The organism is Microbacterium sp. CH12i (assembly GCF_000685355.1).
In the GTDB taxonomy this organism is placed as follows: Bacteria; Actinomycetota; Actinomycetes; order Actinomycetales; family Microbacteriaceae; genus Microbacterium.
The window spans coordinates 221,288-278,958 of the sequence record NZ_JHET01000001.1 but is presented as its reverse complement, the minus strand read 5'-3'; the positions used below and the strand labels follow the sequence as shown (position 1 = coordinate 278,958).

Annotated in this window: 44 protein-coding genes, 2 tRNA genes, 3 rRNA genes and 8 pseudogenes (2 of these 57 running past the window's edge); 21 read left to right on the top strand and 36 right to left on the bottom strand. The window is 62.8% G+C overall.

Annotated elements, in window-relative coordinates; all coding sequences use genetic code 11:
• The 6 genes and pseudogenes from DC31_RS01535 to DC31_RS01510 form a co-directional block, all read left to right on the top strand.
• Positions 1-219, top strand: partial view of a hypothetical protein gene (locus DC31_RS01535; protein ID WP_036276101.1) — the 3' portion only. The gene continues 465 nt to the left of window position 1, outside the view; the window shows 219 of its 684 coding nt (coding positions 466-684); its start codon lies off the left edge, out of view; the stop codon is at positions 217-219.
• Positions 220-231: 12 nt separating this feature from the next.
• Positions 232-1,386 (top strand): annotated as a pseudogene (locus DC31_RS01530) (M23 family metallopeptidase); the annotation flags it as partial.
• 23 nt (positions 1,387-1,409) lie between these two features.
• Complete coding sequence (locus DC31_RS01525; protein WP_036276274.1) at positions 1,410-1,676, top strand: DUF6112 family protein; 267 nt, start codon at positions 1,410-1,412, stop codon at positions 1,674-1,676.
• A 139-nt stretch (positions 1,677-1,815) separates the two neighbouring features.
• Positions 1,816-2,088: a DUF6112 family protein gene (locus tag DC31_RS01520; protein WP_240545761.1), complete on the top strand. Its 273-nt coding sequence runs from the start codon at positions 1,816-1,818 to the stop codon at positions 2,086-2,088.
• Between the two features lie 34 nt (positions 2,089-2,122).
• Positions 2,123-3,459, top strand: a pseudogene (locus tag DC31_RS01515) (conjugal transfer protein TrbL).
• A gap of 6 nt (positions 3,460-3,465) precedes the next feature.
• Complete coding sequence (locus DC31_RS01510) at positions 3,466-4,932, top strand: SCO6880 family protein (protein ID WP_036276094.1); 1,467 nt, start codon at positions 3,466-3,468, stop codon at positions 4,930-4,932.
• A 48-nt stretch (positions 4,933-4,980) separates the two neighbouring features.
• On the opposite strand, the gene DC31_RS01505 is transcribed toward DC31_RS01510, so the two are convergent.
• The gene (locus tag DC31_RS01505) at positions 4,981-6,198 is read right to left on the bottom strand and encodes a hypothetical protein (protein WP_051606293.1); all 1,218 of its coding nucleotides are present in this window, start codon (positions 6,196-6,198) and stop codon (positions 4,981-4,983) included.
• 121 nt (positions 6,199-6,319) lie between these two features.
• On the opposite strand from DC31_RS01505, the gene DC31_RS01500 reads away from it, so the two are divergent.
• The 8 genes and pseudogenes from DC31_RS01500 to DC31_RS01465 all read left to right on the top strand — a co-directional run bounded on the left by DC31_RS01500 (position 6,320) and on the right by DC31_RS01465 (position 13,123).
• Positions 6,320-7,117 (top strand): hypothetical protein, encoded by a 798-nt coding sequence (locus tag DC31_RS01500; protein WP_235201257.1) that lies wholly within the window; start codon positions 6,320-6,322, stop codon positions 7,115-7,117.
• Positions 7,104-8,588, top strand: a complete 1,485-nt coding sequence (locus DC31_RS01495) for an ATP-binding protein (protein WP_036276092.1) — start codon at positions 7,104-7,106, stop codon at positions 8,586-8,588. Before DC31_RS01500 ends, DC31_RS01495 begins: the two co-directional genes overlap by 14 nt.
• A gap of 34 nt (positions 8,589-8,622) precedes the next feature.
• Positions 8,623-9,195, top strand: coding sequence for a hypothetical protein (locus DC31_RS01490; protein ID WP_152545305.1), 573 nt, complete (start codon positions 8,623-8,625; stop codon positions 9,193-9,195).
• 16 nt (positions 9,196-9,211) lie between these two features.
• Positions 9,212-10,936 carry a type IV secretory system conjugative DNA transfer family protein gene (locus tag DC31_RS01485; RefSeq protein WP_200872851.1) on the top strand — a complete coding sequence of 575 codons (1,725 nt, stop codon included), beginning with the start codon at positions 9,212-9,214 and terminating at the stop codon, positions 10,934-10,936.
• A gap of 82 nt (positions 10,937-11,018) precedes the next feature.
• The gene (locus tag DC31_RS01480) at positions 11,019-11,483 is read left to right on the top strand and encodes a single-stranded DNA-binding protein (protein ID WP_036276088.1); all 465 of its coding nucleotides are present in this window, start codon (positions 11,019-11,021) and stop codon (positions 11,481-11,483) included.
• Between the two features lie 80 nt (positions 11,484-11,563).
• A pseudogene (locus DC31_RS01475) lies at positions 11,564-12,061 on the top strand (hypothetical protein); the annotation flags it as partial.
• On the top strand, positions 12,058-12,276 hold the full coding sequence (locus DC31_RS01470; RefSeq protein WP_036276086.1) for a helix-turn-helix transcriptional regulator: 219 nt from the start codon (positions 12,058-12,060) through the stop codon (positions 12,274-12,276). The pseudogene DC31_RS01475 and the gene DC31_RS01470, both read left to right, overlap by 4 nt.
• Before the next feature lie 61 nt (positions 12,277-12,337).
• Positions 12,338-13,123: a site-specific integrase gene (locus tag DC31_RS01465; RefSeq protein ID WP_235201256.1), complete on the top strand. Its 786-nt coding sequence runs from the start codon at positions 12,338-12,340 to the stop codon at positions 13,121-13,123.
• 558 nt (positions 13,124-13,681) lie between these two features.
• On the opposite strand, the gene DC31_RS01460 is transcribed toward DC31_RS01465, so the two are convergent.
• Positions 13,682-13,755: transfer RNA gene (locus DC31_RS01460), tRNA-Pro, on the bottom strand.
• Positions 13,756-14,041: 286 nt separating this feature from the next.
• Here DC31_RS01460 and DC31_RS01455 point away from each other — a divergent pair.
• The 4 genes from DC31_RS01455 to DC31_RS01440 all read left to right on the top strand — a co-directional run bounded on the left by DC31_RS01455 (position 14,042) and on the right by DC31_RS01440 (position 16,558).
• On the top strand, positions 14,042-14,626 hold the full coding sequence (locus DC31_RS01455) for a GNAT family N-acetyltransferase (protein WP_036276085.1): 585 nt from the start codon (positions 14,042-14,044) through the stop codon (positions 14,624-14,626).
• Positions 14,627-14,885: 259 nt separating this feature from the next.
• Positions 14,886-15,470, top strand: coding sequence for a CPBP family intramembrane glutamic endopeptidase (locus DC31_RS01450; RefSeq protein WP_036276083.1), 585 nt, complete (start codon positions 14,886-14,888; stop codon positions 15,468-15,470).
• A gap of 30 nt (positions 15,471-15,500) precedes the next feature.
• Positions 15,501-16,187, top strand: a complete 687-nt coding sequence (locus tag DC31_RS01445) for a lysoplasmalogenase (RefSeq protein WP_036276080.1) — start codon at positions 15,501-15,503, stop codon at positions 16,185-16,187.
• Positions 16,187-16,558 (top strand): RNA-binding S4 domain-containing protein, encoded by a 372-nt coding sequence (locus DC31_RS01440; RefSeq protein WP_036276078.1) that lies wholly within the window; start codon positions 16,187-16,189, stop codon positions 16,556-16,558. The genes DC31_RS01445 and DC31_RS01440 overlap by 1 nt, the downstream gene beginning before the upstream one ends.
• On the opposite strand, the pseudogene DC31_RS01435 reads toward DC31_RS01440, so the two are convergent.
• Positions 16,556-17,047 (bottom strand): annotated as a pseudogene (locus tag DC31_RS01435) (NUDIX domain-containing protein); the annotation flags it as partial. The gene DC31_RS01440 and the pseudogene DC31_RS01435 overlap by 3 nt on opposite strands.
• 79 nt (positions 17,048-17,126) lie before the next feature.
• On the opposite strand from DC31_RS01435, the gene DC31_RS01430 reads away from it, so the two are divergent.
• Positions 17,127-17,684, top strand: coding sequence for a phosphorylase family protein (locus DC31_RS01430; protein ID WP_036276072.1), 558 nt, complete (start codon positions 17,127-17,129; stop codon positions 17,682-17,684).
• Between the two features lie 16 nt (positions 17,685-17,700).
• Here the strand turns inward: DC31_RS01430 and DC31_RS01425 are convergent, their stop codons facing one another.
• The 32 genes and pseudogenes from DC31_RS01425 to gabT form a co-directional block, all read right to left on the bottom strand.
• The gene (locus DC31_RS01425; protein ID WP_036276070.1) at positions 17,701-18,774 is read right to left on the bottom strand and encodes a Glu/Leu/Phe/Val dehydrogenase family protein; all 1,074 of its coding nucleotides are present in this window, start codon (positions 18,772-18,774) and stop codon (positions 17,701-17,703) included.
• A gap of 97 nt (positions 18,775-18,871) precedes the next feature.
• Positions 18,872-20,395 carry a ribosome biogenesis GTPase Der gene (der, locus tag DC31_RS01420; protein WP_036276068.1) on the bottom strand — a complete coding sequence of 508 codons (1,524 nt, stop codon included), beginning with the start codon at positions 20,393-20,395 and terminating at the stop codon, positions 18,872-18,874.
• Entirely contained in the window at positions 20,385-21,062 is a 678-nt protein-coding gene (gene cmk / locus DC31_RS01415) for a (d)CMP kinase (RefSeq protein ID WP_036276065.1), read from the bottom strand. The genes der and cmk overlap by 11 nt, the downstream gene beginning before the upstream one ends.
• Positions 21,055-22,179, bottom strand: coding sequence for a prephenate dehydrogenase (locus DC31_RS01410; protein ID WP_036276063.1), 1,125 nt, complete (start codon positions 22,177-22,179; stop codon positions 21,055-21,057). Before DC31_RS01410 ends, cmk begins: the two co-directional genes overlap by 8 nt.
• A complete protein-coding gene (locus tag DC31_RS01405; RefSeq protein WP_036276060.1) occupies positions 22,176-22,982 on the bottom strand; it encodes a pseudouridine synthase in 807 nt (268 codons plus the stop codon). The genes DC31_RS01410 and DC31_RS01405 overlap by 4 nt, the downstream gene beginning before the upstream one ends.
• Positions 22,979-23,562, bottom strand: a pseudogene (scpB, locus tag DC31_RS01400) (SMC-Scp complex subunit ScpB). Before scpB ends, DC31_RS01405 begins: the two are co-directional and overlap by 4 nt.
• Complete coding sequence (locus DC31_RS01395; RefSeq protein ID WP_051606315.1) at positions 23,552-24,430, bottom strand: segregation and condensation protein A; 879 nt, start codon at positions 24,428-24,430, stop codon at positions 23,552-23,554. The pseudogene scpB and the gene DC31_RS01395 overlap by 11 nt, the downstream one beginning before the upstream one ends.
• A 19-nt stretch (positions 24,431-24,449) precedes the next feature.
• The gene (locus tag DC31_RS01390) at positions 24,450-25,283 is read right to left on the bottom strand and encodes a ParA family protein (RefSeq protein WP_152545310.1); all 834 of its coding nucleotides are present in this window, start codon (positions 25,281-25,283) and stop codon (positions 24,450-24,452) included.
• A gap of 156 nt (positions 25,284-25,439) precedes the next feature.
• On the bottom strand, positions 25,440-26,342 hold the full coding sequence (gene xerD / locus DC31_RS01385) for a site-specific tyrosine recombinase XerD (protein ID WP_036276058.1): 903 nt from the start codon (positions 26,340-26,342) through the stop codon (positions 25,440-25,442).
• Positions 26,343-26,344: 2 nt separating this feature from the next.
• The gene (locus DC31_RS01380) at positions 26,345-26,917 is read right to left on the bottom strand and encodes an NUDIX domain-containing protein (protein ID WP_036276056.1); all 573 of its coding nucleotides are present in this window, start codon (positions 26,915-26,917) and stop codon (positions 26,345-26,347) included.
• A complete protein-coding gene (locus DC31_RS01375; protein ID WP_036276054.1) occupies positions 26,907-28,604 on the bottom strand; it encodes a CTP synthase in 1,698 nt (565 codons plus the stop codon). Before DC31_RS01375 ends, DC31_RS01380 begins: the two co-directional genes overlap by 11 nt.
• A 26-nt stretch (positions 28,605-28,630) precedes the next feature.
• Positions 28,631-30,312: pseudogene (gene recN / locus DC31_RS01370) on the bottom strand (DNA repair protein RecN).
• Positions 30,309-31,229: an NAD kinase gene (locus DC31_RS01365; RefSeq protein WP_036276052.1), complete on the bottom strand. Its 921-nt coding sequence runs from the start codon at positions 31,227-31,229 to the stop codon at positions 30,309-30,311. The pseudogene recN and the gene DC31_RS01365 overlap by 4 nt, the downstream one beginning before the upstream one ends.
• Positions 31,226-32,023 (bottom strand): TlyA family RNA methyltransferase, encoded by a 798-nt coding sequence (locus tag DC31_RS01360; protein ID WP_036276049.1) that lies wholly within the window; start codon positions 32,021-32,023, stop codon positions 31,226-31,228. The genes DC31_RS01365 and DC31_RS01360 overlap by 4 nt, the downstream gene beginning before the upstream one ends.
• Positions 32,020-32,202 (bottom strand): hypothetical protein, encoded by a 183-nt coding sequence (locus DC31_RS01355; RefSeq protein ID WP_036276047.1) that lies wholly within the window; start codon positions 32,200-32,202, stop codon positions 32,020-32,022. The genes DC31_RS01360 and DC31_RS01355 overlap by 4 nt, the downstream gene beginning before the upstream one ends.
• A 45-nt stretch (positions 32,203-32,247) precedes the next feature.
• A complete protein-coding gene (locus DC31_RS01350) occupies positions 32,248-33,279 on the bottom strand; it encodes an HAD-IIA family hydrolase (protein WP_036276044.1) in 1,032 nt (343 codons plus the stop codon).
• The gene (locus DC31_RS18915) at positions 33,242-34,264 is read right to left on the bottom strand and encodes a hypothetical protein (protein WP_235201255.1); all 1,023 of its coding nucleotides are present in this window, start codon (positions 34,262-34,264) and stop codon (positions 33,242-33,244) included. Before DC31_RS18915 ends, DC31_RS01350 begins: the two co-directional genes overlap by 38 nt.
• A 73-nt stretch (positions 34,265-34,337) precedes the next feature.
• Positions 34,338-34,454, bottom strand: a 5S ribosomal RNA gene (rrf, locus tag DC31_RS01340).
• 136 nt (positions 34,455-34,590) lie between these two features.
• A 23S ribosomal RNA gene (locus DC31_RS01335) occupies positions 34,591-37,700 on the bottom strand.
• Positions 37,701-38,136: 436 nt separating this feature from the next.
• Positions 38,137-39,660, bottom strand: a 16S ribosomal RNA gene (locus DC31_RS01330).
• Together the 16S, 23S and 5S rRNA genes form the textbook arrangement of a ribosomal RNA operon.
• A gap of 636 nt (positions 39,661-40,296) precedes the next feature.
• Entirely contained in the window at positions 40,297-40,986 is a 690-nt protein-coding gene (rplA, locus tag DC31_RS01325; RefSeq protein WP_152545304.1) for a 50S ribosomal protein L1, read from the bottom strand.
• Positions 40,987-40,994: 8 nt separating this feature from the next.
• Positions 40,995-41,426 carry a 50S ribosomal protein L11 gene (gene rplK, locus DC31_RS01320; RefSeq protein WP_036276040.1) on the bottom strand — a complete coding sequence of 144 codons (432 nt, stop codon included), beginning with the start codon at positions 41,424-41,426 and terminating at the stop codon, positions 40,995-40,997.
• Positions 41,427-41,521: 95 nt separating this feature from the next.
• Positions 41,522-42,562 carry a transcription termination/antitermination protein NusG gene (nusG, locus tag DC31_RS01315; RefSeq protein ID WP_036276037.1) on the bottom strand — a complete coding sequence of 347 codons (1,041 nt, stop codon included), beginning with the start codon at positions 42,560-42,562 and terminating at the stop codon, positions 41,522-41,524.
• Positions 42,563-42,607: 45 nt separating this feature from the next.
• Positions 42,608-42,871, bottom strand: coding sequence for a preprotein translocase subunit SecE (gene secE / locus DC31_RS01310; RefSeq protein ID WP_036276034.1), 264 nt, complete (start codon positions 42,869-42,871; stop codon positions 42,608-42,610).
• A gap of 40 nt (positions 42,872-42,911) precedes the next feature.
• A tRNA-Trp gene (locus DC31_RS01305) sits at positions 42,912-42,984 on the bottom strand.
• Between the two features lie 127 nt (positions 42,985-43,111).
• Positions 43,112-44,836, bottom strand: a complete 1,725-nt coding sequence (gene poxB, locus DC31_RS01300; RefSeq protein ID WP_036276033.1) for a ubiquinone-dependent pyruvate dehydrogenase — start codon at positions 44,834-44,836, stop codon at positions 43,112-43,114.
• A gap of 60 nt (positions 44,837-44,896) precedes the next feature.
• On the bottom strand, positions 44,897-46,261 hold the full coding sequence (locus DC31_RS01295; RefSeq protein WP_036276031.1) for an NAD-dependent succinate-semialdehyde dehydrogenase: 1,365 nt from the start codon (positions 46,259-46,261) through the stop codon (positions 44,897-44,899).
• Between the two features lie 10 nt (positions 46,262-46,271).
• Positions 46,272-47,747: an NAD-dependent succinate-semialdehyde dehydrogenase gene (locus tag DC31_RS01290; RefSeq protein ID WP_036276029.1), complete on the bottom strand. Its 1,476-nt coding sequence runs from the start codon at positions 47,745-47,747 to the stop codon at positions 46,272-46,274.
• Between the two features lie 31 nt (positions 47,748-47,778).
• The gene (locus DC31_RS01285) at positions 47,779-49,329 is read right to left on the bottom strand and encodes an APC family permease (RefSeq protein WP_036276028.1); all 1,551 of its coding nucleotides are present in this window, start codon (positions 49,327-49,329) and stop codon (positions 47,779-47,781) included.
• Positions 49,326-50,222: a universal stress protein gene (locus DC31_RS01280; RefSeq protein WP_036276027.1), complete on the bottom strand. Its 897-nt coding sequence runs from the start codon at positions 50,220-50,222 to the stop codon at positions 49,326-49,328. Before DC31_RS01280 ends, DC31_RS01285 begins: the two co-directional genes overlap by 4 nt.
• Positions 50,219-51,583 carry a flavin monoamine oxidase family protein gene (locus DC31_RS01275; RefSeq protein WP_036276026.1) on the bottom strand — a complete coding sequence of 455 codons (1,365 nt, stop codon included), beginning with the start codon at positions 51,581-51,583 and terminating at the stop codon, positions 50,219-50,221. The genes DC31_RS01280 and DC31_RS01275 overlap by 4 nt, the downstream gene beginning before the upstream one ends.
• Before the next feature lie 90 nt (positions 51,584-51,673).
• Positions 51,674-53,035, bottom strand: coding sequence for a 4-aminobutyrate--2-oxoglutarate transaminase (gene gabT / locus DC31_RS01270; protein ID WP_036276023.1), 1,362 nt, complete (start codon positions 53,033-53,035; stop codon positions 51,674-51,676).
• A 106-nt stretch (positions 53,036-53,141) separates the two neighbouring features.
• On the opposite strand from gabT, the gene DC31_RS01265 reads away from it, so the two are divergent.
• The gene (locus DC31_RS01265) at positions 53,142-54,692 is read left to right on the top strand and encodes a PucR family transcriptional regulator (protein ID WP_152545303.1); all 1,551 of its coding nucleotides are present in this window, start codon (positions 53,142-53,144) and stop codon (positions 54,690-54,692) included.
• Positions 54,693-54,707: 15 nt separating this feature from the next.
• Here DC31_RS01265 and DC31_RS01260 read toward each other — a convergent pair.
• A pseudogene (locus DC31_RS01260) lies at positions 54,708-56,158 on the bottom strand (helix-turn-helix domain-containing protein).
• Between the two features lie 146 nt (positions 56,159-56,304).
• Between DC31_RS01260 and aceB the strand changes: the two are divergent.
• Positions 56,305-57,671: pseudogene (gene aceB, locus DC31_RS01255) on the top strand (malate synthase A) (it continues 288 nt past the right edge of the window).

Here is a 57,671-nt window from a genome sequence, read left to right as displayed (position 1 = left end):
GATACCTGGGCCAACGCGCTCGCTCAGGCTCGCCCTGGCCAGCTCCCCGCAGGCGCCGCCGCATTCACGATCGCGGGAATCCGCCATCGCTCCGGTCTCTGGAACGGTGACCAAGTCAGCGCTAAGCAAGAGTTCGCGTTCACGGTCTTCATCGCGTGCCCGCCCGATGACAGTTGCTACGTCTTGCGGCTCTCACAGCTGAACAATCCGCTGCGTTAGGAAGACCAGCTCATGATGAAGAAGCTCGCGATCGCAGTCGTCGCCCTGATGTTCTTGGCTCCAACGCTAGGGCTCGTCACCGTCGGCCTCGTAATAAATCCCGCGGTTGTTGCGTGTCTTTCCTCGTCAGGACTCACCTTGGGTAACTTGCCGGACTCGCTCGTGGTGACAACAGCGAATGGTGAGACGTTCACGCTCAACAAGCAGCAGCTGACACACGCGGCAACGATCATCACCGTGGGCTCACGAATCGAGGGCGTCACCCGAGATGGCGTCCAGATCGCGATCATGGCTGCGCTCACCGAGTCGACGCTGCGGCAGCTCGCGAACACGGGCACCTACCCGGAATCCGGGGGCTATCCGAACGATGGAGACGGGTCCGACCACGACTCGCTCGGCCTGTTCCAAATGCGCCCACAATCGGGCTGGGGATCCGTAGCTGAGCTGATGGACCCCGAGTATCAAGCTGCTGCGTTCTTTGGCGGACCGTCCGGCCCCAACTATCCCTCGCCCCGCGGCCTCCTCGACATTCCTGGATGGCAGAGCATGGGTAAAGGCGAAGCCGCTCAGGCGGTCGAGGTGTCTGCCTATCCTTACCGGTACACCAACTACGAGCCCGTCGCCGAGGTGATCCTCACGGCCCTCACGAGCGGCACATCGACTTCTTCGACGACTGCCCCTCCGGCTGACGCCGTGACCGGATCCTCGCACGTCGTGTTCCCGGGGCCGGAAGGTACCTGGGTGCTCACTGGTGACTTCGGGCCCCGCTTTGACCCCATCACCGGAGAGAGGGCCTTCCACTCGGGCACCGACCTTGCTGCCGCTGACGGGACACCCATCCTCGCAGCAGCGGATGGTGTCGTGACCGTCGCGGAGTTCTCTGGCGGCTATGGCGGACTCGTCGTGATTGAGCACCGCATCGATGGCCAGACCATCGCGACCGCATACGCGCATATGTGGGAGAACGGCATCGACGCCACCGTCGGAGAACACGTCATCGCTGGTCAACACATCGGTGATGTCGGCTCGTCTGGACACTCCACCGGTCCGCACCTTCATTTCGAAGTCCGGCCGGGTGGCACGAATGCTGAGGCGGTCGATGCGGCGAAGTGGCTCAACGAGCACGATGCCGCTGACCTTCCGGAAGCCACCGCAGGAGCCGGATGCTTGGCAATGACGGGCGGCTTGTCGTGAATGTGTTTCCGGATTTCGGCAGCATGAGCGGTATCGGCGATCTCAAGGTTGTCATCGGGGCGATGCTCACGATCATCCTGATTTTTGCTGTCCTCATGATCATCATCAGCGCAATCATCTGGGCCATCGCCACCTCCACTGGCGACCCTGGTGCCGCCGCGAAGGCACGCGCCGGGGTCTTCGTCGCGCTGGGTGCCGCGGTCCTCGCTGGCGGTGGCGTGGCGTGGATGAACTGGCTCATTCAGTTGGGTGAGCAGCTGTAGCTCGCTTGTTCGTACCTGTCGAAAGGGACGACCGGCGCACCTGGCTCTCGACCATGTTTCAGCTACCGCCGACGGCGGTGTTCATGCCAAAGGAGCCACCGTGTTCGAACTCATCACGACCATCGCCTCAGCCCTGCCGATGGACATCGACATCACCCCGAATGATTCGGGGCTGCCGGGGATTGCGCAGCTGCGCACGATCGTCGGCGCCGTCATGACGATCGGCCTGATTCTCTCCGTGCTCGCGCTCATCATCTCGGCGATCGTCTGGGGATTTGGGTCAAACTCGTCCAACCCGCACCTCGCCTCTCGCGGCAAACTCGGCGTACTCATCTCCTGCGGTGCCGCCATCATCTGCGGCGCATCAGTAACGCTCATCAATTTCTTCTGGAACGTGGGACAGCAGGTCTGAGACTCACCCATCCGATACTTCCGGGAGGCCTGCGATGAGTGTCTGCGATATTCCTGTCATCTCCAACGTGTGTGATGCCGTCGGTGAAGGTGCCGCGACTCTCGTGTCGGCGCCATTCGACTGGCTCGCCTCCACGATGGGGCAAGCTGCCGGATGGCTCATCGAGGCCATGTGGACCGTCTTCGACAGCACAACCCTCGTGGACGTCCAATCCCCGGGCTACCTGAACGTCTACAACCTGCTCTTCGGCATCGGTGTCTTCATCGTTCTCCTGTTCTTCTGCTTCCAGCTGATCCTCGGCCTGATCCGGCGCGAACCCGCGGCTCTTGCCCGCGCGGCCCTCGGCGCAGCAAGGCGGTCTTGGGATCGTTCGTCGTCATCACGTTGACGGCGACGGCCTTGGAGATCGTGGATCAGCTGTGCATCGGGGTTGTTCAGGCCGCGGGAGAAACCACCGCCACCATGGGCGACAAGATCGCGCTCCTGACCGCGGGACTCACGACAATCAATATCGCTGCTCCGGGGGTCGGTGCGATCGTCACGATCTTCCTCGCCGGGCTCATGATCTGTGCTGTCGCTATCGTGTGGTTCTCGCTCCTGATCCGCAAGGCGCTGCTGCTCGTCGCAATAGTGCTCGCGCCGATCGCATTCGCTGGAGCGGCATGGGATGTCACCCGCGGATGGATCGGCAAATGGGCCGCGTTCGTGGTCGCGCTCATCATCTCCAAGCTCGTACTCGTCGTCGTGTTCCTCATTGCGATCACGCAGGTCTCGACCCCGATCGAGGCTGACTTGTCGGCAGTGACTGAACCGATCTCAGGCATCGTGCTGCTGTTCATCGCAGCCTTCGCGCCGTACATGGTCTACCGGTTCATCTCTTTCCTCGGCTTCGATGTTTACCACGCGATGGGAAGCGAGCAGGAAGCGAAGAGCGCCGTGAACCGACCGGTGCCTGTGCCGTCGAAGCCTCAGAGCGACGGAGTGAAGAAAGTTCTCGACGGTGGCTCCGGTGGTGGCGGGACATCCAACGCCGCTCCAGCAGCAACCGCTTCACCCAGCGCGTCTGCTTCGGGTGGGGCGACGTCCGGCGGATCAGCTGCCGGAGCGGGGGCGGGAGCCAGTGCCGGTGGCGCTGCCGCAGCTGCTGGCCCCGCAGCGGCAGCGGTCATTGGCGCGGAGGTCGTCAAAGCTGCCGCTACTGCCGGGCCCCAGCTCGGAGGCGCTGTTGGTAGCACGGCCGAAACTGCGGGTGCCGGTGCGGGTGGTTCGGGTGCGGCTGCACCCGCTCCTCATTCCACGCCTCAGCCTCCCGCACCGCGATCAGATCCAGCACCACCCAGAACCCAGCAGCCACGATCTGGGAAGGAATAGCTGACCATGCCAAAGGACTACGACGATCAACGGGCCGGGGACCTCATTCCGGTGAAATTCTCCCGACTGACACGAAGGGGCATCCTGCTCGGACTATCCCTTTCCCAGCTGGTCGCGCTCGGAATTGGTGTGACCACGCTTGTGTGGGCCTTCTATGCCGGAGGCGGCATGCTCATCGCGTTGTCGGCACCCGTATGGCTCTGTGCCGCGGCCGTGGTGTGGATCCGGATCGTTGAACGTCCGATCGTCGAATGGACTCCCGTTGCCTTCTGGTGGATGTGGAAAACCACCGGTGGACAGTTGCTCTACCGGCGGCGTGTTGTGAAACCGCGACCTGCGGGCTCGCTCGCGCTACCCGGCGACATGGCACGACTGCGCGAGTACGACGACCCGATCACTGGCGCCGGAATGGTTCATGACCCGACCGCCAGTACCCTCACGGCCATCGTTGCGGTCTCGCACCCAGCATTCGCGCTCCTCGATCCCGGTGAGCAGGAGCGGCGTGTCTCTTCTTGGGGACGTGTGCTCGCGACCGTGTGCAGATCCGGGCGCCTCTCAATGCTGCAAGTGCTTGAGCGCACCCTCCCGGACTCCGGGACAGGACTCGCTGAATGGTGGGCATCGCACGGCAACGCAGATGGCTCGTGGGCCTCGACGACGTACGCCGAACTCATCGACCGCGCAGGACCCGCTGGAGAACGCCACGCCACCACGCTCTCCCTCTCGCTCGATATGCAGGTATCGGCACGACAGATCCGCACTGCCGGTGGCGGCATCCGTGGCGCTGCGGCTGTTCTTCGCCAAGAGATGTCTACGTTGGTCGCCGCGCTGCGCTCAGCAGACCTCGCACCCTCATCGTGGTTGACGTGTGGTGAGATCGCCGTCATCCTGCGTTCGGCGTACGACCCGGCAGTCGCCGCGACGCTTGAACGGCGCGGCGAACTCGGCCAGTCGCTCGCCACCGCGGGTCCGGTGGCAGTGAACGAATCCTGGTCTCGGCTGCGCACAGATTCGGCGTTCCACGCGGTGTTGTGGATCTCAGAGTGGCCGCGGTCGATGGTCTACCCGGGCTTCTTGGCACCAGTACTCCTGTCGACCGGGATACAGCGGTCCTTCTCGCTGCTCTGCACACCGATGCGGTCCGACCAGGCAGCACGTGACATCCGGAAAAAGAAGACGGAGTACATCTCAGACGCAGCTCAGCGTCAGCGCATCGGGCAGATAGAGGATGCCTCGCAGACGGCTGAGTTTCAGGACGTTCTCCAGCAGGAAGCTGACCTCACGGCTGGGCACGGCGTCCTGCGCTACACCGGACTCATCTCAGTGTCCGCACGAACCGCTGATGACCTCGACGCTGCCGTCGCCGCGATCGAGCAAGCCGCGATTCAGGCTTCTTGTGAGACGAGGCTCCTCGTTGGACAGCAGGCCCAAGCGTTCACCGCCGCGGCGCTGCCGCTATGTCGGGTTGTGTGACCGTCACGGGAAGCCGATGACCCGATTAGATCACGTGGCATGTGCGCGTCAGTCGCCACCCTTCGCCACATTCTTCGCTGTCACGACGCTCACGACAGTAGCGACTGCAGTGGCACCTATGATTGCCGCTCCGGTGAGGGTCTTACGGCCCGCTTCGAGACCCGCGTTCTTCAGCTGCTGACGGTCACGGAGTGCGGATCTCCAACGGGTTGCTTCCATCGGGTCACGCATAGGATCGATGCCAAGTGGAGCGTGGAACTCATCGATGCTAGAGGCCGTGGCGTTTACAGAGTCAACAACGGAACGAGCACCTCGGACGTGCAGCAGCATGTTTGAGTCTGCGATCGCACCCGCACTGTCCATACGCTCGATCAGCTTTCGTGTCTTCTCAGTGATTAGTGCTCTGCGTTCCTGTTGAGCTGCACCGAGACCAACGCGGTGTCCATCAATGTCAGCGGGTGCCACGTCAAGAACGTGATCTATCTCCAGCACAGCGAATTCGTCTTGCAGCTGAAAGCACCGGGCGAGCACCGCGAGCCACACACTCACTTCGAACTCGATCTCCTCGGTCGCGTTGGCTATCTGACCGACCTTCTTCTTTCCCGCGACCTTATCCGCGAGGGCGTCGAGCGCGCGCAACGCAGATCCTTGCACTTCAGCGATCGTCCCTGACTCGGATTCGACCTTTCCCCAGGCCGTCTCCCTGTTGCCACTGTGCTCATGAATGGTCAACGCTTCTTTGATTGCGAGCGCAGCCCGATCCATCTTCGCGAGCACTGAATCTCGCTGTGTGCGGCGCACGTCATCGAGCTTCTCGTCAATCTTCACCAGCAGAGCCTTAAGTTCATTCGCTTCAGCTTGCTTCGCGAATTGCGTCATCAACCCACCGATGCCAGACAGCAACGCTGGATTAGTCAGAAGCGAACCTGGCCCGCTCTCGACTTGAAGCCACTTATTGATCGCTCCCGGTTCACCCAACATGGCGTGACCGATGCCCTTGGTCTTGGTCGGCATCAGACCGAGCTCTTTCGCCCGAGCGGCTGACTCCTTGGTGAGCTTTAGATACCGCCCTGAGTTCCCTGCAACGTCGGACGCAGTACGAATGACTGCGCCGCCAGCGTCGAGAACGCGTCCTAAGTTGTCTAACCCGAATGGTTTCGACGTCGAAAACAGACCGACCGACTTAAGGAAGCGCTCGACAGCGCGCTGTTCGCCGAAGACTGCGAGGCCGTCTCCATCGCTCACGAGCTCGATCTCGTCCGTCATCTTTCGCTCCTCGCTACTTGGCAGTTCCTAGGCTATTGCCCTCCTCGGACATCGGCGGGAATACCGGCTGCGCACCTAACTGCTATCAAGGCCCGCGCTCGATATCCAAGGAGACACAGCAATGCCCACGTTCTACGATCCCGGCGCGGACGCCGGGGAAGCATCCGAGGCGCTGCGCGGGCTCGCGCACGCAACGCGCACGTTTGAAAGTCCGCAGGAACTGTACGGCGTCCTCGGCGAACTGCTCTCAGGTGTGCGATCGCTTAGGCAGGTTCTCGATCAGATCGCTGCCGCTCACATCAAGAATCGCCCTCGCGCGTTTGACGACCACGGTGACCACTCCATCGGATCCAAGGATGCCCTGGCCGCCGCCGACGAACTTCACCAGGCGGCGACTCTGATCGACCAAGCAGAGGAACGGCTCGACGCCGCAGCGGGTGCGGCGAGTCGCGTTGCTTGGCACGAAGTTCCAGCCACCGAAGCACCAGCTGTCGCTCGCTGGATCAATGTCGTCTACATGCAAGGTCAAGAGGCGGACGAGGTGCTGGACATGATCGACGCCGACGGTGCTCTAGCCGGCCTCAACCATCTGAAGTGCTGGGATTACGGCGACCAGACCACCAGCGCAGCGATGGAAAATGGATACGTCTACGACGCACCTCCGAGTGGCCCGCTTGAGCATGAACTGCACGACGGTGATTATCACCTCGCCTACAGCCACGCCTTCGCGCACGTCGCGCTCTACCGAATCCACGCGGTGGACACGGTAGATCAACTGCCAGATGACGCTCGAAGTCTCGCTGCTCCGTCGCGTCGGCACCGAGCCGGGCTCGCGAGTCACAGCGAACGTCTTGGTTTGAGCCTGCCAGCATTACCGCGCTCAAGCGGCAGCGAGGCCTTGGACTATGAGCCGCGATGATGCCGAGCGTCTGCACACCTCGGTCCTCGTTGCTCCAGCATCCGAGAAGGGGCACATACGCAAGCAGCGCAGGCAGGCTGCCGCGAAGGTGCAAGCGAACCACCAGAGAGCGGAGCAGCAGGCGTCCCGCGCAAAGTACGCCGCCCATCTGGCTGAGCGCCGGGCAAACACATACATTTCTCCAGCTGGCGAACCAGGACCAACTCAGCTGCGTTCTCCGGGACGACTTCGCTTGCCACGGCATCAAGACACGTCGGCAACCCTTGCTGGTGCGTACCCATTCCTGGCTGAAGGCGGACTCGGCTCCGACGGGGTCTTCGTTGGTCAGGATCTGTACTCCGGCGGCTCCTTCGTCTACGACCCATGGGTGCTCTACGCGCGCGGCATCATCACCGCGCCGAACCTTGTGCTCGCGGGCATTGTCGGTTCCGGAAAGTCCAGCTTGGCTAAGAGCCTCTACACACGATCCATACCGTTCGGGCGGCGCGTCTACGTCCCCGGTGATCCGAAGGGCGAGCACACTGCGATCGCTGAAGCTGTAGGCGGTCGGGCCATCGTGCTCGGTCATGGGCTTGCTGCTCGTCTGAATCCGCTCGACGAAGGTTATCGCCCCACCGGAATGAGCGAGGAGAGCTGGGCATCCACGATCGCCGCCCGACGACGCGACCTGATCGGTGCGCTCGCCGAGACGGTCCTCACTCGACCGCTCACGCCTTTGGAACACACGGCGATTGACACCGCCTTGACCGAAGTCGTTCGCAGCAACGACGTGCCGATCCTGCCGATGATTGTCGAACACATACTCTCCCCGACAGCGCAGGCGGATCCGGATGGGCGCCTCGCAGAAGACGGACGGCTCGTTGGGCATGCCCTGCGGCGCCTTGTCGCGGGTGACCTCGCCGGTCTCTTTGATGGCCCGTCAACAGTGCGTTTCGATCCGTCGCTACCGATGATCTCCCTTGACCTATCGAGAGTGACGGAGAACTCGACCCTGACCTCGGTCCTCATGACCTGCTCGTCGGCTTGGATGGAATCCGCCCTACTTGACCCGAACGGCGGGCAGCGCTGGTGCATCTACGACGAAGCATGGCGCCTCATGTCTCATCCGGCGTTGTTGCGCCGAATGGATGCGCACTGGCGGCTCGCTCGCCACTACGGGATCGCGAACATGCTTATCTTCCACAAGCTGACTGACTTGGAAAATGTCGGTGACCAGGGTTCCGCGATGCGAGCGCTGGCAAGCAGCCTTCTCGCCAACGCAGAGACGCGAATCATCTACCGGCAGGAATCCGATCAGCTCGGGGCTACTGCGAGAGCGCTCGGTCTGACGGGGACCGAGCAGAAGCTGCTGCCGGGTCTCGGTGTCGGCCAAGGGCTATGGCGCATCAAGGATCGCTCTTTCGTCTGCCAGCACCAGCTCCACCCCGGAGAGCTGGAACTCTTCGACACGACAAGCCGAATGATCAGCTAAACGATGGGTGGGCGCCGACGCGCACCTCTGTGGCATGAGCAATCGCAATAGCCCTGCGGAAACGCCGCCCGGATGGCCCTCCGCCCTCCCGCTCGCTGTCATCACAGTCAGCGAGCGCGGCACCATGGCCGTCAGCTACGACGGGCACGCCTTCCCACCGCCGACGCCGGATGCCTCTTGGAGCCGGACACGGTTTGGTGATCTTCTTGATGCGATCTCCGACCACCGCAAGCACACCGTCCGAGTCGAAGTGCACGAGTTCGATGGCTCGGTGTTCACCGACATCATCCATGCGGCACGACGAGAACGCGCCATCGCAGAGGATCAGCCACCGAGTGCGACGCGGCGAGCGCGGCACCGCCCGATGCGTCAGCTCATCGAAGTCAACGGAGCCGGATTCATCCCTGGCGAAGACGTCACCGTCGCACTGTCGGTCTCCAGCGCTGAAGGATCCGCTGAGGGGACCGCCCGTGCGGTGATCGATGTGAGCAACTCACGGATCACCGATCGGAGATATTGCTCATCGGACGTGTCTCCGGCGTCATCGTCACCGAACGTTTGCCATCGTGAGCGCCCCAGGCGGTCAGGGCCGGGCTCTCGGCGATGAGTTGACTAACTTCCTGATGATCGCTCTGATCGCAGTCTTCGGGGTCGCCGTCGTCTTGCGAGCTGCGGGTTCCATTGCGGCATTCCTCTCTGGCGCTGCGCAGCCTCAAGCCGGGATTGCAGGCGGAGTCGCCCTGCTCTTCGACCCGACAAACCCGGCCGAGGTGCTGCAGGCACCTGGCCTGAATACAGTCCTCTACTGGACTATTGCAGTACTGCTGCTCCTGATGCTCGGCGGTGCTATCGGGTGGGCTTGGGTCCGTTGGCGTGGGCACTCGCACAACGTCGATGCCGATCCACGGCGCCTCGCGGGAACTGCCAGCAGTCACGAGGTGGTGACCAGTGCATCCACGAAGGCGCTCCTGCGCCGGGCTGCGACGCTTCGGCCTTCGCTGGATCAGCCGAAACCCGAGGAAGTGGGCTACCTGCTCGGGCGCTCACACGGTAAGCAGGTGTGGGCCAGCGTCGAAGACTCGATCCTCCTCATCGGTCCACCACGTTCGGGCAAGGGCCTGCACATTGTGATCCCGGCCATCCTCGATGCGCCAGGTGCAGTCGTGACGACGTCCACTCGGCCCGACAACCTGACGGCAACGATGCGGGCACGCGAGCGGGTCGGTCCGGTCGCTGTCTTTGATCCTCAGCATCTTGCTGAAGGCGTCTCCTCTGGGCTGCGATGGTCGCCCATTCGGGGCTGCGAGGACCCGTTGACCGCGATGATCCGCGCGACCGGCCTTGCCGCGGCTACCGAGCTATCCGCTGGCGGCGTCGAGGGCGGAGGGTTCTGGGAGGGAAAGACACGCATCGCTCTGCAGGCGCTCCTTCACGCGGCCGCGCTTGATCATCGGAGTCCGGCTGAACTGTTCCGGTGGACGCTCGACCCATCGGCGGCAGCAGAGGCTGTCGCCATCCTGACGGGCTCACCGTTCGCTGCCACGGGCTGGGCAGATTCGCTGGACGCAACGCTCGACGCCGACCCGCGCACACGTGACAGCATCTGGCAGGGCGTTTCGCTCGCACTGTCAGCGCTGGCCGACCCCAGAGTGCTCGATGCCGTCAGCCCTGAAGAAGGCGAGCAGTTCGATCCCGAGAGCTTCATCCGCGACCGTGGCACGCTGTATCTTCTGGCGACCGGCGTTGGGGCCGGGAACAGTGCAGCTCTCGTCGCAGCATTCGTCGAAGACCTCGTTGAGACCGCCCGTCGCATGGCTGCTCGATCACCCGGCGCACGGCTCGACCCACCGCTGCTGTTTGCGCTCGACGAAATCGGAAACCTCGCCCCGCTACCTTCGCTGCCCACACTCATGGCGGAAGGTGGCGGCACCGGCATCACAACGATGCCGGTGCTTCAATCCCTTGCCCAGGCGCGGGACAAATGGTCAGAGCACAAATCGGCAGCGATCTGGGACGCCAGTATCGCGAAGATCATCCTTGGCGGCGCCTCGAACTCTCGAGACCTTCAAGACCTCTCCACGCTGATCGGCGAACGAGACGAGTTCACCGACTCCGTCACTCTCGGCGACCATGGCTCGCGGTCCAACCAGCGTTCCATCCGTCGCGTACCGATCTTGCCGCCCGACCGCATTCGCACATTGCCGTTTGGAACAGGGGTCATTTTGCTCCGATCCGCTCCACCGATCATCACGGACCTCCACCCCTGGCCGAAGCGCTCCGATGGTGAACAGCTCAAAGCAGATCGTGCGGCGGTTGAGTCGCTGTTGGGACGCCCTGCAGCGCAATGATCCGCACTGGGGCGCGGCGCGCACCTGTCTGTTGCAGTGGCCACCACATCGGATGGCCGCCCCAACAGATCAAGGAGTCGTCATGTCCATCGACACCCAACAAGGCATCACAGGATTCATCGCGACCGAGCCGCGTCTGACCTACACCGACGACGGTACCGCGCGGTTCTACGCGCGGATCGGCATCGAGCATTCGCGGCAGGACCCAGACGGAAGCTTCACGCAGCTCGACCCGTCCTTCCACGACATGAGCGCCTTCCGGCGCGCAGCCGAAGAAGGAGTCGCGCGATTCCACAAAGGAGACAAGTTCATCGCCACCGGGCGCGTGCGCGAGTACAGCTATGAGAAGGACGGCCAGACAGTCGCAGCCGAGGAGTTCATCGTCTCCCGCTTCGGTCACGACGTTGCACGCACCCAATACGAGGTCGATCGCGGACCCCATCGCGACAGCAACATGCGCGAGTCGACCGGTCGTGATGCCTCCCCTTTTGAAGCACCTGCCCGAGCGCGAGCGCAGTCAGATGCCGCTCCTGCGGTCAGTATCTGAGTAGGAGAGGTCATCGTGACTGACTTCATCCCCAGCCCCGAAGCACACGAAGGCGCGACGCGGATGACTCCGACGAATCACTCGTCGCTGAACCACCGCATCCGATCAACTGGAATCTCCTCACCGCGAACGACGCGGAGGTCGAGTGGCTGGAACTGAATCGCTGGATCGACTGGCTCCGCCGAACCTACGGACTCCCAGCCGCAGTGATCCCGCCGTACTGGCATCGTCACCCCGAACTCGTCTGGGAGCTGTCAGCACTGCACCTCCACTGGTTGTGCGCCTACGACCCCAACCAAAACGGATCCGCACCGCTGGGCTGGCATCGCGACTTTGCGGATGTTCGCCTCCGCCTCCGAGACTGGGTAGCTACATCCGGGACTCGACTCGATCGTGATCGCCCCACACGGCAAGCCACCTGGCCCGGCGAAGAGGCGCCTACTCCCTCCGAAGAGTCAATGATCACCGACCGGGAAGCCGACTTCGTCGAGTTCGTCGTTGATGACGTTCAGCGACGTCAGGCAGCCGAGGACGAGTTCTACCGCTCACTCGGCAACCCTCCGCTGGAGGAATCATGAGCAACGCGGCCGAAGCGACTGCGCCAGTCTCACCATTGCTGGATAGCCGAGAGGTCGCCTCGTACCTGAAGGTCTCCGAATCGACATTGTCTCGATGGCGCTCCGCAGAGACCGGACCACCATTCATCAAGCTCGGCGGTATCGCCCGATACCGGCTCGAAGCAATCGACGAATGGCTGCAGAACTTGGAGCCACACCATGGCTCGCCCAGTTGAGCCGATGCCTGAGTCCTCACCCCGCCCGGTACCGCCAATCGGGGTGAGGATCTCCACCGACATGGAACGACGCTCCTACGGGATTCGAGCGCGGGCACGCTGGACCGATCCGCTCACCAAGCAGCGCGTGATCCGTACCGAGATCGTGAAGGACGAAGCAACCGCACAGGCATTCTTCGAAACGCTCCGGAACTCTTCAGTCAAGGGAATGGACGTCTCCATGACCCTCCTGGAGTTCTTCACCTCGATCGACGATCGATGGGCACGCGGCCTCGATATGACCTCCACCGGCGACAACTACCGGTACGGTCTTCGGCTACGAGTGCTCCCGGCGCTCGGTCACCTGCCCGTCACGCAGATCACCGCTGGAATGATCGACCGCACAATCGATGAGTGGGAGAAGCAGTACGGCGCATCGACGATCAAGAACACCATCGCACCTCTCGTGCGGGTGCTCGACGAAGCAGTTCGCGATGGTCTGATCACAATCAATCCGGCCAAACACCGTGCGAAGCGGAGCCTCCACCGAAACGCCTTCCGAGTTCAACCGGCCGAAGATGCTGCCCCGCGCGCACACGCGATCCCTGACCTGCAGAAGCTGAACCAGCTCGCCTCCGCCTGCGGCGACGTCCACCAGTCCTATTCAGACTTCGTGATGCTCGCCGCTCTACTGGCAGCACGCTCTTCAGAAGTCTCCGGACTTCAAGTCGGAGACGTGGACTTCACAAAGAACCTCGTCATCATCAGACGACAGGTCTTCCCCGGAAGAGGCGGCCTCATCACCAAGCCAACCAAGAGCCGCAAAGAGCGTCGCGTGCCGATTCTCGACCCACTCCGGCCGTCCTGAAACGACTCTGCGCGTTCAAGCAATCGGACGCACCACTCCTCGTCGGTCCGCGTGGCGGCTTCCTCACGACAGTCACCGTTCGCGACGCCACCAGCTGGGACCAGGTCGTTGCTGACCTCGGCCTGCCCAACCTCACCCGGCACGGCCTCCGACACACCGGTGCCACCTGGCTCGCCGACGCCGGAGTCCCCTCCATGTCCTCCAAGAGATCCTCGGACATGCCTCAATCGAGACAACACGCGGCTACCTCCACCCCGATGACCGCCACCTCGCATCCGCCGCAGAACAAGCCAACGCCTTCCTCAGCAGAGACGCCGCCCGAACACTTCAGGACGGCCACGGCAAGGCACCGGACGTGGACTGTGAGCGGCTCAGTCGTGGGTTTCCACCGTTCTGGTCCCCTTTTGGTCCCCTTATCCACAGACAGGGCATCGCGACGGATTCTGTCATCCACAGGTCGACCACGCATACCTGTCGAGGGGACAGGAGGGGACAGAGAAACGATGTTCAGAAACAACAAATCCCTGATGGAAATTGCTTCTCATCAGGGATTTTCTGTCGGGCTGACAGGATTTGAACCTGCGACCCCTTGACCCCCAGTCAAGTGCGCTACCAAGCTGCGCCACAGCCCGTGGCATTGTTTTTCAGTTGTTCGGGCCGACCGAAGAGTGGTAAACCACTTAACCCCCAGTCAAGTGCGCTACCAAGCTGCGCCACAGCCCGTGGCATAGATATTCAGTTGTTCGGGCCGACCAGAGAGTGGTAAACCACTTAACCCCCAGTCAGGTGCGCTACCAAGCTGCGCCACAGCCCGTTGACCTCCGCTCACGCGCAGGCAACTCCACTATCTTAGCCGCACGGTAACGCCTTCGCGAACCGACCCTTGCTCGTGTCGGAACCCCGGCGTACCGTGCCGATATGTCCACCATAACGACCACACTCGCAAGTCCCGATGTCTGGGAAGACATCCAGCACGCGCTAAGTGGTGGTGGCGACGGCCGAAGTTGCCAGTGTGTCTGGCCTGTGCTGACCAACAAGGAATGGGACTCTACGACGATCGACGATCGCACGACGCTGTTCCAACGGGAGATCGCATCCGGTCCGCCGCCCGGGCTCGTCGCCTATGTCGACGGCGAGGCCGCTGGCTGGATTCGGATCGGGCCACGCCCGGCCCAGCGGCGCCTTTCCCGAACACGCAACATCATCGCCACGACACAGGAATCATACGATGACGACAGCGTATGGGCCGTCACGTGCTTCGTCGTCCGCAAGGAATATCGCAAACGGGGCGTGAATGCGGCCCTCCTCAAGGCAGGCATTGACTTTGCTCGAAGCCTCGACGCCCGCGTCATCGAGGGCTATCCCGTCGACACGACGATTTTGAAGCCCAGCTCCAACAATCTGTTCCATGGCGCCCTGTCAACGTTTCTCGCCGCCGGGTTTACTGCGGGACCGAGCGCGAAGCCAGGACGCCCGTTGGTTAGTCTCGACGTCGCGGCCTGAAGCTACCTCGGGGCAGGTCGACCAGCGCGGCAATCGCCCCTCCCCCCTTGCGCACGGCGGGCTGATCCGGAAATGTTCACCCACCCGACACGGAGCGCGTGTACCTTCGCTGCTCTTGCGCAACACTCAACTCCGCGCCGTCGGGTTCGGACTCTCCGTGCATCTGGCCCGCTTCGCCGTCATCTGGATCACCCTGGCAGTGGCACCATTCTTTGGTATCTCCGGCTGATATCTGGGCCTCGCGGCCAACGTCACCTGTGTGATCTTCGCCGCAACGCTGGTCACCGTGCGCAGACTCTGGAAGACATCCGGAATTCTGGTTGCCTGGCGTGGCCCGATCGCCATCTTTCTGCTGTTGCCGCTCATGATCGAAGCGTTGTCCTGGGCGATTCCGGCAGGCCTGATCGAACAAGCCCCTGGATATGGACTCTGGATCATCACGCTCTTGCTCGCCGCTGCGAATGAAGAGCTGACCAGTCGCGTGGTCGTGCTGGAACGGATGCGCCCAGCGTTCGGTCCCCGTGCCGCAGCGGCGATCACCGGGGCCTTGTTCGGACTTCAGCATCTCTCTGCATTCGCCACAACGAGTCGCGGCGTCGCCGATATCCTCTTGAATGTACTTGTCTCCGCCTGTTACGGATTCGCTCTGGCGTCATTTCAGTTCCGCTTTCACTGGATCTGGCCGCTTATCCTCCTCCATGCTGGCGCGAACTTCATGACGATCTTCTCCGCGCGCCCATTGCCCGATGTCGCGATCGCCATCACCCTTATCGTGTTCATTGCACTCGGGCTGACGATCTTGTATCCGCTTGGCAGACGCCAGCCGCGAGACGCAAGAACCTGATCAGCCGGTACGCCAACCTACGATAGAAGCATGCAGCGCAGCACCCCGCTTCGAACGTTCCTCCCGTGGACGTTTCTCCCCTACATCGCGATGTCGATCGTGCATGTCGCTGCCCTTGCTTTCGAGAGCGAGATCGCCCCACCCACAAAGCTCTGGCTCATGCCACTGCTCGCGCTACCGGTGATCGTCTCGCTCCGCCTGCGCCCACCAAGCGCCATCGCGCTTCTTCTCATCGCCATCGTGCTGTCGTGGTTAGGCGACGGCGCCGGAGTCTTCTTCCCCGGTGGCCCCGAACTGCCGCTCATGCTGATGTTCTTCGGTCTCGCCCACATCGCCTACATCGTGCTTTTCGCTCGTATGCTGAAAGTGCGTCGGATGCCGTGGTGGGCCCTCGTGTACGCGGTGTGGTGGATAGCGATGATCGCTGTACTCGGCCCGCACACCGGCTCGTTGCTGTTTGCCGTCGCCGTCTACGGCCTCGTATTGGGCGGCACTGCGGCGTTCTCGACTCGCTGCCACCCCCTGGTGATCTGCGGCGGCGTCTTTTTCCTCATCAGCGACACGGTGCTGGCGTTCCGACTCTTCGTCCCGGATGCCATGCCACAGTGGACGAGTCCCCTCGTCATGCTCACCTACACACTCGGTCAGGGGCTCATCGTCGCTGGTGCCCTGGTGACACTGCGTACGAGAAGCCCACAAGCGAGGACGACGTCGTGATGGAAACCCCGGTCCGAGTGGACAGCTGGCTATGGGCCGTGCGCGTGTACAAGACCCGATCCGCCGCAACGACTGCATGCCGTGCGGGGCATGTACGCCTCAACGGCGTGAAGATCAAAGCTGCGCAGATGGTGAAACCAGGTGACGAACTGCGCGTGCGCATCAGCGGCTTCGATCGCATCCTCGCCGTGCGTCAGACGCTCACGAAACGCGTGGGCGCTCCGGTTGCTGCCCTCGCATATGACGAGCGCACTCCACCACGCGAACCTCAAGCCGCCCTTGGCCTCCGTGACCGCGGTGCGGGTCGCCCGACCAAGCGCGAACGCCGCGACATCGACAAGCTTCGCGGGCGCGACGGATTAGCTGAGTAGCTGCTCCCGCAGGCTCGGCCACGCTGCAGCAAAACCCGGATGCAACGGGAAATCTGTGACCTCATCGAACGGCACCCACTCCAGCGCGACGCTTTCGGGGTCACTGATCACAGGTTCAAACGGCGTGACGACGTCGGCAACGACCGTCGTATACGACCAGATCTTCAGATCCAGCACGCTCGTGAAGCGTGGCTTCACCGCACCGTCCGGGATGCCTGCTTCTTCAGCCGCTTCACGAAGTGCTCCATCTATCGCTGATTCCCCCTCGTGCAGCGCGCCACCGGGCAGTCCCCAGGTTCCGCCGAAGTGGCTCCAGCTGACCCGGTGCTGCAGCAGGATGCCACGCTCGCCATCAACAGCCAGCAAGCCCGCGGCGCCGAAGCGCCCCCAGTAACGCTCCCCCGTCTCAGCGACGACCCACGCATCACCAGGATCACGCGGCCCATCAGGGCGTCGTGGTTCACCGGGGGCAGGAGGAACAATCGTCACCCCCTCAGTTTTTCACAGCATCCGAAGAACTGGGTCTCAAGCGACGCGATCCGTAACGCAGGTCTGGGACAATAAAACGGTGAAGCTCCTCGTTGCCGCCCTAGATTCCGAACTCATCGCCTTTCCTGAGCAGCTGGAAGGCTTCGATCGGCTCGTGACCGGCCCGGGAAAGGTCAAGGCGGCCTACGCCCTGACCCGCGCGCTTGACGCCGGCGAATACGACGAGATTCTCGTGGTGGGAACTGCTGGCGCACTTGACCCGGCAGTCGAATCTGGCGTGCACGACGTTCACATCGCGTTCCAGCACGACGTCATCAACGAAGAGGGCGTCAAAGGCGAGCATGTCTCGATGCCGCAACGAATGGTGATCGGCGACGGCGACATGGTGATCGCCACCGGAGACAGCTTTATCGACGACGCGGATGCCGTGACCCTGATCCGCTCGCTGGGTGGCCGCCTCGTCGACATGGAGTCATACGTCTACGCCTGGGTCGCTGCGCAGTTCGGTGTGCCGATCCGCATATGGAAGGCCGTCTCTGACCGCGCCCAAGATGACGCGAACACCACCTGGACGGAGGCAGTCACAGCGTGCAGCCATCAGCTGCGTGACCGCCTCCGCGACCAGTACGGTGTGTAAACGAGCACGGGTCTAGCTAGCTCAGCACCGACTCGGAAGTCCCGGCGCGCAAGCGCGCAGCTGCCAACTCTTCGGCGGCGGCAAGCGGCGTGATGCCACGCTCAACGGAATCGGCAAGGATCGTCCGCACCGTGTCACCGATCTGCGTGACGCGCTGCATGATCTCTTCCCTCGTGCCACGCTCTTTCGCCACGTGGTCGAGGTAGATCACGCCGCCGGCGTTCACCACGAAGTCGGGGGCGTACAGGATGCCGCGCGCTGCCAGGCGATCTGCACCGCTGTGTGATGCGAGAGGGTTGTTCGCCGGCCCGCACACCGCTGCGGTCTCGAGCGCATCGATGACGGCATCCGTCAGCAAACCGCCGATGCCGGCCGGGACGAACACATCCGAGGGCACGAGATGCTCAGTGCCCGGTTCGACCCAGGTCGCACCGAGTTCGGTGGCAAGGTGGCGCCGCGCGGAGTTCACGTCCGTGACGGTCAACACAGCCCCCTCAGCAGACAGCCGAACCGCGAGGCGACCGCCCACCTGGCCAAGCCCCGAGATCGTGATCCGACGGCCTGTGACATCCGCGCTTCCGGTCGTGCTCTCGAGCACCGCGCGCAACGACTCATAGACACCGAGGCTGGTGGGTCCGGCCGGCTCGCCAGAGCCACCGGCAGCATCCGGCAGTCCGACGACATGGGCCGTGCGTTCGCCCACGACAGCCATGTCGTCCATGGTCGAGCCGACATCCTCTGCCGTGCGGTACCGGCCGCCGAAAGACTCCACGACATCACCAAGATCAAGGAAAGCATCTCGACGTCGCGCGGCGTCAAGTACTGTTCCCGGCTCCAGGCCGATAACTGCTTTGCCACCGCCAGCGTCGAGTCCGGCCGTTGCGTTCTTCAGTGTCATCGCAGCCGACAGGCGCAGGGCGTCGCCGAGCGCGTCACTCCAGTGCGAATACGTCCACAATCGGGCGCCGCCAAGCGCAGAGCCAAGCACCGAAGAATGCAACGCCACAGCCATGAAGAGGGCACTGCGCCGACCGGTGATCACCTCCACTCGCTCGTGAGTGAAGTCAGGAAGGGGCAGGATATGCGTCATTGCATGCTCTTTCGACAGGCCTTGTGGGCGCGGCTGTGGATACCGCGCTTTTCGCGGCATCCACCTCCATTGCACCACTCCGCCCGCGAATGGGCAACTAGTGCGAGCGCTTCTCCCGCACACGCATGTTGATGACGATGGGCGTGCCGTCGAATTCGTACAACTCGCGCAGGCGACGCTGGATGAACCGGCGATAGCCCGGGTCGAGGAAGCCTGTCGTGAACAGCACGAATGTCGGCGGACGCGTCGACGCCTGGGTACCGAACAGAATGCGCGGCTGCTTGCCACCACGCAGCGGGTGCGGGTGTTCGGCGATCAGTTCGGCAAGGAAAGCATTGAACTTGCCCGTCGGAATGCGACGGTCCCAGTTCTCAAGCGCCGTTTCAAGCGCGGGAACCAGCTTGTCGAAGTGGCGACCGGTCTTCGCCGAGATGTTCACGCGAGGAGCCCACGTGACGTGAGCAAGATCCTGCTCGATCTCACGCTCAAGGTAACGACGGCGGTCTGCGTTTTCCAGATCGATGTCGTTGAGGCGATCCCACTTGTTGAAAGCAAGGACGAGCGAGCGTCCTGATTCCAACACGAGGTCGATGATGCGCACGTCCTGCTCGCTGATCGACTCAGAAACGTCGAGCACGACGACGGCAACTTCTGCCTTCTCGAGCGCGGCAGACGTACGAAGTGAGGCATAGAAGTCGGCGCCCTGCTGCAGGTGCACGCGGCGACGGATACCGGCGGTGTCGACGAGGCGCCAAAGCTTTCCGCCGAGCTCGACGACCGAGTCCACCGGGTCACGGGTGGTGCCCGCGAGCTCGTTGACGACGACGCGCTCTTCGCCCGCAGCCATGTTCAGCAGCGAGGACTTGCCTACGTTCGGGCGGCCGAGGATCGCGACGCGACGCGGGCCACCAATCTCGTACTTAGCGACCGCTGAGATGCTGGGCAGCTTCTCCAACACAGCATCGAGCAGGTCAGCGACGCCACGACCGTGGACGGCAGACGTCGGATACGGCTCACCAAGACCGAGGCTCCAGAGCGCCGCGATTTCGGGTTCCTGCCGGAAGTCATCGATCTTGTTCGCGACCAGGAACACCGGCTTGCCGCTCTTACGCAGCAGCTTCACGACGTGCTCGTCTGTGGACGTTGCACCCACGATCGCGTCGACGACGAACAGCACGACGTCGCAGAGGTCGATCGCGATCTCAGCCTGGGCTGCGACCGAGCGATCAATGCCCTTCGCATCTGGCTCCCAGCCACCGGTGTCGACCAGCGAGAAGCGGCGGTCGGCCCACTCTGCCTTGTAGGTCACGCGGTCGCGGGTGACACCGGGGGTGTCTTCCACGACGGCTTCACGTCGACCGAGGATGCGGTTCACGAGCGCGGACTTGCCCACGTTCGGGCGTCCCACGATCGCGACGACAGGAAGAGCGGGCAAGAATTCGATGCCGCCCTCACCCTGTGTGAGGCCCGCGAGCAGCGCCGCGTCATCCTCATCGAGGTCGTAGTCGGCGAGACCGGCGCGCAGTGCTTCCGCGCGCTGTTCGGCGAGCTGCTCGTCGAGCTCGTCCATCTTCTCGGCGAGGCGGTCGGGGCCGCCTTCGTATTCTTCGTCAGCGGGCATTTTCCGCTCCTTGCTTTCGTTCGATCACCGCGAGTACGGCATCGATGGTCTGTGGGAAATCGAGGTCTGTTGAGTCGACGACTTCGACGCCTTCGGCGGCGTTCAGGAAGTCGACCACTGCGCTGTCGGAAGCATCACGCTTGTGTAGCGCTTCAGCGACGACAGCAGCATTCTCACTGGCAAGTTCGCCAGCGCGTCGGGCCGCCCGTACCTCGGGGGCGGCGGTGAGAAGGATGCGTACGGGGGCGTCGGGGGCGACCACCGTCGTGATGTCACGCCCCTCGACAACGACCGCGGGATAGGGCGAGGTCGCCACCAGCGAGCGGAAGAAAATGTTCACCTGTTCGCGCACCGCTGGCACGCGTGCGACGCCACTGACGGCGTCTGAGACCCGAGGTTCGCGGATCGTTTCGGTGATGTCGATATCGCCAATAGCGACGGTGCGGTCATCGGGGTCAAGCCCCAGCCGCAGATCGAAAGCGGATGCCGCGGCGAGAACCGCATCGACATCGCCGGTGTCGGCACCGCTGTTGAGCACATGCCAGGCGAGCGCGCGGTAGGCGGCGCCGGTGTCGAGGTAGCCGTAGCCGAGCGTGCGCGCAACAGCTTTGGAGACACTTGATTTGCCTGAGCCCGCGGGGCCGTCGATGGCGATGAATTCACTCATTAGTCGCTCCCGCAATCCGCCATCCGCGCTCCTGCAGCCCTTCGATCGCTCCGAGCAATGCAGCCGGGGCCACGCTGATCTCGGCGAGGCCGAACTGAGCGCCCGGCGAATGCTCCAGACGCAGGTCTTCTACGTTCACCCCGAGTTCGCCGAGCTCGCCGAACAATCGTCCGAGCTGACCAGCAGTGTCGTCAACCATGACGACGAGCTGTTCAAACTTGCGGTTCTGGCCGTGCTTGCCCGGCAGACGATCGACGCCGTCGTTGCCCTGGCGAATAGCTTCTGCGACGACACGCCGGGCTCCAGGAGCAGCCGGGTCGCGCAGCGCATCCGACACCTCTCGGAGGTCGTCGGCAAGTGCGTCAAGTATCTCTACGACCGGCTGCGCGTTGGCGCCGAGAATCTGCACCCAGAGTTCGGGTGCGGATGCCGCGATGCGCGTGGTGTCACGCACTCCTTGCCCTGCAAGGCGCAGCGCCTCTTCGTCTGCAGTCGCGAGGCGACCGGCTAAGAGGCTCGCCACGACCTGCGGCACATGCGAGGTCAACGCCACCGAGCGGTCGTGCTCTTCTGGCGTCATCTCTAGCGGCATAGCGCCGACGTCGAGCGCGAGAGCCTCAACCAGGGCAAGGTCGGCCGTGCGGGTCTGCTCGTCCCGACAGACAACCCAGGGTCGTCCGATGAACAGATCGGCGCGCGCAGAGATCGCTCCCCCGCGCTCACGACCGGCGAGCGGGTGTGAGCCGATGTAGCGAGTGATGTCGACGCCACGGTCTTTCAGCGCACGGAACGGTTCGAGTTTCACGCTCGCAACATCGGTGACGACAGCATCCGGAAAGCGCCTGAGCTCTGCCTCGATAACGTCGGCAGTGACATCGGGCGGCACGGACACGACAACTAGAACGGGCGCGTCATCGTCACGCGCCGCGCGGCCTGCACCGTAGTCGATGGCGAGCCGCAGCTGCGCAGGCGACGTGTCGGCGAGAACGACGTCTACACCCTTGGCCGTCAGTGCGTGCCCGATACTGGCGCCGAGGAGGCCCGCGCCGACGATGCGCACCGTCCCCGAAAGCCGCGGCGCATTGCCGCTGCCATTGGTTCTGGCCGTGTCGGTCACTCGTTCTCCTGGGCGTCTCCCGGCGTCTTGTCCGCAGGGGAATCTTGGCGCGAGAGAGTCAACAGCGCACCACATTCGATTTTAGTCAGTTCTCGCGTCTTCCCGGCCGGGAGAGTTCCCAGGTGGAGTGGACCGAACTGACGACGAACCAATTCGGTGACCGGGTGCCCGACTGCGGCGAGCATGCGACGAACGATCCGGTTGCGCCCGGAGTGCAGGGTGAGCTCGACCAGGCTGGAACCCCGCGAGACGTCGAGAAGACGCGCCTTGTCTGCCTTGATCGGGCCGTCTTCGAGCTCGATGCCCTTGGTGAGCTGAGCGATGACCTGCGCGGTGACGGTACCTTCGACCTTCGCGATGTATACCTTGGTGACGCCGAACGACGGGTGTGCGAGGACGTGTGCGAGCTCGCCGTCGTTGGTGAGGATGAGCAGTCCACTGGTCTCAGCATCCAAACGGCCCACATTGTAGAGCCGCTCTTCCCAGTCTTTGGTGAACTGGCGAAGATCCGGTCTGCCGTTCTCATCCTTCATCGTGCTGACTACGCCGGTGGGCTTGTTCAGCATGACGTAGCGCTTGGAAACGTCGAGCTGGACTGCCGTGCCATCGACGTCGACAATGTCGTTCTCCGGATCGATCCGGCGACCAAGCTCGGTGACGACCGTTCCATTGACGCGGATGCGGCCTTCGACGATGTAGTCCTCCACCACTCTGCGTGATGCGACGCCCGCCGCGGCGAGCACCTTCTGAAGTCGCACGCCCTCCGGCGCTTCGCCTGCGGTGCCTGTCACAGCGTCACTCATCTGATGTTCCCTTCGTCGAATCCGTCTGCACCGTCATCGAGCAGCGGTGAGATCGGTGGCAGCTCATCGAGCGAGTTGATGCCAAGGTTCTGCAGCAACGCGTCGGTGGTGCCGTAGTTGATAGCGCCGGTTTCGGAGTCGGCGAAAAGTTCGGTGATGAGCCGCGGGCAAGAAGCGTGCGCACGACAGAGTCGACGTTCACCGCGCGGATCGATGCCACCTGGCTGCGGGTAACGGGCTGCTTATAAGCGATCACGGCGAGCGTCTCGAGTGCCGCCTGCGAAAGTCGCGCGGGGGCTTGTCCGCCCACAAACTCAGCGACGAGGTCGTCCAGGTCTTCGCGGACGAACAGCCGCCAGCCGCCGCCAACCTCACGCAGTTCAAACCCACGCCGAGGCCCCCGACCCTTGCCGTCATAGTCCTCAACGAGCGTCTCGATTGCTTGCCGCACGGCCGGTACCGGTGCGCCGACGGCTGCGGCGAGGGCAACGAGACCCAGCGGCTCGTCGATGATGAGCAGGATCGCTTCCAGCTTCTCAGTGAGAGGGATCTCGATCACGGGTGCGTTTTCATCGGTCATAATCAGCCCCCAGGCTCGCAAGTGTTTCGTCCGACCAGGATTCGGCAGACCAGCGCAGCGTCAGCTCGCCGAGCGGTTCTAATTGTTCGAAGGACAGCGCCGACTGCCGGTAAAGCTCGAGCACCGAGATAAAGCGCGCGACGACAATGCCGGGCTCTGTCGTCCCCGCGACCAACTCACGGAAGGTCAGCGAGTCGGTGTTGCGCAGCAGCGTCACGACGATCGCGGCCTGCTCACGGATGCTGACGAGCGGGGCGTGCAGATGGTCGAGCCCCACGGTGGGGATCTCTTTCGGCGCGAAGGCAAGCAGTGCGATGGCGGCGAAATCATCGACGCTGAGCGTCCACACCAACTCGGGCGTCTGTCGGCGGTGCTTCTCATCGAGGCGCGCGGCCCGCACGTGTCGACGATCCTCTCGCTTCAAGCAACGGGAAAACCACGCCGAGACCTCTTTGAATGCGCGGTACTGCAGCAGCCGCGCAAACAGCAGGTCACGTGCCTCGAGCAGTGCCACCGATTCTGCGTCGACCAATTCCCCTTGGGGCAACAAGCCGGCGACTTTCATGTCGAGCAGCGTCGCCGCGATCACGAGAAATTCGGAGGCCTGATCCAGCTCTTCGTCGGACTCCATCTGACCCAGATACGCGATGAACTCGTTGGTGACAGCGCTCAGCGACACCTCGGTGATGTCCATCTCATGCTTCGAGATGAGATTCAGCAGCAGGTCAAATGGTCCGTCAAAGTTGGTCAGCGAGACGCGGAACCCCTCGGGTTCGCTTCCGGACCCTTCAACAGGCTCAGGGACCGGAAGCTCGACAGGGTCAGTTCTACGCGACGATCGGACGCCTCCGGCGTCCTCAAACGGCACAGTGCCTTCTGCGCCGTCGCTACGCGACGGCGCCACGGGCGACCAGCTCCCGCGCCAGTCGCAGATACGCCTGGGCGGCGGCATGCTCGGGTGCGAACTCTGTGATGGGTACGCCAGACACCGACGCGTCGGGGAACTTCACTGTGCGCCCAATCACCGTCTCGAGTACATCGTCGCCAAACGTCTCGACGACGCGTTCCAGCACTTCACGAGAGTGCAGCGTGCGCGAGTCGTACATCGTGGCGAGAAGTCCGTCGAGGGTGATCCCAGGGTTGAGGCGGTCGCGCACCTTCTCGATCGTCTCGATGAGAAGTGCCACTCCGCGCAGGGCGAAGAACTCGCACTCCAGCGGGATCAGCACACCGTGGCTCGCGGTGAGCGCGTTCACCGTCAGCAAACCCAGCGAGGGCTGGCAGTCGATGAGGATGACGTCGTATTCGCCGGCGACCTGACGCAGCACCCGCGCGAGGATAGTCTCGCGCGCGACTTCGTTGACGAGGTGCACTTCCGCCGCAGACAGGTCGATGTTCGCGGGGAGGACGTCGAGCCCTTCCACCGAAGACTTGACGATCACTTCGTGCGCGTCGCGCTTCGTGTCCAGCAGCAGATCGTAGATCGTGGGCACATCGTGGGTCTGGATGCCGAGGCCAGCGGAGAGCGCACCCTGCGGGTCGAAGTCAACCGCGAGCACCTTGCGTCCGTACTCGGCGAGTGCGGCAGCGAGGTTGATCGTGGTGGTCGTCTTGCCGACGCCGCCCTTCTGGTTGCAGAGCGCAATGATGCGCGCGGGTCCGTGCGACTTGAGTGGTGCGGGGGTGGGGAAGCCGTGATAGGGACGCCCTGTGGGTCCCATCGGGGTTTCGCCGTCCTTAGACGTCTTTCCCTTGGATTTCACCACGTTCTGAGCCACCGAATCTCCTGCTTCCCTCATGCTTGGTCGATTCTATCGATTCGCCCGCGGATCCGCGGGTTCCCCACCCGGCGATCCCGCGGAATCCTCCACCGGAGCTCACCGTGCGCGCGGATGCGATGTTGCGTAGATGTCCCGAAGCGTGTCGACGGACACGTGCGTGTAGATCTGGGTGGTGGCGACCGAGGCATGCCCCAGCAGTTCTTGAACGACACGCACATCAGCCCCGCCCTGGAGCAGATGCGTAGCGAACGAGTGGCGGAGTGTATGGGGCGACACTTCAGATGTGATGTGCGCGGCCTCAGCGGCCGCTCGGATGACCAACCAGGCGCTCTGACGCGAGAGCGGCGCGCCACGTGCCCCAAGGAACAGTCGCGCCGAGGCCCTCCCCTTGGCTGCGAGTCCCGGTCTGACCCGCGTGAGGTAGGCGTCGACGGCATCCCTTGCGAACGATCCAATCGGAACGATTCGTTCTTTCGATCCCTTGCCGCGAAGTCGCAGCACATCGCCGTGTGCAAGGTCGTCGACGTCGAGTCCGATTGCTTCAGAGACACGAGCCCCGGTCGCGTACAGCAGTTCGAGCAGCGCGCGGTCACGGATCCCGATCGGCTCTTCAGCCGAGGGCGCTGCGAGCAGCCGCTCGACCTGGTCGATCGTGAGCGCCTTCGGGAGACGCTGCGGCGCCTTGGGCGGACGCAACCTCCCACTCGGATCCTCGAGCTCGATGCCTTCACGCACCAGATATCGATGCAACCCGCGCACGGATGATTGCAGCCTCGCGATGCTGGTTGCCGCAGGCACCGGAACCAGCGATGAACGATCGGAAATGAAGCGTCCAATGATTGCACCAGTTACCGCGGCGGTGTCATCGATGCCTGCCTCAGTCAGCCATTCCAGGTAGACACCCAGATCACGGCGATACGCACCGACCGTGTTCTCGGAGAGGCCGCGCTCGATCGTGATGTGCCTGAGGTAGGTATCGATCGCACGATCCAGGCGCATCGTTACCTCTCAGCGCGCCTCAGCGATGCGGCGAGGACACCATTCGCGAGCAGGGCGTTGCGCATCCGTCCGTCGAGGACAGCCGTCACGGCGTCCGCCAGCGGCACCCATTCGACCCGAATGTCAGCCTCTTCTTCGGTGCGGGCATGCGTGTCGGGAGCATCCGACAACCCCGTGGCGAGGAAGAAGTGCACGATCTCGTTGCTGCCGCCGGGTGTCGTGAACGTGGAAAGCAGTGGCTTCCAATCCGCGGCGATGAGATCGGTCTCCTCGGCCAACTCACGCTGGGCGGCGAGCAACGGCTCCTCCCCCTCGATGTCGAGGAGCCCCGCAGGCAGTTCCCAATCGCGGCTTCGAATCGGGTGCCGGTACTGCTGAATCAGCAGAACACGGTCGTTTTCATCAATCGCGACGATCGCCACCGCACCGGTGTGATCGACGTAGTGACGAGTGATCTCAGAGTCGCCGTAGCGGAACCGGTCGGAGCGTACGTCCCAGACCGCCCCGTCAAAGACGACCTCGCTCGAGATGATCTCCGGGTTCAGCTCTTCGTCGCGAAGTGTCTCAGGCATCATCTGACACGTCGAACAGCTCGCTGGAGCGGTGCCGCTCGATCGCTGCGCCGATCAGACCGCGGAACAGCGGGTGCGGGGCGGTTGGGCGCGAGCGCAGCTCGGGGTGCGCCTGGGTGGCGATGTAGTACGGGTGCACGTCACGCGGCAGCTCGACGTATTCGACGAGGTCAAGCTCGGGGTTGAGGCCGGAGAAGACGAGGCCCGCATCCGAAAGTCGTCCACGGTAGGCGTTGTTGACCTCGTAACGGTGACGGTGGCGCTCAGACGCTTCCGCCGAGCCGTACAGCTCACGGGCGAGTGTGCCCTCGCCGAGCGCGGCCTGGTAGAGACCGAGGCGCATGGTGCCACCGAGGTCGCCGCCCTCGAGGATCTCAACCTGCTCAGCCATCGTGGCGATGACGGGCTCGGCCGTCTCCGGGTCGAACTCGGTGGAGGACGCACCCTCGATGCCGGCGACATCGCGCGCGTACTCGATGACCATGCACTGCAGGCCGAGGCAGAGACCGAGGGTCGGGATGCCCTGTTCTCTGGCGAACTTCAGCGCGCCGAGCTTGCCCTCGATGCCGCGGATGCCGAACCCGCCGGGCACGCAGATCCCGTCAACGTCGGACAACGCTTTGGCTGCGCCTTCTGGCGTCTCGCAGGAGTCGGAGGGAACCCAGCGGATGTTGACGTGCGTCTCTTGTGCGAAGCCACCGGCGCGCAGCGCCTCGGTGACCGAGAGGTACGCATCCGGAAGGTCGATGTACTTGCCGACCAGCCCGATGGTGACCTCGTGCTTGGGGTTGTGCACGGCCTCCAGCACCTTCTGCCAACGGGTCCAGTCGACCTCAGGGGCAGCTTTGTCACCGAGACCAAGACGACGCACGATGTACGAGTCGAGTCCCTGCTCGTTGAGCGTGGACGGGATGTCGTAGATGCTCGGCAGGTCGACAGTGTTGATGACCGCTTCGACATCGACGTCGCACATCAGCGCGATCTTGTTGCGGTTGCTCTCGCTGACCGGACGATCGCTGCGCAGCACAAGCGCGTCCGGCTGGATACCGACCTGGCGAAGAGCTGCGACGGAGTGCTGGGTGGGCTTGGTCTTCTGCTCACCGGATGCACCCATGAACGGCACGAGCGAGACATGCACGAAGAACACGCTGTCGCGACCGAGCTCGTGACGAAGCTGGCGGGCAGACTCAAGGAACGGCTGCGACTCGATATCGCCGACCGTGCCACCGACCTCGGTGATGATGACGTCTGGCCGCGGCTCTTCGGTAGCCTGCAGGCGCATGCGGCGCTTGATCTCATCGGTGATGTGCGGGATGACCTGCACGGTGTCGCCGAGGTACTCGCCACGGCGCTCGCGCGCGATGACCTGCGAGTAGATCTGGCCGGTAGTGACATTGGCAGCCTCAGAGAGGTTGATGTCGAGGAAGCGCTCGTAGTGGCCGATGTCGAGATCGGTCTCTGCACCATCGTCGGTGACGAAAACCTCACCGTGCTGGAAGGGGTTCATCGTGCCAGGATCGACGTTCAGGTAGGGGTCGAGCTTCTGCATCACGACGCGCAAACCGCGCGCGGTAAGAAGGTTCCCAAGGCTCGCAGCAGTCAAGCCTTTACCCAAAGACGAAACGACACCACCGGTCACAAAGATGTGCTTGGTCGTGTCGTTTTTGGGCCCCGCATCAGAAGAGTTCATCACGGGCTTAAATCCTAACAGTTCGCTCAGACCGCAAGGCTGAGAAGTTCTCGGGCGTGGGTGAGTGCAGCGTCAGAATCGGTGAGCCCGGACAGCAGCCGCGCCATCTCCGCTTCCCGTTCCGTTCCTTCCAGACGCCGGACACTTGAAGCCGTGACAGCGCCATCATTGGCCTTCACGACAGAAAGATGATTCGAAGCGAAGGCCGCGACCTGCGCGAGATGCGTGACCGCGATGACCTGAGACGTCTCTGCAAGTCGGGCGAGTCGCCGGCCTACCTCGATCGCTGCGGCACCGCCGATTCCGGCATCCACCTCATCGAACACAAAGGTCGGTACCGGGTCGGTGCTGGCAATCACGACCTCGATCGCGAGCATGACGCGCGAGAGCTCTCCGCCCGATGCGCTCTTCGCGACCGAGCGCGGCTCGGCGCCAGGGTGCGGCGCGAGCAAGATCGCCACATCGTCGCGGCCGTGGGTGCTCTCGCCCCCCGCGCGGACCGCTACTTCAAGACGAGCATCGGGCATGGCCAAGGCACGCAGCTCTTCGGTGACCGCGGTTCCGAGCCGGCCAGCGGCCTCTGTGCGAGCGGCTGTCAGCACCGCCGCTCGGTCGTCGACCGATACCCGCGCACTGTCGCGCTCTTCGTGCAGCCGATCGAGCCTGTCGCCGTCGTCATCGAGCTCAGCTAGGCGCGCAGAGCCGGTCTGCCAGAGCTCGAGCGCCTCGTCGAGCGATCCGTGCGCACGGATCAGCGTCGTAAGTGCAGCACGTCGCTCTTCGACGGCGGCGAGTTCGTGCGGCCCGGTCTCATCGAGGTCGGCAAGGTAGGCGGAGAGTTGGACTGCGAGGTCAGTGATGCGGTACCCGACATCAGCCATCCCCTCTGAAATCTCAGCGAGCGCGGGGTCCGCGGCGCGTTCCAGGGCTCGGCGTGCCTCGGCCACGAGCGCGGATGCGTCGGGTTCGCCTTCTTCGCTCGAAAGGGCGCCGCGTGCGAGGGATGCCGCACTCCGCAGCTCCTCGGCGTTCGATAGCCGTTCGGCGCGCTCTGCAAGCGCGGCGTCTTCTCCGGTCTCCGGTGCGGTCGCCTCGATCAGCGCGAGCGCCTCACGGAGGCGGCCTGCTTCTTCGGCTCGACGATCGTGGTTCTGGGTGATCTCGGTGATCTCGGCATCCAGTTCCCGCCAGCGAGCGAAGGCCGCGGAATATGCGGACAGCGCCACGGATATCTGCTCGCCCCCGAAGCGATCGAGCGCGTCCCGCTGCGCAGCCGTGGAGCGAAGCCGCAGCTGCTCGGACTGGCCGTGCACGACGACAAGCTGGTCTGCAAGGGCAGAGAGCACGCCTGCCGGGGCTGCGCGTCCACCGACGCTCGCGCGGCTGCGGCCTTCCGCACTGAGCGTGCGTGAGACGTACAGCTCGCCGTGTTCGTCATCGATCGGCTCGAGGTCTCCCCCAGCATCCGAAACGATGTCTGCCACCGGACCTTTACCCGGCACGATCCAGACGCCTGCGACAGAGGCCTGAGCGACTCCGGCGCGCACGCGCCGGAGTCAGCACGCTGACCGAGCAGCAGACCGAGCCCGGTGACGACCATGGTTTTCCCTGCGCCGGTCTCGCCGGTGATCGCGGTGAACCCTGGGCCGAGCGGCAACACAGCATCCGCGATGACGCCGAGGCCCTGCATCCGCATCTCTTCGATCACGCAGGCAGCCCTTCGACCTGTCCGCGCCAGCCCGCCACCGGCAGCTGGAACTTGCGTACCAGACGGTCGGTGAAGGCGGTGGGGTGCAGTCGTGCGAGCCGCACCGGACGCGAAGAGCGCTGCACGACAACGCGCGCACCGGGCGGGAGATCGTGCGAACGTCGCCCATCACACCAGAGGATGCCGGTGCCCGTCGTGCGCTCGAGCATCTCGATCGCGACGGAGGCATCGGGACTGACAACGAGCGGGCGAGCGAACAGCGCGTGCGCTGATAGCGGGATCACGGCGATCGCTTCGACGCTCGGCCAGATCACCGGTCCCCCGGCAGAGAAGTTGTATGCGGTCGATCCGGTAGGTGTCGAGATGACCATGCCGTCGCAGCCGTAGCTCGATAGCGGACGCCCGTCGATCTCTACGACGACCTCGATCATCCGCTCGCGGCTTGCCTTTTCGACGGTGGCTTCGTTCAGGGCCCAGGTATCAAAGACGACGTCGCCCGCGGAATCTTTCACTCGTACAGAGAGCGCGAGTCGCTCTTCGACGTCGTAGTCGCGCGCGATGACGCGGTGAACGGCATCGTCCATCGCGTCGCGTTCGATTTCGGCGAGGAAGCCGACGTGGCCCATGTTGATTCCGAGAACCGGTGCGCTACCGGCCCGGACGAGTTCGGCCGCGCGCAGGATCGTCCCGTCGCCGCCGAGCACAATGGCAAGCTCTAGTTCATCGACGGGGATGACATCCCCTAGTGTGTCGACGCCGCTGAAATCGCTGTCGACGGCAGAAAGTTCTGCGCGATCTTCGGGCGACAACACTGGCCTCGCGCCAGCATTACGCAGCAGTGTGATGATGTGGCGGGCGGCAGCGACCGTATCGTCCCGGCCCGCGTGGGCGACAACCAGGATGTTGCGCTCGTTCATCGTCCTCCCGCCAGCTCGTTGATCCGTTCCGTCCATTCTGTCGGATTGCTCCCCCGGCCGGGTGCCAGGTGGACGAGGAACTCCGCATTGCCATGGGTGCCGAGAATCGGTGACGCGATGATGCCGAGCATGCCGAATCCAGCGTCCCACCCGCTCCAGACCACTCGCGCCACGGCATCCGCGCGCGTGGCGGGGTCGGTGACAAGACCGCCGCGAACGGCTGTGCGTCCGACCTCGAACTGCGGTTTCACAAGCAGCACGATATCGGCGTCGGATGCCGCGACAGCAGCGACCGCAGGAAGAATCAGCTCAAGCGAGATGAATGACAGGTCGCCGACGATCAGGTCGGGCAGCGACTGCTCGCCGGTAGCTTCTGCCAGGTTCTCGCGCGTCATGTAACGCGCGTTGAAGCCCTCGACGCTGACCACGCCCGGATCCGCGGCGACAGAAGGCGCCAGCTGGTCGTGCCCGACATCAACAGCGAGCACTTTTCGTGCGCCACGCTCACGGAGCACCTGGGTGAATCCGCCAGTAGACGCACCCAGGTCGAGAGCAAGACGCCCTTCGACGACGACGCCGAAGTCATCGAGCGCGGCAACGAGTTTCTGCGCACCGCGGCTGACGTAGTGGTCGCTCTCCGCGAGTGTGATCACGGCGTCGTCGCTGACTGCGGCGGAGGCTTTGATGATCTGGCGTCCGTCGACACTGACAAGTCCGGCTGCGATCAGAGTGGATGCATGGCTACGCGAGCGCGCCAGACCTCGCGCAGCGAGGGTGGCATCGAGGCGGGTCACCGATCTCCTGACAGGTTCTTCTCACGGGAGTCGGCTCTGGTGCCGCTCTCGAGTCGGCGGAAAAGTTCGTCGTGCAGTGTTGAGTAGGCATCGGCTCGTGCGGCCAGGGGTTGCCCCTCGATCAGGCGCAACCGACTCCACAGACCATCGGTCGGCGTCGCCATCGTCTCATCGCTCACATGTTCCACTCTACGACGCAGGGCAGACAGCGCGGCGAGGCACACTCACGGCCGGTGGAACGGATCCTCGTAGAGCTTCTCCGGCACGCGCAATACAAAGACCGGCGTCCCAGAGTCCCAGATCGCCGTCGCACCCGCGCGCACCAGATCGATATGGCGGCTACCTTCGGCGAGGATCTCTACGTCTCCCCCGACAACACGGACGGATGCACCGTTGACCGTGACGACACCATCCTTGCGCTGCGTCTGCGGATAGGGCTCGTGCAGCTCTCGAAGATCGCTGAGAATGAATGTCGGGCGTGACCCCTCGGGAGCAGCAAGCACGTGCTTCGGACGATCAATGCCGGTAAAAACCAGCACGGAATCGATGCCGACGCGCGCAGCGCCCATGATGTCGGTGTCAAGACGGTCCCCGATGAACAGCGTTTTACTCGCACCAAATCGTGCGATCGCCTCTTCAAAGATCGGCGTCTCCGGCTTGCCCGCAACAGTCGCGAGGCGCCCGACCGCGGTATGCACAGCAGACACGAGCGTTCCGTTGCCGGGTGCGACACCGCGCTCGCGCGGAATGGTCCAGTCGCTGTTGGTGGCAATCCAGGGGATGCCACCCTCGTCTTCGGGGAGCTGGAGAGCGAATGCGGCTTCGGCCAGATCGGTCCAGGCGACTTCGGGGGCAAACCCCTGCACAACAGCATCCGGAGCGTCTTCGGCACTGCGAGTGACCGTGTAGCCAGCCTTCTCTGCCTCGACAACGAGCCCCTCACCGCCAACAATGAGCAGCTTCGCAGGCGGCGGCACCATAGAGGTCAGCAGACGCATCGCCGCCTGTGGGCTGGTGACGACCTCGTGGGGAGCAACGGTCAGACCGAGCGAGGTGAGGTGCTCAGCGACTGACACGTCAGTGCGCGACGCATTGTTCGTGATGTATCCGACACGTCGCCTCTCGGCGACGAGGTTGAGGCTATCCACGGCATAGGGCAGCGCTCCGGGGCCAGCGTAGACAACGCCGTCGAGGTCAGCGAGAACGACGTCAACGCCATCAAGGGGCGTCGGGCGTGGCTTCGAAAACAGTCCCACTCAGGCTCCTCACCCTCGATGAGTCCGTCTTCGATGACGATCTCGTCGTCATCGTTGTTAAGACCCAGGGCGTCGGATGCCACTTCTGCACGGGCCGTCCAGAAAGCAGCCTCTTCGTCACGGCCAAGATCTTCGAGCACGGCTGCCCGCGCGAGAAGAGCGCGGGGCTCCATTCGAAGGCGCGATCGGGGTCAAGCTCAGGAATCTCGAGCTCGCCGAGCGCAAGCTCTGTCTCGCCAAGATCAAGGCGAGCCCCAGACATGGCGATCGCCAGGGCAACACGCACGGGAGTGGGCAGTGCTGAGCGGTCTGCAGCCCGTCCTGTCTCGAGCGCGCGGTCAGGGCGGCCGATTCCGCGTTCGCTGTCAACCATCAGTGCGATCTGATCGTCCTTGCCAGAGATGCGGCGGTACGTGCGCATTTCACGCAGAGCGAGAGCGAAGTCTCCGGTCGCATAAGCGGTGATGCCGAGCGTCTCGCGCACAATCGCGATACGGCCGGCCCGGCGCGAGGCGGCAAGTGCGTGCTGATGCGCGAGCGCAGGATCTTCATCGATGAGCTTCGCCGCCATCGCGAGGTGGCGGGCTACTTCATCGGCGTTCTCTTTGCTGAGTGTCTTCAGCTCGTTGCGCGCGGAGGTGTGCAGATCCTGAGGAGTGATCTCCTCAGGAATCTCAGGGTCATTGTGCCGGGGACGGTCGTCCGACATCCGGTCCGGTCGGTCGCGACCGGTGCCGGCGCGCTGCGGGAATCCACGATTCGCGCCGGTGTCGCGGCGCGGGGCCGCACCATCACGGCGCGGAGCGCCTCCATCACGACGAGGAGCGCCACCGTCACGGCGCGGCGCAGCTCCATCACGGCGCGGCGCGCCAGAACGATCAGAGGAAGCGGGGCGATCAGTGCGCGGCGGCCGGCCCTGACGATCGTCACGGCGGGCACTGGAGTTATCTTCGCGTCGCGGGCGACGCTCATCCTCGTTTGGCATGTTCCTGATTCTCTCAACTTCCCGTAAAACGCAAAATGGCCACCCAGCTTTGGGTGGCCATTTCAACGAAGAAGTCCGGCGGTGTCCTACTCTCCCACAGGGTCCCCCCTGCAGTACCATCGGCGCTATGAGGCTTAGCTTCCGGGTTCGGAATGTAACCGGGCGTTTCCCTCACGCTATGGCCGCCGAAACACTATTGATGTTTCAATCAAACCTAAAGGAACACACAAACACGCACAAAACACGTGCAAGTGTGTCGTTTTAGGGTTCTCGACCGTACATCGAGAACCACTCAGTGGACGCGTAGCACCAACAAACATTGGTGTGTTATCAAGTCATCGGCTTATTAGTACCAGTCAGCTACACACGTTACCGTGCTTCCACATCTGGCCTATCAACCCAGTAGTCTGGCTGGGAGCCTCTCACCCACAAGGGGTATGGAAATCTCATCTTGAGGCCGGCTTCCCGCTTAGATGCTTTCAGCGGTTATCCATCCCGAACGTAGCTAATCAGCGGTGCTCCTGGCGGAACAACTGACACACCAGAGGTTCGTCCAACCCGGTCCTCTCGTACTAGGGTCAGATCCTCTCAAATTTCCTGCGCGCGCAGCGGATAGGGACCGAACTGTCTCACGACGTTCTAAACCCAGCTCGCGTACCGCTTTAATGGGCGAACAGCCCAACCCTTGGGACCTACTCCAGCCCCAGGATGCGACGAGCCGACATCGAGGTGCCAAACCATGCCGTCGATATGGACTCTTGGGCAAGATCAGCCTGTTATCCCCGAGGTACCTTTTATCCGTTGAGCGACAGCGCTTCCACAAGCCACTGCCGGATCACTAGTCCCGACTTTCGTCCCTGCTCGACCTGTCAGTCTCACAGTCAAGCTCCCTTGTGCACTTACACTCGACACCTGATTACCAACCAGGTTGAGGGAACCTTTGGGCGCCTCCGTTACTTTTTGGGAGGCAACCGCCCCAGTTAAACTACCCACCATGCACTGTCCCTGAACCGGATTACGGTTCGAAGTTAGATATCCAATATGACCAGAGTGGTATTTCAACAATGACTCCACCATAACTGGCGTCACGGTTTCACAGTCTCCCACCTATCCTACACAAGCCACACCGAACACCAATACAAAGCTATAGTAAAGGTCACGGGGTCTTTCCGTCCTGCTGCGCGTAACGAGCATCTTTACTCGTAATGCAATTTCGCCGAGTTCGCGGTTGAGACAGTTGGGAAGTCGTTACGCCATTCGTGCAGGTCGGAACTTACCCGACAAGGAATTTCGCTACCTTAGGATGGTTATAGTTACCACCGCCGTTTACTGGGGCTTAAATTCTCAGCTTCGCCTTACGGCTAACCGGTCCTCTTAACCTTCCAGCACCGGGCAGGCGTCAGTCCGTATACATCGTCTTGCGACTTGGCACGGACCTGTGTTTTTAGTAAACAGTCGCTACCCACTAGTCTCTGCGGCCTCCAAACGCTTTTGGGAGTAAATCCCTATACGCCGAAGGCCCCCCTTCTCCCGAAGTTACGGGGGCATTTTGCCGAGTTCCTTAACCACGATTCTCTCGATCTCCTTGGTATTCTCTACCTGACCACCTGAGTCGGTTTGGGGTACGGGCGGCTAGAACCTCGCGTCGATGCTTTTCTTGGCAGCATAGGATCATCCACTTTTTATCCGCATCGTGTCTCAGCCTATGTGAACGGCGGATTTGCCTACCGTTCGGCCTACGCACTTGCACCAGGACTACCATCGCCTGGCATGGACTACCTTCCTGCGTCACACCTGTTAATACGCTAACCGCACCAGCATGGGGTCGTACGCTAGGCCTCACCCCATCACCCCGAAGGGATCCGGTCATGAGGATTCAGATACTTAGCACCACTGGATTAGCTTGGGCGGTTCTTCGCCGGTACGGGAATATCAACCCGTTGTCCATCGACTACGCCTGTCGGCCTCGCCTTAGGTCCCGACTTACCCAGGGAAGATTAGCTTGACCCTGGAACCCTTGGTCTTTCGGAGGACGTGTTTCTCACACGTCTTTCGCTACTCATGCCTGCATTCTCACTCGTGTAGCCTCCACGGCTGGTTCACACCGCCGCTTCGCTGGCCACACGACGCTCTCCTACCCATCAATACGGCTGGACCACGAAGGCCTACCAATAATATCAATGCCACAACTTCGGTGGCGTGCTTGAGCCCCGTTACATTGTCGGCGCGGAATCACTTGACCAGTGAGCTATTACGCACTCTTTCAAGGGTGGCTGCTTCTAAGCCAACCTCCTGGTTGTCAAAGCAACTCCACATCCTTCCCACTTAGCACGCGCTTAGGGACCTTAGATGGTGGTCTGGGTTGTTTCCCTCTCGACTATGAAGCTTATCCCCCACAGTCTCACTGCTGCGCTCTCACTTACCGGCATTCGGAGTTTGGCTGACGTCAGTAACCTTGTAGGGCCCATCGGCCATCCAGTAGCTCTACCTCCGGCAAGAAACACGCAACGCTGCACCTAAATGCATTTCGGAGAGAACCAGCTATCACGAAGTTTGATTGGCCTTTCACCCCTATCCACAGCTCATCCCCTCAGTTTTCAACCTAAGTGGGTTCGGTCCTCCACGTGCTCTTACACACGCTTCAACCTGGCCATGGATAGATCACTTCGCTTCGGGTCTAGGACATGCGACTGAATCGCCCTATTCAGACTCGCTTTCGCTACGGCTACCCCACACGGGTTAACCTCGCCACATATCGCTAACTCGCAGGCTCATTCTTCAAAAGGCACGCTGTCACCCCTACTAAGGAGGCTCCAACGGTTTGTAAGCAAACGGTTTCAGGTACTATTTCACTCCCCTCCCGGGGTACTTTTCACCTTTCCCTCACGGTACTTGTCCGCTATCGGTCATCTGGAAGTATTTAGGCTTATCAGGTGGTCCTGACAGATTCACACGGGATTTCTCGGGCCCCGTGCTACTTGGGATACTCTTCGCGCCAGAACACGCATTTCGACTACGGGGTTGGCACCCTCTATGACCGGCCTTTCAAGACCGTTCGTCTATACGCTTCTGTAACACCGCCATCTCGGCAGAGATGACTGAAAAGTCCCACAACCCCGAATATGCAACTCCTGCCGGATATCACACACACTCGGTTTAGCCTGATCCGGTTTCGCTCGCCACTACTAACGGAATCGCGGTTGCTTTCTCTTCCTGTGGGTACTGAGATGTTTCACTTCCCCACGTTCCCTCTACCCGCCCTATATATTCAGGCGGGAGTCACTAGGTCGGCACGCCGCCCAGCGGGGTTTCCCCATTCGGACACCCTCGGATCAAAACTTGCTTATCAGTTCCCCGAGGCTTATCGCAGATTGCTACGTCCTTCTTCGGCTCCAGATGCCAAGGCATTCACCGTTTGCTCTTAAAAGACTTGATACATGAGTTTGAATCAAAACTCGACACACACCCCGAAAGGTGTGTATCTGAAATTGACTAATGATCTTTAAGATCATCTTGTGCAACCGATCCGAAGATCAGCTGCAAGATGCTCGCGTCCACTGTGTAGTTCTCAAAGTACGGGCGGTACCTTAAACCATCCCCAACCAACGGTCAGAAACAGCAAAAGGTCCAGAAAACCAGTCACAACCCCCGCCCCCAAAAGGACAACGATCGGTTCCGGTCCCTCAGGACCCAACAGCGTGCATATGCCGGCACCCAACTCCCACCCCCGTTCCGATCACCCAAAGGCGATGTACTAAGAGAGGAAACCTTCCTCCAGCATCTTGTCTAATGTTCCACCCATGAGCTCCCAGCGAGAAACGTATGTTCTCGATCTGGGGTCTGGACAGCCGAAGCTGCCAGTTGCTCCTTAGAAAGGAGGTGATCCAGCCGCACCTTCCGGTACGGCTACCTTGTTACGACTTAGTCCTAATTACCAATCCCACCTTCGACAGCTCCCTCCCCGAGGGGTTAGGCCACCGGCTTCAGGTGTTACCGACTTTCATGACTTGACGGGCGGTGTGTACAAGACCCGGGAACGTATTCACCGCAGCGTTGCTGATCTGCGATTACTAGCGACTCCGACTTCATGAGGTCGAGTTGCAGACCTCAATCCGAACTGGGACCGGCTTTTTGGGATTCGCTCCACCTCACGGTATTGCAGCCCATTGTACCGGCCATTGTAGCATGCGTGAAGCCCAAGACATAAGGGGCATGATGATTTGACGTCATCCCCACCTTCCTCCGAGTTGACCCCGGCAGTATCCCATGAGTTCCCACCATTACGTGCTGGCAACATAGAACGAGGGTTGCGCTCGTTGCGGGACTTAACCCAACATCTCACGACACGAGCTGACGACAACCATGCACCACCTGTTTACGAGTGTCCAAAGAGTTGACCATTTCTGGCCCGTTCTCGTATATGTCAAGCCTTGGTAAGGTTCTTCGCGTTGCATCGAATTAATCCGCATGCTCCGCCGCTTGTGCGGGTCCCCGTCAATTCCTTTGAGTTTTAGCCTTGCGGCCGTACTCCCCAGGCGGGGAACTTAATGCGTTAGCTGCGTCACGGAATCCGTGGAATGGACCCCACAACTAGTTCCCAACGTTTACGGGGTGGACTACCAGGGTATCTAAGCCTGTTTGCTCCCCACCCTTTCGCTCCTCAGCGTCAGTTACGGCCCAGAGATCTGCCTTCGCCATTGGTGTTCCTCCTGATATCTGCGCATTCCACCGCTACACCAGGAATTCCAATCTCCCCTACCGCACTCTAGTCTGCCCGTACCCACTGCAGGCTGGGGGTTGAGCCCCCAGATTTCACAGCAGACGCGACAAACCGCCTACGAGCTCTTTACGCCCAATAATTCCGGATAACGCTTGCACCCTACGTATTACCGCGGCTGCTGGCACGTAGTTAGCCGGTGCTTTTTCTGCAGGTACCGTCACTTTCGCTTCTTCCCTGCTAAAAGAGGTTTACAACCCGAAGGCCGTCATCCCTCACGCGGCGTTGCTGCATCAGGCTTGCGCCCATTGTGCAATATTCCCCACTGCTGCCTCCCGTAGGAGTCTGGGCCGTGTCTCAGTCCCAGTGTGGCCGGTCACCCTCTCAGGCCGGCTACCCGTCGACGCCTTGGTGAGCCATTACCTCACCAACAAGCTGATAGGCCGCGAGCCATCCCCAACCAATAATCTTTCCAACAACTGACCATGCGGTCGCTGTTCGTATCCAGTATTAGACGCCGTTTCCAGCGCTTATCCCAGAGTCAGGGGCAGGTTGCTCACGTGTTACTCACCCGTTCGCCACTGATCCCCAAGAGCAAGCTCCTAGTTCACCGTTCGACTTGCATGTGTTAAGCACGCCGCCAGCGTTCATCCTGAGCCAGGATCAAACTCTCCGTAAAAGAAAAAAACTGAACACACCGGAAAAAGGTGTGAGCAGCGAGTTTGAACTGACCAAAGAAATGAATCAAACTGACTTCATTTAAAATGCCAACCCCCGGAAGGGCTGGTCTTTGATCCAAAGGAATTCTCAACCACCAACCCAAAAGGTCAATGGACGAGGATAATTTGGCATTTGACAAGTGCACGCTGTTGAGTTCTCAAGGATCGGACGCTCCCACGACCCAACCATCACAGTCAGGCCCGAAGGGCAACTTCTCAATCTTACCTGCCTCATCTGCTTTGTCAAATCGACGCACTGAGCTGATCTAAGATCTGCAGTGCAGCCGTTGAAAGCAGCAGAAGAGGTAGATCTCCCATCTTAGCCGCAAGCGACTAAGTATCTCAAGTGAGATGACTCTCAAGTGGGAAGCAACTCTCAAATGAGAGTTTCGGGAGTGGTTCTCCGCTTGAGGGGGGTGAGGCCTTCCGGCCTTTCCGCTTCCCTGTGGGGCGAACAAGTAATAACTTACGCGGGATTCAGGGGGCGGGCAAATCGGGGCTGAATCCCTGGCGTGTCGCACTCGATCTGACCTCTCGCAGAGACGCCGAAAGGGTCTCTGCCGCAGTGGCAGAGACCCTTTCGGCGTAGGAAAGCGTCAGATTGCGTTGACGTCCAGCGGGATGCCGGGGCCGAACGTGGTCGACACTGCACCCTTCTGGATGTAGCGACCCTTGGCGCTCGACGGCTTGAGGCGAACGATCTCCTCGAGCGCTGTGCCGATGTTCTCGTTGAGCTGCTCAGCGGTGAACGAGGCCTTGCCGACGATGAAGTGCACGTTCGCGTGCTTGTCGACACGGAACTCGATCTTTCCGCCCTTGATCTCCTCAACGGCCTTGGCCGGGTTCGGAGTCACGGTACCGGTCTTCGGGTTCGGCATGAGGCCACGAGGGCCAAGAACCTTACCCAGTCGTCCGACCTGGCCCATGAGCTCAGGTGTGGAGACTGCAGAGTCGAAGTCGGTCCAGCCAGCGGCGACCTTCTCGATGAGCTCGGCGCCGCCGACCTCATCTGCTCCGGCTGCGATCGCTGCTTCGGCCGCGGGGCCGGTTGCGAACACGATGACGCGGGCGGTCTTGCCCGTGCCGTGCGGGAGCATGACGGTGCCGCGCACCATCTGGTCTGCCTTACGCGGATCAACAGCGAGCTTGAGCGCGACCTCAACGGTCGAGTCAAACTTCGCCGAGCCGGTCTCCTTCGCGAGCGCAACAGCCTCGGTCGGAGTGTAGAAACGGTCTGCCTCGATCTTGTCGACAGCAGCCTTGTAAGCCTTGGACTTAGTCATGATTATTCTCCTCAGCCCTCGACCGTGATGCCCATGGAACGGGCAGTGCCGGCGATGATCTTCGACGCGGCGTCGATGTCGTTCGCGTTCAAGTCAGCCTGCTTGGTCTCGGCGATCTGACGGACCTGGTCCTTCGTGATCTTGCCGACCTTGACAGTGTGCGGCGTGGCCGAAGCCTTCTGCACACCGGCGGCCTTCTTGATGAGCTCTGCAGCCGGTGGCGTCTTGAGGACGAACGTGAAGCTGCGGTCCTCGTAGACGGTGATTTCCACGGGGATGACGTTGCCGCGCTGCGACTCGGTCGCGGCGTTGTAGGCCTTGCAGAACTCCATGATGTTCACGCCGTGCTGACCGAGCGCGGGGCCGATCGGCGGGGCCGGGTTAGCGGCACCAGCGTTGATCTGGAGTTTGATCAGGCCGGTCACCTTCTTCTTGGGTGCCATTTCCTTTTCCTTTCATCGAACGGATGCCGATTGCATCCGCTCTCCCGCGAATCCGGCGATTCCGGACTGCGGTGCTTATGAGACGCCGTAGGGCGTCAATTCATCTTGGTGACCTGGTCGAACGAGAGCTCGACAGGAGTCTCACGCTCGAACAGTGAGACGAGCACAGTGAGCTTTCCGCTCTCCGGCTTGATCTCGCTGATTGATCCGGGCAGACCCGCGAACGAGCCTTCCTTGATCGTGATGGTCTCGCCAACCTCGAAGTCGACCTCGGCCGGAATCGAGCGGGCAACGGCCATGCCGCCCTTCGACTGGACGTTCTTCGCGGTCGGGATGTCCTTCACCTCGACGAGCGCCTTCAACATGTTGAAGGCCTCCTCGAAGCGCAACGGGGTCGGGTTGTGGGCGTTGCCCACGAAGCCCGTGACGCCAGGAGTGTGGCGGACAACAGACCAGGTGTCTTCGTTGAGTTCCATGCGCACGAGCACGTAACCGGGGATACGGACGCGCGTGACCATCTTGCGCTGACCGTTCTTGATCTCGACGACGTCCTCCATCGGGACCTCGATCTGGTAGATGTCGTCCTCAACCTCAAGCGTCGACTTGCGCTGCTCGATGTTGGCCTTCACCTTGCGCTCGAAGCCGGCGTAGGAGTGCAGGACGTACCACTTACCGGGAAGCATGCGCAGATCCGCGCGGAAGGCCTCGTACGGGTCTTCTTCGGCATCTTCGTCAACAGCGTCTTCGGCGTCTCCTGCCGGAGCATCCTCATCGCCACCAAGGTCGGGGCCGTCGTACGGCGCCACTTCTTCGGCGGCAGCCGCGTCGCGGTCTGCGGATTCTTCTGCTGCGGAGTCGGTGAGAACCTCAGCGGCAGCTTCGGTCTCTGCCGTTTCGTCAAGGTTGAGAGCGTCGTTCACGATCGCGTCGGCCTCCGGGTCGTCGATTTCGATGTCTTCCGTGCCTTCGTTGTTCTCGTCGTCGGCGTCGCCCTCAATGTGCACGGCGACGTGCTCAGCAGGCGCGACCGACTGCTCTTCGGCGGCAAGCGTGTTGCCCTCTTGAGCTTCGTCGTCCTCGCTGGACTGCTCCGCTGCGGTCGCCCAGTCGGCGTCGTCGGAATATCGTTCAGACACGTTATTTCTTTCCAATCATTGCGGTCGGAACCGCGAGGATGACGCTTACTGCGGCACCCCGAAGACCTGAGCTGTCAGCCACGAGAAGGCGGTATCCAGACCGTAGACCAGCGCCATCACGATCGCCACAAAAACCAACACAACCCCCGTGAACTTGAACAGTTCTTTACGCGTGGGCGTGACAACCTTGCGAAGTTCGCCGATGACCTGACGGAAGAACAGCGCGAGCCGGCCGAAGAAGCCAAGCTTCTTTACACTGGCGGCGCCGCCTGACGCGACGATATCGCCGCGCGGTTCGTCCTGATCCATCCTGAATGTACCTTTCGTGTGTCAGCGTTGCGCTGACGCGCAGGGCGGACAGGAATCGAACCTGCAACCTGCGGTTTTGGAGACCGCTGCTCTGCCAATTGAGCTACCGCCCTAGAGACTCTAGAGCCTCTCGATCTGCACGCTTCCCTACCCGAGGCATGGGAAAAGAATGCAGACAACTGCTCCTCTAGTGTAGGGCATGCTGCGCGGGGCGGCGAACCGAACCCGCCCCTCCCCCACTCAGAACAGCTGACGCCAATTCGCTTTGGCAAGATCAAGCAGCTCATCCCCACGACCAGACATGACCGTGCGCATCGCATAGAGGGCAAAGCCCTTCACCTGCTCTGCGGTGATCGCTGGCGGCATCGAGAGTTCCTGTCGCTCGGTCACCACATCGAGCAACGCTGGCCCATCGTGGGCGAGAACTTCGCGGACAGCATCCGGCAAATCCTCACTGCGCTCCACCCGCCGCGCAAAGATTCCGAGCGCCTCGGCGACGGCCGCGAAGTTCGGGTTCTCGAGGTCTGTGGCATAGGTAACCAAGCCCGCGGCCTTCATCTCCAACTCAACGAAGTTGAGAGAAGAGTTGTTGATCACAAAGGTTTTCACCGGCAGGCGGTTCTGAGTGAGGGTGATGAGCTCACCCAGCATCATCGCCAGTCCCCCATCGCCCGCCAGAGCCACAACCTGACGGTCCGGCTGCGCGGTCTGCGCGCCAATCCCGTGCATGAGCGCGTTCGCCATTGAGCCATGGTTGAACGAGCCGATCAGACGCCGTCGGCCATTCATGGTGAAATAGCGCGCCGCCCACACCGTCGGTGACCCCACATCGGCTGTGAAGATCACGTCATCCGTCGCCGCCTCGTCGATCAGGCGCGCAAGGTACTGCGGGTGAATCGGTTTCTTGCCCTTCGTCGGAACTGCGAGCTCATCAAGCTTGGCTCGAGTCTTGCGGTAGTGCGCGACTGCATCGTCGAGGTGCGAGCGGTCGCTCCTGACGGCGAGGCGCGGCAACAGTGCTTCTGCGGTCGCCTTCACGTCGCCGACGAGGCCGAGATCGAGCGGATGCCGTTTGCCAAGCTGGGATCCGCGGATGTCGACCTGAATGGTGACGGCGCCGTCGGGATAGAACTGCGTGTACGGGAAATCTGTACCCAGCATGAGCACTGCGTCAGCCGAATCCATCGCACGGTAGCCCGACGCGAAGCCGAGCAACCCGGTCATCCCGACGTCGAAGGGATTATCGTGCTCGATGAACTCCTTGCCGCGGAGGGCGTGGACGATGGGGGCTCCGAGGCGATCGGCGAGGGCGACCACCTCATCGTGCGCATCTGCGACCCCCGCGCCAGCGAGGATCGTAACCTTCTTCGCCGCGTTCAGCAGTTGTGCGGCTTTCTCGAGCTCCGCGCCGCTGGGGACGATCACGGGATGGGTGCGCTCGATCACAGTGGCGCGGTCGACCGGCACATCTGCGAGGGCGACGTCGCCGGGGATCACAATGACGGCGACCCCGCGCTCTTCAATCGCCGCACGCATCGCGATCTCAAGGACGCGTGGCATCTGCACCGGATCGGCGACGTACTCGACATAGACACTGCACTCTCGAAACAGCTCCTGCGGATGAGTCTCCTGGAAGTATCCGGAACCGATTTCCTGCGTCGGGATGTGCGCGGCGATCGCGAGCACCGGCACACGTGAGCGGTTCGCGTCGAACAGCCCGTTGATGAGGTGCAGGTTGCCGGGGCCACACGATCCTGCGACGACTGCGAGCTCTCCGGTGATCGCGGCATCCGCCGCCGCTGCAAATGCCGCCGACTCTTCGTGGCGCACGTGCAGCCACCGAATTGTGCCGTCTCGGCGGAGAGCATCGGTGAAGCCGTTGAGCGAATCCCCCGGAAGGCCGTAGACCCGATCAATCTTGTTGGCGCGAAGTGTGCTGACGATGTTCTCGGCGACAGTGACCATGGCTTCAGGCTACTCGGGCGCACCCCGCAGAGCGAGGTGTCAACGGTAGCGACGGGAAGTTCAGCCGATGCGGATGAGCTTCTTGTTCACGAACTCCTCTGCCGCGAGCAGACCCAACTCGCGAGAGGTTCCGCTGCGCTTCACCCCGCCGAACGGCAGCTCTGGGCTGTCTGCCAGCACCAGGTTCACATAGACCATGCCTGCCTCGATCCGGTCGGCGACCCGCTCCGCCTGGTCGGCATCCGTGGTGAACACATAGGAACCCAAACCGTAGGGTGTGTCGTTCGCCAGCGCGATTGCGGCCTCCTCATCGGCGACCCGGTACAGCACCGCCGCAGGGCCGAACAGTTCTTCGCGGTACACGTCCATCTCGGCCGTCACATCCGCAAGCACGGTGGGTGCGAAGAACGCGCCTTCTCGAGTGCCGCCGGTGAGCAGCGTTGCGCCCTGCTTCACAGCGCCGTCGATCTGCTCCTGCAGATGTTCGGCCGCAGCCACGGATGCCACCGGCCCGAGGACCGTGTCCGACAGCGTCGGATCGGTTGCCGTGACCGCCGCCATCGCCGCGGTGAACTTCGCGGCAAACTCGTCGTAGAGCGCATCAACGATGATGAAGCGCTTCGCACCGTTGCAGGCTTGGCCGTTGTTGTCGAGTCGCGCGTCGACGCCCGCTTGCACCGTGGCATCCAGATCATCGCTGGACAGCACGATGAACGGGTCTGACCCGCCGAGCTCGAGGGCGACCTTTTTCAGGTTGCGTCCGGCGATCTCCGCGACGGCAGCACCCGCGCGCTCTGATCCGGTGAGCGAGATCCCCTGCACGCGTCGGTCGGCGATGATGCCGGCGATCTGATCATTCGTCGCGAGGACGCTGACGTACGCACCCTCAGGGAAACCAGCATCCCGATAGATCGCCTCAATCGCGCTCGAAGACTCGGGGCACTGGGGAGCAGGCTTCAGCAGGATGGTATTGCCGACGATAAGGTTCGGGGCAGCAAAACGCACAATCTGGTACGCGGGGAAGTTCCACGGCATGATGCCGAGCAGCGGACCGAGAGAGTCGCGACGGATGACCCCCGAACCCTCACCGAGGATCGCGATCGGCTGGTCAGCCATGATCGTCTCGGCCTGGTCGGCGTAGTATTCGGCGATATCGGCGGCGAAGTCCACTTCGCCGAGCGCCGCCTCCCGAGGCTTGCCCATCTCCCTGACGAAGATGTCGGCGAGCTCTTCGCGACGTTCGCGGTGAAGTTCTGCAGCACGCCGCAGCAGAGCGGATCGCTCGGCCACCGTCGAGGATCGCGACCAATTACGGTGCGCGGTATCGGCCGCGGCAACGGCATCCTCGATCTGTTGGTCGTTGAAGGTGTCGTACGCGGTGAGGGTCTCCCCCGTGGCCGGGTTGACGACGGCGTAGTCAGTCATGATCGTCCTCTCAGGCGTTCGGAATCAGGGTGTACTTCGTGGACAGGTACTCATGGATGCCCTCAAGCCCGCCCTCTCGTCCGACGCCGGACTGCTTGACGCCGCCGAACGGAGCGGCGGCATTGGAGACGACTCCCACGTTGAGCCCCATCATCCCGGTCTCGAGCGCATCGATCATGCGGTGACCGCGCGCGAGGTCTTCCGTGAAGACGTAGGAGACCAGCCCGTACTCGGTGTCATTCGCCAGACGCACGGCCTCCTCCTCGGTGTCGAAAGTCGCGATCGCGAGCACAGGGCCGAAGATCTCCTCGCGGAGGATGTCACTGCCCTTGGCCACATCGGTGATCACGGTCGGCTCGAAGAAGGTGCCGACGCCGTCGATAGCGTTGCCGCCTGCGAGTACAGTCGCGCCCCGCTCGACCGCATCGCCGACGAGCTCACGAGCTTTGGCCACGGCATCCGCATCGATGAGCGGACCGATCGTGACACCGTCTTCTGTGCCGCGACCGACCTTCATGTCCCTGACTCGCGCAGCGACGCGATCAGCGAAGTCCTCAGCCACCGCGGCGTGCACGATGAAGCGGTTCGCGGCTGTGCAGGCCTGGCCGATGTTGCGGAACTTCGCCGCCATCGCACCTTCGACCGCTTTGTCCAGGTCTGCGTCCTCGAACACCACGAACGGTGCATTTCCACCGAGCTCCATCGAGACACGCAACACGCCCTCGGCGGCCTGCGCGATGAGCTTGCGACCGACCTCGGTCGAGCCGGTGAACGAAAGCTTGCGCAGCCGTGGGTCGGCGATGATCGGGGCAGACAGCTTCGATGACGATGAGGTCTGCACCACGTTCACGACGCCCGCCGGGAGCCCCGCTTTCTCGAGCAGCGACACAAAGAACATTGTGGTGAGCGGTGTGAGGGCCGGTGGCTTGATGACAACAGTGCATCCGGCGGCCAGCGCTGGCGCGATCTTGCGCGTCGCCATCGCAAACGGGAAGTTCCACGGCGTGATGAAGAAGGACGGCCCTACCGGACGCTGCGAGACGATCATCTGCCCGGTGCCTTCAGGGTTGCTACCGTAGCGGCCCGAGATCCGCACCGCTTCCTCGCTGAACCACCGCAGAAACTCACCGCCGTAGACGACCTCTCCGCGTGCTTCGGCGAGGGGCTTGCCCATCTCGAGCGTCATCAGAAGCGCGAGATCTTCCTTGTGCTCCTGCACCAGGTCGAACGCACGCCGAAGGATGTCGCTGCGCTCACGTGGAGCGGTCGCCGCCCAGCTCACCTGCGCCTCGACTGCCGCATCGAGCGCCCGGATGCCGTCTTCCGGTGTCGCGTCGGCGATCGAGGCGAGCACAGCATTCGTTGCCGGGTCGTGCACATCGAAAGTGCGTCCCCCGGTGGCGTCCGCCCATTTCCCTCCGATGAAGAGACCGGTGGGGACGTTGCCTAGGAGGGCGGTCTCGTTCGCTGCGAGTGCGGTGGTCATCAATCTCTCTTTCCGTGAAACTGCGGGGGTGTTAATGCTTGCGACGACGCAGGCTAGCCGGCGCATCCATGGAGAGCGTCTCACCACGGAAGAAGGCCGGGCGCTTGATCGCCTGCCAGATCATGATGACGATACCGACGACGATGACGGTCACGCCGAGGATGAACACCAGACCGACGCCGCCGATGTTCGATCCACTGCCGTAGTCGGGGTTCATGCTGTCGACGAGTGTCATCACGAACAGTGCCGCGAGGATGACCCCGCCGACGAGCGGGAACAAGAAGGTGAAGAAGAACGTCCGTGTCGTGTCGAACCACTGCTTGCGGAAGTACCACACGCAGGCGAAGGCCGTGATCCCGTAGTAGAAGCAGATCATCATTCCGAGCGCCGTGATGGTGTCCCAGAGGACGTCCTCGCTGATGAAACGCATCACGGCGTAGAACGCGGATGCCACGATCGCGGCGATGATCGTCGCGTATCCCGGTGTGAAGAATCGCGGGCTCACCTTGGCGAAGCTCGCCGGAAGAGCCCCGTAGTGGCCCATCGCGAGAAGCGTACGTGCGGGTGACACAAACGTCGACTGCAGAGAGGACGCCGAGCTCGTCAGCACCGCCAACGACACCAGGAACGCGAGCGGGCCGAGAATCGGGCCAGACAGGTAGAAGAACACGTTGCTCTGGATGTCTTCGTTGCCGAGTCCTAACTCGCCCGTGCCGATGCCGGCGAAGGACAGCAGCGCGATCGATAGCAGCAGGTACAACACCACAATCGTGATGACGGTGAGGGTTGCCGCACGTCCTGGAGTCCGTTCGGGGTCTTTGGTCTCCTCGTTCATCGTCAGGGTGACATCCCACCCCCAGAAGATGAAGATCGACAGCGAGAGTCCGGCGACGATCGCACCGACCGATCCGATCTCAAGCGGGTTGAACCAGCTCAGCTCGACGGGACTCGCATCAAAGGCGTTTCCCTGCGCGACCTGAACGAAAGCACTGATCGAGAAGAACAGCAGCACGAGCAGTTGGAAGCCGACCAGGTAGTACTGCAGCTTCTGGGTGGTCTGCATGTCGCGATATGAGATGAGCGTCGCGCCGAGCATGAAGAGAAGACACACGGCCACGTTGATGAAGGGATTGAACGCGAGCTCGGCGATGTTGCCGGGGCTACCGGCGATCTGATCGATGAGCAGGAACAGGAACTCGACGGCGATGCCGGCGAGATTGGAGAGGACGAGGATGGTCGCCGCGATCAGGCCCCAGCCCGCCATCCATCCGACCCACGGACCGAAGGCGCGAGCGGCCCATGTGAACGAGGTGCCGGAGTCGGGCATCGTGCGGTTGAGTTCGCGATAGCCGAAGGCGACGAGGAGCATCGGGATGAACCCGATCAGAATGATCGCGGGAACCTGGAAGCCGACCTCTGACACGGTCGGGCCGAGAGCCGCGGTGAGGGTGTACGCGGGTGCGATGCACGAAATGCCGATGACGACGGCGCCGATGAGGCCGACTGTTCCGGCGCTCAGCCCTTTCTGGGAGAGTCCGCCCGTGACGGGAGCGGACTCTTCGGTGTGCGGCGTGGTGCTCATGTGCGGTCTCCTTCGACCTGGGCACCGCTGCGGGTGCGTGGCACAACGATCATGGGTACGGGGAGCACGTGCAGCATCTTCGCTGCGGTGGATCCGAGGAAGAGCCGGCGCGGCTGGGCGAGCCGACTCGAGCCGACGAGAATGATCTCGCCGGGAAGCCAAGACAGGTGCGTGACGGCATCCTCGACGCTGTCACCGGGTGCCTGCTCAACCGTGGCGGTCACCCCTTCGGGCAGGGCGTCTTTCGCTGTTGCCAATATCTCGTCGGCGTGGGTGCCGGTGGCCACGCGGATTGCTCCGGTATCGAGCCCAGGCGGAACATCGAACGGCACCAACGACACCAGGCGGAGCGTGCTTGCGCTGTCTGCGGCGAGCGCCACTGCCTCGTCAAGCAGCGCGTCAGCACCCGTTCGCGTGCCGAGTGCGGCCGTGATCCGCGGCATGACGTAGCCGTCTTCTTTCGCGGTTCCTGAGGGCGCCAGCGCGACGGGAATCGGCGAGGAGTGCAGCAGAGCGGATGCTACGCCCCCGAGCCGGTGACGCCCGAGAACGGCTCCGCCCGCGGCACCGATGACGATCAGCCTGGCGCCGAACTCTTCGCCGGCTGCGATCAGGCCTTCGGCGAACGACTCGGCGAGTCTGACATGGCCGCTGCGAGTGAGGTCCTGCGGAAGTTTCGCCGTCGCGTCGGCGAGCCACTTCTTGCCCTGGCGGCGGATGACATCTTCATAGGCGCGCTCCGGCGGAACTGCAGCGCTACGGGTGCCCTCGGAGGGGAGCACGATCACCAGATGCAACCGGGCGTCTAGGCTGCGGGCGAGACGCGCACCGAGCGCTGCGGCGTCGGCGCCGGCATCCGTTGCGGTGTACCCGACAACGATTGCGCCGCTCATTCTGCGCCTCGGCTCGCATCGACGATGTTCGTCGCGACCAAGTGGCCCATGCGAATCGCACCGTCGACGTGCTGGTATCCGGCACCGGCAAGGTCGCTGCAGGCGAAGTGGATCGGCCCGACGGGGGTACGCAGATCTGCGCCGTAGCGGTGCAGCCCACCGAGATCGAAGCTCGCGGCGTAAGCGCCGCGCGTCCACTCCTCACTCCCCCAGTCGCTCTCGTAGTAGACGACCGGGTTCATCGCTTCTGGCCCGTAATAATGCGAGAGGGATTCGAGAATGTGCTGCTTGCGATCCTCCGCAGACATCTCGAACACCCTGTCGGCGTGCGCGTCCGAAACGAAACCGACAAGGGTGCCCCGCTCGTCGCCGTGGTTGGTGTTGTCGTAGGCCTCGTGCACAAGCTCGTACGGGCTGAACGCGGTGCCGCTGAGGCCCTGCTCTCGCCAGAACGGACGGTCGTACACTGCGTGCACCTTGATGACGAATCCCATCGAGAGATGCTGGTGCAGCTGGTGCTGGCGACGCGGCATCGGGGGGACGAAGGAGATGCGGCTGTACAGCACCGGCGCATGGGCGAGAATCGCGAAACGCGCCTTGACTGTGAGGTCGTCGGTCGTTGCCGTGACGCCAGCCTCGCCCCATTCGAGCGTGCGCACGGGCTGGTTCAGCAGCACGTCGTCACCAAGACGCTCGGCGAGCAACAACGGCACCTGTTGGAGTCCTCCGACGACACGCTCATCGAGGATGAAGTCCGCGTCAACAAGGTTCGTGAAGCTGCCAGCGGATGCCGCCATCAGCAGCGCCTGCAGCGTGGAGAAAGCGTGCGCGGGCTTGGTGAGCATGGCACCGGCGATGAAGAGGGCGATGTTGTCGCGCGCCTCTTGGTCATCGGTCTCTTGCGCGAGCCAGGCCTCGAAAGAGATCTCATCGAGGGCGGCAGCGTCGGGGTGCTCCCACGGACGGTCGGCGTCAACTTCTGCGACCATCGCATCGAGCTTGTCGATGAGGTCGACCATGATCTTCTCGGTCTCAGGTGCCACCGGGAAGATGTCTCCCGTGAACCGGGTCAGCTCCCCGGACGGGCCGATGTAGACGCTCTCGCCCTCGCGATAGCGCGAATAAGTAGCCAGACCGAGTTCGGCGATCGTCTCTTTCAGCGCTTCCTGATCCGGCGAAACCCATTGGCCGCCGATCTCGAGCATTGCTCCATCGATGACATCGGTCCACAGCCGCCCACCGACGCGATCGCGTGCTTCGAGGACGGCAACCGAAAGGCCGGCTTTTCGCAGATCGTTGGCAGCGGTGAGGCCCGCAGCCCCCGCGCCCACGATGAGCACATCCCTTGTGATCTCAACCATCAGCAACTCCTTTGTCGAATGTGTGGTCGTTCTGTGCAGAAGTGCCGACCGCGACCCGATATCCCCCGATACGGACCACAGCCGGACGTTTTATGCGGCCGCGAGCACCTCGGCGACGATGTCGAGTCCTTCGTTCAGCAGGTCGTCGCCGATCGAAAGAGGAGGGAGGAAGCGGATGACGTTTCCGTAGGTTCCGCAGGTGAGGACGATCACGCCCAGTGCGATGCATGCCTTCGCGACCGCGGCAGTGAGCACGGCATCCGGGGCCTTCGTCGCTGGGTCCACGAATTCGGCGGCGATCATCGCGCCATGGCCGCGGATGTCACCGATGCGCGCGTCGGTCTGCTGAAGTGCGGCGAGGCGCTGGATGAGGATTGTGCCGATCTCGCGAGCGCGTTCGATCACACCGTCGTTCTCGAAGATGTCGATGGCTGCGAGAGCCGCGGCACAGGCGATGGGGTTGCCGCCGTATGTGCCGCCGAGACCACCGGCGTGCGAGGCATCCATGATCTCGGCACGACCGGTGACCCCCGCGAGCGGGAGGCCCGCGGCGATACCCTTGGCCGTGGTGATCAGATCGGGTTCGATGCCGAAAATCTCGCTGGCGAACATGTGCCCGGTGCGTGCGAAGCCGGTCTGCACCTCATCGGCGATGAAGACGACGCCGTTCGCGCGGCACCAGTCGGCGAGCGCAGGCAGGAAGCCGTCGGCGGGAACGATGAACCCGCCTTCGCCTTGGATCGGCTCGATGATGATGGCAGCGAGGTTATCGGCACCGATCTGCTTCTCCATTTGCAGGATCGCGCGTTCCGCAGCTTCGACCCCGGACAGGCCGTCGCGGAACGGATACGACATCGGGGCGCGATACACCTCGGGCGCGAACGGTCCGAAACCGCTCTTGTACGGCATCGACTTGGCCGTGAGCGCCATGGTGAGATTGGTGCGGCCGTGGTAGCCGTGGTCGAAAGCGACGACAGCGGGTCGGCCGGTGTACTTGCGGGCGATCTTGATCGCGTTCTCTACGGCCTCGGCGCCGGAGTTGAACAGCGCGCTCTTCTTCGCGAACTCTCCGGGGGTGAGCCGGTTCAGCGCCTCGGCGACCTCGATGTATGACTCGTAGGGCGAAATCATGAAGCACGTGTGAGTGAACTGTGCAGCTTGAGCGGCGACAGCGGCGCCCACCTTCGGGTGCGCGTTACCGACGGTCGTGACGGCGATGCCGCTGCCGAGATCGATGAAGGAGTTGCCGTCGGCATCCACGACCACGCCACCGCCCGCAGCGACAGCGGCGATCGGGACGGTGTGGCCGACTCCGGCCGGGACGGCATCCGCCTTGCGCGCAAGGATCGCCGCAGAGCGCGGCCCCGGAAGCTCCGTGACCAGGCGACGCTCCTGCGGGAGGTCTGGTCCGCCGAGCGGTGTTGCTGTCGTCGTCGCGTCGAGTAGTGCCATGTTCGTGAGCGTAGGCCGGACTCCCTTGCGGCGCACTCGCCGCCCAGTACAATTTGATTGAACGACTCGCCCGCTCGTATAACATGCGTGTATAACAGAGGATGCCGTGGACCAGCCGACCCTTCGTGCGCTACTCGGCCGAAGTGACCTCGGGCTGCGACTCATCTCCCCCGCGGCCACTCTGCCGAGTGGCGCGCTCGACCGACCGTTGCGCTGGGTGCACTCCTCCGATCTCGCCGACCCCACGCCGTTCCTCGCCGATGATCTGGCTCTTCTCACGACCGGCACTCAGTTCGACGATGACGATGTCGCCAGCATCGACGCTTATGTCGCACGCTTGGCCGGCCGCGGCGTCATCGGGTTGGGCTTTGGCACCGAGGTGCAGCGTCCAGGGATTCCGGAGCACCTCGTCAGCGCCTGCATCGAGGCGAGCATCCCCCTGTTCGAGGTTCCGTACGACACTCCCTTCATCGCTGTCGCCCGCGCACACTCCGAGTCGATCGCGGCTCAGACGTATGCGCGGCGAACCTGGGCGCTGGACACGCAGCGGGCACTCGCGATCGCTGCTCTCCGCCCGCACGGCCTCGAATCCACGCTCACAGAACTATCTCGGCGCCTCGGACACTGGGTCGGAATGTTCGATGCGACCGGACTCCTCGTGCACGAGCATCCCCGTCAGCACTTCCCCCGAGAGGACGCCGCCACCCTCGCCGCCCGCGCCACCGAGCTGATCAGCCGAGGCGCTCACGCCAGCCAGTCGTTGACTCTCGGAGCAGAGTCGCTCACGGTTTTCACGCTCGGGCGCACCGGGCACCTTCGCGGCGTGATCGCCATCAGCACCGCATCCCTCGATGCAGAAGCGCGCGCAGTGGTCACCTCGGTCATCGCCATGGCGGGACTCGCCCTCGAACAGAACGATCAGCTTGAGCGTGGACGGCGGCGGCTGCGGTCTCAGGTGCTCGCCTCGCTGTTGCTCGATGACCCGACCCTCGCCCGCCATGTGCTCGGCTCCCTGCCAACGGCGCCCGTCGTGCTGGCCGTCGCAAACGCGGATGCCCCAGCAGATGCCCTCGTCGAGTGGTGGGAGCGCCAGCACACTGAGAACGGCACGGCAATCTTCGGCGCCTCCTCCAAAGTCGGAATCACTATGTGCGTGTCCGCCTCCGACCAGGGCCTGTTCGATGAGATCGCCGAGCGCTTCGGAATCCGGCTCGGCGTCTCTGAGCCAGAGGGATACTCAGCATTCTCGCGCGCACATGCGCAGGCCGTGGCCGCGCTTCGGCATCGCGGCGCCGGGAGCGCTGGCACTGTGACTGCTGGCGCTGTGGCTGGTGGCGCCGTGGCTCGCGGCGCCGGCGCTGTGCGCTACGCGGACACCGTGGCTGCCAGCATCCTCAGCGCTTTCGCCACCGATGAGGCGCGTCTTGTCGCCGCCTCGCGGCTTGCGCCGCTGCGCGACCATCCCGATCTCGAACGTTCTCTGCGCGTCTGGCTTGAGAATGATGCGCGCCTCGAGTCAGCGGCGGTTGCGCTCGGCATCCATCGTCATACTTTGCGAGCTCGAGTGGCGCAGGCATCCGCGTTGCTCGGGCAGGATCTCTCGTCGTTTCCCGCCCGCGCCGAGCTCTGGGCCGCACTGCAGACCGCCCGCGACTGACGCCCGCCCGACAGGCTAGCGCGGCGCGTGCGCCTCCAAGAACTCATACACATCGGTCGTATCGCGCCCGGGAACGACCCGGTCGGCAGCGTCGCCAGCAGCGTACGCGGCGTCTTCACGTTCGGCCAGGAGTGCTCGCGCCAGCGTTCCTCGAGGTCGGCGGGGGCCCGGCGGCAGCAGACTTCGACCGAGTGCTTCGAAACTCCGCGATTCTGGGTGTCCCGACCGACGAACCACTTCGTGTCATCGAAGCGCACCCCGACGCTCACCGAGTGCAGCCCTTCACTGGATGCTTCGACTCGAGCCGTGCACCAGTACGTGCCGTTGCCGGTATCGGTGTATTGGTAGTACGGGTTGAAGCGGTCATCCTCGTCGAACACCACACGGCTGGTCCACCTACGGCAGCACATCTGCCCCTCGATCGACCCGAGCCGATCGGTCGGAAAGTTCACGTCGTCGTTCTCGAAGGCTTTGGTGATGGTGCCCGACTCGTGCACCTTCAAGAAGTGCACGGGAATATCGAGGTGCCGCGTGGCGAGATTCGTGAAGCGGTGCGCGGCCGTCTCGTACGAGACCGAGTACGTGTCACGCAGGTCTTCGATAGAGATCGCCCTGCGCGACTTGGCATCTTTCAGAGCGGGCACGACATGCGCTTCCGGGATGAGCAGCGCACCGGTCAAGTAGTTCGTCTCCACGCGTTGGCGCAAGAACTCTGCGTAACTGCGGGGCTCTGAGTGCCCCAGCATCCGACTCGACAGCGCCTGCAGAACCGCGGTGCGCGCATCACCCTTCGCGGGCACTTGACTCGACAGGTACAGGCGGCCGTTCGCGAGGTCGGCAACGCTGCGCGTCGACTGGGGTAGGTCGGCGGCGTAGTGCAGCGTGAAGCCGAGATAGGCAGCGATTTCGGATGCCGTGCGCTGAGTCAGCGGACCACCCGGGTGGTGCACGGCATTGAGGATCTCTGCGGCCTTCGTCTCAAGATCTGCAAAGTGGTTGTCCTGCCGCCGCATGAGATGCCGGAGTTCGACGTTGGCGCGACGGGCCTCTTCCGGGGTCGCAGCACGCTCATCGCGAAGGCGATCAATCTCGCCGTGCAATGCGAGCAGCGCCTTCAGCGCCTCGGTCGGCACACTCTTGGCGATGCGGAACGGATCGATCCCGAGCGACTGGAAAGTCTGCCCTTTCATCGCACGCTCAAGCGCGATTTCCACAGCGCTGCGCTCATCGAGCGGTCCGCCCTCAAGCAGCGCATCAATACCAGTACCGAGCGCGCGGGCAATGGCCTGCAGCAGGGTGAGCTTCGGCTCACGCTTGCCGGTCTCGATCATCGACAGCTGGCTAGGAGCTCGCTCTACCGCTGCCGCGAGGTCTTCCAGCGTCATCCCGCGTGCCGTGCGGAGCTGTCGGATGCGCCGGCCGATTGTGAGGGCGTCGGTGTCTTCTGCAGCTTCAGCGATGGCCATGGGGCCGATTCTGTCACGAAAACAGAATTTTGAGCAATATTCTCCCCTGAATTGTTCGGGTGCGGGTGCGAACTTCACACAGAGTAGGTGTCAAGCCACTCACTCACTGCGACAGGCTCAGTGACCGGAACCGAAAGCGAGAAGCCATGACTACTCCCACCGCTCCCCCAACGACTGCTCCTACGCAGACCATCAAGCAGGGTCCAGCGCTCGAGGTCACTGGGCCCGCTCACGACCGCTTCGATGAGATTCTCACGCCGGAGGCACTCGCCTTCCTGACCGAGCTGCACCACCGTTTCAGCGCCCGTCGCCACGACCGGCTTGCTGATCGGATGCGTCGCCGCTTCGAGATCGGCAATGGCCACGACCCGCGCTTCCGTGACGACACTCGGCACATTCGTGACGATGCCGACTGGCGCGTCGCCGGCGCCGGCCCCGGTCTCGGGGATCGTCGCGTTGAGATCACCGGCCCGACCGACCCGAAGATGACCATCAACGCTCTGAACTCTGCGCCCGCGTGTGGCTCGCTGACCAAGAGGATGCCACGAGCCCCACCTGGAGCAACGTCATCGGTGGCCAGCTGTCGCTGCGAGACGCGATCCGCGGCGAGCTGAGCTTCACGAACGAAGACGGAAAGACCTACGAGGTCACCGCCGAGCGCACCCCGACGATCGTGATGCGGCCGCGCGGGTGGCATCTGGTCGAGAAGCACCTGACCTTCATCGATCGCTCGGGCCGCAGCATGGCGGCATCCGGTTCGCTGGTCGACTTCGGTCTCTACTTCTTCCACAACGCCAAGGCGCTGATCGACGCGGGCCGCGGCCCGTACTTCTACATCGCGAAGCTCGAGTCGAGCGAAGAGGCGAAGCTGTGGGACGACGTGTTCACGTTCGGTGAGGACTACATCGGGATCCCGCACGGCACGATCCGCGCAACCGTGCTCATCGAGACGCTGCCCGCAGCGTTCGAGATGGACGAGATCCTGTACGAGTTGCGTGATCACTGCGCGGGCCTCAACGCCGGCCGCTGGGACTACATCTTCTCGATCATCAAGAACTACCGCGGTCGCGGTGCACGTTTCGTGCTGCCAGACCGTTCCGAGGTCACGATGACTGTGCCGTTCATGCGGGCATACACCGAACTGCTCGTGAAGACCTGCCACAAGCGGGGTGCCTTCGCGATCGGCGGCATGAGCGCATCGATCCCCAGCCGCCGTGACCCTGAGGTGACCGCGCGCGCTCTCGAGAAGGTCGCTGCCGACAAGAAGCGCGAAGCCGGCGACGGATTCGACGGCACCTGGGTGGCGCACCCCGACCTGATCCCCACCGCACAGGCCGAGTTCGACGCGGTTCTCGGCGATCGGCCGAACCAGATCGACCGGCAGCGCGATGACGTGCACGTACGTGCGGAAGATCTGCTGAACCTGCAGATCGGCCGCCCGATCACCGCTCAGGGCGTACGCGACAACGTGTCGGTGGGCATCCGTTACATCGAGGCGTGGATCCGCGGACTC

Bases quoted from the DNA above. Each gene is read 5' to 3' on its own strand.
- DC31_RS01520 (WP_240545761.1), top strand. From the start codon at position 1,816: ATGGACATCGACATCACCCCGAATGATTCGGGGCTGCCGGGGATTGCG.
- DC31_RS01510 (WP_036276094.1), top strand. From the start codon at position 3,466: ATGCCAAAGGACTACGACGATCAACGGGCCGGGGACCTCATTCCGGTG.
- DC31_RS01505 (WP_051606293.1), bottom strand. From the start codon at position 6,198: ATGACGGACGAGATCGAGCTCGTGAGCGATGGAGACGGCCTCGCAGTC.
- DC31_RS01500 (WP_235201257.1), top strand. From the start codon at position 6,320: ATGCCCACGTTCTACGATCCCGGCGCGGACGCCGGGGAAGCATCCGAG.
- DC31_RS01495 (WP_036276092.1), top strand. From the start codon at position 7,104: ATGAGCCGCGATGATGCCGAGCGTCTGCACACCTCGGTCCTCGTTGCT.
- DC31_RS01490 (WP_152545305.1), top strand. From the start codon at position 8,623: ATGAGCAATCGCAATAGCCCTGCGGAAACGCCGCCCGGATGGCCCTCC.
- DC31_RS01485 (WP_200872851.1), top strand. From the start codon at position 9,212: ATGATCGCTCTGATCGCAGTCTTCGGGGTCGCCGTCGTCTTGCGAGCT.
- DC31_RS01480 (WP_036276088.1), top strand. From the start codon at position 11,019: ATGTCCATCGACACCCAACAAGGCATCACAGGATTCATCGCGACCGAG.
- DC31_RS01470 (WP_036276086.1), top strand. From the start codon at position 12,058: ATGAGCAACGCGGCCGAAGCGACTGCGCCAGTCTCACCATTGCTGGAT.
- DC31_RS01465 (WP_235201256.1), top strand. From the start codon at position 12,338: ATGGAACGACGCTCCTACGGGATTCGAGCGCGGGCACGCTGGACCGAT.
- DC31_RS01455 (WP_036276085.1), top strand. From the start codon at position 14,042: ATGTCCACCATAACGACCACACTCGCAAGTCCCGATGTCTGGGAAGAC.
- DC31_RS01445 (WP_036276080.1), top strand. From the start codon at position 15,501: ATGCAGCGCAGCACCCCGCTTCGAACGTTCCTCCCGTGGACGTTTCTC.
- DC31_RS01440 (WP_036276078.1), top strand. From the start codon at position 16,187: ATGGAAACCCCGGTCCGAGTGGACAGCTGGCTATGGGCCGTGCGCGTG.
- DC31_RS01425 (WP_036276070.1), bottom strand. From the start codon at position 18,774: ATGACGCATATCCTGCCCCTTCCTGACTTCACTCACGAGCGAGTGGAG.
- der (WP_036276068.1), bottom strand. From the start codon at position 20,395: ATGCCCGCTGACGAAGAATACGAAGGCGGCCCCGACCGCCTCGCCGAG.
- cmk (WP_036276065.1), bottom strand. From the start codon at position 21,062: ATGAGTGAATTCATCGCCATCGACGGCCCCGCGGGCTCAGGCAAATCA.
- DC31_RS01405 (WP_036276060.1), bottom strand. From the start codon at position 22,982: ATGAGTGACGCTGTGACAGGCACCGCAGGCGAAGCGCCGGAGGGCGTG.
- DC31_RS01390 (WP_152545310.1), bottom strand. From the start codon at position 25,283: ATGGGACCCACAGGGCGTCCCTATCACGGCTTCCCCACCCCCGCACCA.
- xerD (WP_036276058.1), bottom strand. From the start codon at position 26,342: ATGCGCCTGGATCGTGCGATCGATACCTACCTCAGGCACATCACGATC.
- DC31_RS01380 (WP_036276056.1), bottom strand. From the start codon at position 26,917: ATGATGCCTGAGACACTTCGCGACGAAGAGCTGAACCCGGAGATCATC.
- DC31_RS01375 (WP_036276054.1), bottom strand. From the start codon at position 28,604: ATGAACTCTTCTGATGCGGGGCCCAAAAACGACACGACCAAGCACATC.
- DC31_RS01365 (WP_036276052.1), bottom strand. From the start codon at position 31,229: ATGAACGAGCGCAACATCCTGGTTGTCGCCCACGCGGGCCGGGACGAT.
- DC31_RS18915 (WP_235201255.1), bottom strand. From the start codon at position 34,264: ATGCCAAACGAGGATGAGCGTCGCCCGCGACGCGAAGATAACTCCAGT.
- rplK (WP_036276040.1), bottom strand. From the start codon at position 41,426: ATGGCACCCAAGAAGAAGGTGACCGGCCTGATCAAACTCCAGATCAAC.
- secE (WP_036276034.1), bottom strand. From the start codon at position 42,871: ATGGATCAGGACGAACCGCGCGGCGATATCGTCGCGTCAGGCGGCGCC.
- poxB (WP_036276033.1), bottom strand. From the start codon at position 44,836: ATGGTCACTGTCGCCGAGAACATCGTCAGCACACTTCGCGCCAACAAG.
- DC31_RS01295 (WP_036276031.1), bottom strand. From the start codon at position 46,261: ATGACTGACTACGCCGTCGTCAACCCGGCCACGGGGGAGACCCTCACC.
- DC31_RS01290 (WP_036276029.1), bottom strand. From the start codon at position 47,747: ATGACCACCGCACTCGCAGCGAACGAGACCGCCCTCCTAGGCAACGTC.
- DC31_RS01285 (WP_036276028.1), bottom strand. From the start codon at position 49,329: ATGAGCACCACGCCGCACACCGAAGAGTCCGCTCCCGTCACGGGCGGA.
- DC31_RS01280 (WP_036276027.1), bottom strand. From the start codon at position 50,222: ATGAGCGGCGCAATCGTTGTCGGGTACACCGCAACGGATGCCGGCGCC.
- DC31_RS01275 (WP_036276026.1), bottom strand. From the start codon at position 51,583: ATGGTTGAGATCACAAGGGATGTGCTCATCGTGGGCGCGGGGGCTGCG.
- gabT (WP_036276023.1), bottom strand. From the start codon at position 53,035: ATGGCACTACTCGACGCGACGACGACAGCAACACCGCTCGGCGGACCA.